51 protein-coding genes, 1 tRNA gene, 3 pseudogenes and 1 riboswitch (2 of these 56 only partly in view) are annotated in these 56,040 nt (G+C 67.6%); of the genes and pseudogenes, 17 read left to right on the top strand and 38 right to left on the bottom strand.

Going from position 1 to position 56,040, the window contains the following annotated elements:
* On the bottom strand, window positions 1-172 hold the start of the coding sequence (locus KY493_RS00760; protein WP_219897117.1) for a homoserine dehydrogenase. The gene continues 1,571 nt to the left of window position 1, outside the view; only the first 172 of its 1,743 coding nucleotides appear in the window; the start codon lies at window positions 170-172; its stop codon lies beyond the left edge, outside the window.
* 409 nt (window positions 173-581) lie between these two features.
* Window positions 582-697: riboswitch (SAM riboswitch) on the top strand.
* Between the two features lie 75 nt (window positions 698-772).
* On the opposite strand from KY493_RS00760, the gene KY493_RS00755 reads away from it, so the two are divergent.
* The 3 genes from KY493_RS00755 (at window position 773) to KY493_RS00745 (ending at window position 3,459) form a co-directional block, all read left to right on the top strand.
* On the top strand, window positions 773-1,819 hold the full coding sequence (locus KY493_RS00755; protein ID WP_219897116.1) for a homoserine O-succinyltransferase: 1,047 nt from the start codon (window positions 773-775) through the stop codon (window positions 1,817-1,819).
* Entirely contained in the window at window positions 1,816-2,997 is a 1,182-nt protein-coding gene (metB, locus tag KY493_RS00750) for a cystathionine gamma-synthase (protein WP_219897115.1), read from the top strand. The genes KY493_RS00755 and metB overlap by 4 nt, the downstream gene beginning before the upstream one ends.
* A 195-nt stretch (window positions 2,998-3,192) precedes the next feature.
* The gene (locus KY493_RS00745; protein WP_219897114.1) at window positions 3,193-3,459 is read left to right on the top strand and encodes a hypothetical protein; all 267 of its coding nucleotides are present in this window, start codon (window positions 3,193-3,195) and stop codon (window positions 3,457-3,459) included.
* A gap of 14 nt (window positions 3,460-3,473) precedes the next feature.
* Here KY493_RS00745 and carA read toward each other — a convergent pair whose 3' ends face one another.
* Both carA and KY493_RS00735 read right to left on the bottom strand, forming a co-directional pair.
* Window positions 3,474-4,628, bottom strand: a complete 1,155-nt coding sequence (gene carA / locus KY493_RS00740; protein ID WP_219897113.1) for a glutamine-hydrolyzing carbamoyl-phosphate synthase small subunit — start codon at window positions 4,626-4,628, stop codon at window positions 3,474-3,476.
* An 86-nt stretch (window positions 4,629-4,714) separates the two neighbouring features.
* Window positions 4,715-6,922 carry a glycoside hydrolase family 3 N-terminal domain-containing protein gene (locus KY493_RS00735; RefSeq protein ID WP_255567944.1) on the bottom strand — a complete coding sequence of 736 codons (2,208 nt, stop codon included), beginning with the start codon at window positions 6,920-6,922 and terminating at the stop codon, window positions 4,715-4,717.
* 337 nt (window positions 6,923-7,259) lie between these two features.
* On the opposite strand from KY493_RS00735, the gene KY493_RS00730 reads away from it, so the two are divergent.
* Window positions 7,260-9,995 (top strand): response regulator, encoded by a 2,736-nt coding sequence (locus tag KY493_RS00730; protein ID WP_219897112.1) that lies wholly within the window; start codon window positions 7,260-7,262, stop codon window positions 9,993-9,995.
* A 120-nt stretch (window positions 9,996-10,115) separates the two neighbouring features.
* On the opposite strand, the gene KY493_RS00725 is transcribed toward KY493_RS00730, so the two are convergent.
* Genes KY493_RS00725 through KY493_RS00710 form a run of 4 tightly spaced genes read right to left on the bottom strand, consistent with a single transcriptional unit; the run spans window position 10,116 to window position 14,216 of the window.
* Window positions 10,116-10,397: a hypothetical protein gene (locus tag KY493_RS00725; protein ID WP_219897111.1), complete on the bottom strand. Its 282-nt coding sequence runs from the start codon at window positions 10,395-10,397 to the stop codon at window positions 10,116-10,118.
* A 42-nt stretch (window positions 10,398-10,439) separates the two neighbouring features.
* On the bottom strand, window positions 10,440-11,267 hold the full coding sequence (locus tag KY493_RS00720) for a cyanophycinase (protein WP_219897110.1): 828 nt from the start codon (window positions 11,265-11,267) through the stop codon (window positions 10,440-10,442).
* Window positions 11,260-14,019 (bottom strand): cyanophycin synthetase, encoded by a 2,760-nt coding sequence (cphA, locus tag KY493_RS00715; RefSeq protein WP_219897109.1) that lies wholly within the window; start codon window positions 14,017-14,019, stop codon window positions 11,260-11,262. The genes KY493_RS00720 and cphA overlap by 8 nt, the downstream gene beginning before the upstream one ends.
* Window positions 14,016-14,216: a hypothetical protein gene (locus KY493_RS00710; RefSeq protein WP_219897108.1), complete on the bottom strand. Its 201-nt coding sequence runs from the start codon at window positions 14,214-14,216 to the stop codon at window positions 14,016-14,018. The genes cphA and KY493_RS00710 overlap by 4 nt, the downstream gene beginning before the upstream one ends.
* Before the next feature lie 153 nt (window positions 14,217-14,369).
* Here KY493_RS00710 and KY493_RS00705 point away from each other — a divergent pair, with 153 nt between their 5' ends.
* Window positions 14,370-15,287, top strand: a complete 918-nt coding sequence (locus tag KY493_RS00705) for a methyltransferase (RefSeq protein WP_219897107.1) — start codon at window positions 14,370-14,372, stop codon at window positions 15,285-15,287.
* Between the two features lie 12 nt (window positions 15,288-15,299).
* Here KY493_RS00705 and KY493_RS00700 read toward each other — a convergent pair whose 3' ends face one another.
* Window positions 15,300-15,593, bottom strand: coding sequence for a hypothetical protein (locus tag KY493_RS00700; RefSeq protein ID WP_219897106.1), 294 nt, complete (start codon window positions 15,591-15,593; stop codon window positions 15,300-15,302).
* 290 nt (window positions 15,594-15,883) lie between these two features.
* Here KY493_RS00700 and KY493_RS00695 point away from each other — a divergent pair, with 290 nt between their 5' ends.
* Window positions 15,884-16,798, top strand: a complete 915-nt coding sequence (locus KY493_RS00695; protein ID WP_219897105.1) for a manganese catalase family protein — start codon at window positions 15,884-15,886, stop codon at window positions 16,796-16,798.
* 62 nt (window positions 16,799-16,860) lie between these two features.
* The gene (locus KY493_RS00690) at window positions 16,861-17,136 is read left to right on the top strand and encodes a hypothetical protein (protein ID WP_219897104.1); all 276 of its coding nucleotides are present in this window, start codon (window positions 16,861-16,863) and stop codon (window positions 17,134-17,136) included.
* 5 nt (window positions 17,137-17,141) lie between these two features.
* Here KY493_RS00690 and KY493_RS00685 read toward each other — a convergent pair.
* The 6 genes and pseudogenes from KY493_RS00685 to dapE form a co-directional block, all read right to left on the bottom strand.
* A tRNA-Leu gene (locus KY493_RS00685) sits at window positions 17,142-17,228 on the bottom strand.
* Between the two features lie 52 nt (window positions 17,229-17,280).
* Window positions 17,281-18,720: a M28 family peptidase gene (locus tag KY493_RS00680; protein ID WP_219897103.1), complete on the bottom strand. Its 1,440-nt coding sequence runs from the start codon at window positions 18,718-18,720 to the stop codon at window positions 17,281-17,283.
* A 64-nt stretch (window positions 18,721-18,784) separates the two neighbouring features.
* Window positions 18,785-19,024, bottom strand: a complete 240-nt coding sequence (locus KY493_RS00675) for a DUF3297 family protein (RefSeq protein ID WP_219897102.1) — start codon at window positions 19,022-19,024, stop codon at window positions 18,785-18,787.
* 76 nt (window positions 19,025-19,100) lie between these two features.
* The gene (locus KY493_RS00670; protein ID WP_219897101.1) at window positions 19,101-19,529 is read right to left on the bottom strand and encodes an SRPBCC domain-containing protein; all 429 of its coding nucleotides are present in this window, start codon (window positions 19,527-19,529) and stop codon (window positions 19,101-19,103) included.
* 39 nt (window positions 19,530-19,568) lie between these two features.
* A complete protein-coding gene (locus KY493_RS00665) occupies window positions 19,569-19,925 on the bottom strand; it encodes a hypothetical protein (RefSeq protein ID WP_219897100.1) in 357 nt (118 codons plus the stop codon).
* A 51-nt stretch (window positions 19,926-19,976) separates the two neighbouring features.
* A pseudogene (gene dapE / locus KY493_RS00660) lies at window positions 19,977-21,007 on the bottom strand (succinyl-diaminopimelate desuccinylase).
* 221 nt (window positions 21,008-21,228) lie between these two features.
* Here dapE and KY493_RS00655 point away from each other — a divergent pair.
* On the top strand, window positions 21,229-22,494 hold the full coding sequence (locus tag KY493_RS00655; protein WP_370627339.1) for an MFS transporter: 1,266 nt from the start codon (window positions 21,229-21,231) through the stop codon (window positions 22,492-22,494).
* A 7-nt stretch (window positions 22,495-22,501) separates the two neighbouring features.
* Here the strand turns inward: KY493_RS00655 and hemW are convergent, their stop codons facing one another.
* Together hemW and rdgB are read right to left on the bottom strand one after the other, a co-directional pair.
* The gene (gene hemW / locus KY493_RS00650) at window positions 22,502-23,674 is read right to left on the bottom strand and encodes a radical SAM family heme chaperone HemW (RefSeq protein ID WP_219897098.1); all 1,173 of its coding nucleotides are present in this window, start codon (window positions 23,672-23,674) and stop codon (window positions 22,502-22,504) included.
* Window positions 23,667-24,266, bottom strand: a complete 600-nt coding sequence (gene rdgB, locus KY493_RS00645; protein ID WP_219897097.1) for an RdgB/HAM1 family non-canonical purine NTP pyrophosphatase — start codon at window positions 24,264-24,266, stop codon at window positions 23,667-23,669. Before rdgB ends, hemW begins: the two co-directional genes overlap by 8 nt.
* 528 nt (window positions 24,267-24,794) lie before the next feature.
* Between rdgB and KY493_RS00640 the strand changes: the two genes are divergently transcribed.
* From KY493_RS00640 to KY493_RS00630, 3 genes are read left to right on the top strand one after another with little or no spacing between them, the layout of a single operon-like run.
* Window positions 24,795-25,337 (top strand): DUF2975 domain-containing protein, encoded by a 543-nt coding sequence (locus KY493_RS00640; protein ID WP_255567943.1) that lies wholly within the window; start codon window positions 24,795-24,797, stop codon window positions 25,335-25,337.
* A 28-nt stretch (window positions 25,338-25,365) separates the two neighbouring features.
* The gene (locus KY493_RS00635) at window positions 25,366-25,599 is read left to right on the top strand and encodes a helix-turn-helix transcriptional regulator (protein ID WP_219897095.1); all 234 of its coding nucleotides are present in this window, start codon (window positions 25,366-25,368) and stop codon (window positions 25,597-25,599) included.
* Complete coding sequence (locus KY493_RS00630) at window positions 25,596-26,171, top strand: Smr/MutS family protein (RefSeq protein ID WP_219897094.1); 576 nt, start codon at window positions 25,596-25,598, stop codon at window positions 26,169-26,171. The genes KY493_RS00635 and KY493_RS00630 overlap by 4 nt, the downstream gene beginning before the upstream one ends.
* On the opposite strand, the gene KY493_RS00625 is transcribed toward KY493_RS00630, so the two are convergent.
* Window positions 26,168-27,193: an adenosine kinase gene (locus tag KY493_RS00625; protein WP_219897093.1), complete on the bottom strand. Its 1,026-nt coding sequence runs from the start codon at window positions 27,191-27,193 to the stop codon at window positions 26,168-26,170. The genes KY493_RS00630 and KY493_RS00625 overlap by 4 nt on opposite strands.
* Before the next feature lie 441 nt (window positions 27,194-27,634).
* Between KY493_RS00625 and KY493_RS00620 the strand changes: the two genes are divergently transcribed.
* Together KY493_RS00620 and KY493_RS00615 are read left to right on the top strand one after the other, a co-directional pair.
* The gene (locus KY493_RS00620) at window positions 27,635-28,912 is read left to right on the top strand and encodes a site-specific integrase (protein ID WP_219897092.1); all 1,278 of its coding nucleotides are present in this window, start codon (window positions 27,635-27,637) and stop codon (window positions 28,910-28,912) included.
* A 405-nt stretch (window positions 28,913-29,317) separates the two neighbouring features.
* Window positions 29,318-29,920 (top strand): GntR family transcriptional regulator, encoded by a 603-nt coding sequence (locus tag KY493_RS00615; protein ID WP_219897091.1) that lies wholly within the window; start codon window positions 29,318-29,320, stop codon window positions 29,918-29,920.
* A 31-nt stretch (window positions 29,921-29,951) separates the two neighbouring features.
* Here KY493_RS00615 and KY493_RS00610 read toward each other — a convergent pair whose 3' ends face one another.
* Complete coding sequence (locus KY493_RS00610; RefSeq protein WP_219897090.1) at window positions 29,952-30,569, bottom strand: GntR family transcriptional regulator; 618 nt, start codon at window positions 30,567-30,569, stop codon at window positions 29,952-29,954.
* Between the two features lie 263 nt (window positions 30,570-30,832).
* Between KY493_RS00610 and KY493_RS00605 the strand changes: the two genes are divergently transcribed.
* The 3 genes and pseudogenes from KY493_RS00605 to KY493_RS14370 all read left to right on the top strand — a co-directional run.
* The gene (locus KY493_RS00605; RefSeq protein ID WP_219897089.1) at window positions 30,833-31,297 is read left to right on the top strand and encodes a helix-turn-helix transcriptional regulator; all 465 of its coding nucleotides are present in this window, start codon (window positions 30,833-30,835) and stop codon (window positions 31,295-31,297) included.
* Window positions 31,298-31,557: 260 nt separating this feature from the next.
* On the top strand, window positions 31,558-32,190 hold the full coding sequence (locus KY493_RS00600) for a lasso peptide biosynthesis B2 protein (protein WP_219897088.1): 633 nt from the start codon (window positions 31,558-31,560) through the stop codon (window positions 32,188-32,190).
* Window positions 32,144-33,823, top strand: a pseudogene (locus KY493_RS14370) (asparagine synthase-related protein); the annotation flags it as partial. The gene KY493_RS00600 and the pseudogene KY493_RS14370, both read left to right, overlap by 47 nt.
* Here the strand turns inward: KY493_RS14370 and KY493_RS14365 are convergent.
* From KY493_RS14365 to KY493_RS00560, 8 genes are all read right to left on the bottom strand, one after another.
* Complete coding sequence (locus KY493_RS14365; protein ID WP_255568153.1) at window positions 33,780-34,667, bottom strand: S9 family peptidase; 888 nt, start codon at window positions 34,665-34,667, stop codon at window positions 33,780-33,782. The pseudogene KY493_RS14370 and the gene KY493_RS14365 overlap by 44 nt on opposite strands.
* 1,683 nt (window positions 34,668-36,350) lie before the next feature.
* Window positions 36,351-39,302, bottom strand: a complete 2,952-nt coding sequence (locus tag KY493_RS00590) for a TonB-dependent receptor (RefSeq protein ID WP_219897086.1) — start codon at window positions 39,300-39,302, stop codon at window positions 36,351-36,353.
* A gap of 83 nt (window positions 39,303-39,385) precedes the next feature.
* Window positions 39,386-40,372 (bottom strand): FecR domain-containing protein, encoded by a 987-nt coding sequence (locus KY493_RS00585; protein ID WP_219897085.1) that lies wholly within the window; start codon window positions 40,370-40,372, stop codon window positions 39,386-39,388.
* A gap of 16 nt (window positions 40,373-40,388) precedes the next feature.
* Complete coding sequence (locus KY493_RS00580; protein ID WP_219897084.1) at window positions 40,389-40,889, bottom strand: RNA polymerase sigma factor; 501 nt, start codon at window positions 40,887-40,889, stop codon at window positions 40,389-40,391.
* Window positions 40,890-41,405: 516 nt separating this feature from the next.
* Window positions 41,406-41,654, bottom strand: coding sequence for a hypothetical protein (locus KY493_RS00575; RefSeq protein ID WP_219897083.1), 249 nt, complete (start codon window positions 41,652-41,654; stop codon window positions 41,406-41,408).
* Window positions 41,655-41,976: 322 nt separating this feature from the next.
* Window positions 41,977-43,617 (bottom strand): ATP-binding protein, encoded by a 1,641-nt coding sequence (locus tag KY493_RS00570; RefSeq protein ID WP_219897082.1) that lies wholly within the window; start codon window positions 43,615-43,617, stop codon window positions 41,977-41,979.
* The gene (locus KY493_RS00565; protein WP_370627338.1) at window positions 43,598-44,413 is read right to left on the bottom strand and encodes an alpha/beta fold hydrolase; all 816 of its coding nucleotides are present in this window, start codon (window positions 44,411-44,413) and stop codon (window positions 43,598-43,600) included. Before KY493_RS00565 ends, KY493_RS00570 begins: the two co-directional genes overlap by 20 nt.
* A gap of 180 nt (window positions 44,414-44,593) precedes the next feature.
* The gene (locus tag KY493_RS00560) at window positions 44,594-46,105 is read right to left on the bottom strand and encodes a methyl-accepting chemotaxis protein (protein ID WP_219897080.1); all 1,512 of its coding nucleotides are present in this window, start codon (window positions 46,103-46,105) and stop codon (window positions 44,594-44,596) included.
* Between the two features lie 167 nt (window positions 46,106-46,272).
* Between KY493_RS00560 and KY493_RS00555 the strand changes: the two genes are divergently transcribed.
* Window positions 46,273-46,755 (top strand): MarR family winged helix-turn-helix transcriptional regulator, encoded by a 483-nt coding sequence (locus KY493_RS00555; RefSeq protein WP_219897079.1) that lies wholly within the window; start codon window positions 46,273-46,275, stop codon window positions 46,753-46,755.
* Window positions 46,756-47,375: 620 nt separating this feature from the next.
* Here the strand turns inward: KY493_RS00555 and KY493_RS00550 are convergent.
* The 12 genes and pseudogenes from KY493_RS00550 to trbE all read right to left on the bottom strand — a co-directional run.
* Window positions 47,376-47,879 (bottom strand): RES family NAD+ phosphorylase, encoded by a 504-nt coding sequence (locus KY493_RS00550; RefSeq protein WP_219897078.1) that lies wholly within the window; start codon window positions 47,877-47,879, stop codon window positions 47,376-47,378.
* Window positions 47,876-48,481, bottom strand: a complete 606-nt coding sequence (locus KY493_RS00545) for an antitoxin Xre-like helix-turn-helix domain-containing protein (protein ID WP_255567942.1) — start codon at window positions 48,479-48,481, stop codon at window positions 47,876-47,878. Before KY493_RS00545 ends, KY493_RS00550 begins: the two co-directional genes overlap by 4 nt.
* A 263-nt stretch (window positions 48,482-48,744) precedes the next feature.
* On the bottom strand, window positions 48,745-49,149 hold the full coding sequence (locus KY493_RS14580) for an AlpA family transcriptional regulator (protein WP_219897077.1): 405 nt from the start codon (window positions 49,147-49,149) through the stop codon (window positions 48,745-48,747).
* A gap of 164 nt (window positions 49,150-49,313) precedes the next feature.
* On the bottom strand, window positions 49,314-49,628 hold the full coding sequence (locus KY493_RS00535; RefSeq protein ID WP_255567941.1) for a hypothetical protein: 315 nt from the start codon (window positions 49,626-49,628) through the stop codon (window positions 49,314-49,316).
* Window positions 49,625-50,227 carry a lytic transglycosylase domain-containing protein gene (locus KY493_RS00530; protein WP_255568152.1) on the bottom strand — a complete coding sequence of 201 codons (603 nt, stop codon included), beginning with the start codon at window positions 50,225-50,227 and terminating at the stop codon, window positions 49,625-49,627. Before KY493_RS00530 ends, KY493_RS00535 begins: the two co-directional genes overlap by 4 nt.
* Window positions 50,228-50,235: 8 nt before the next feature.
* Window positions 50,236-50,766: a S26 family signal peptidase gene (locus tag KY493_RS00525; RefSeq protein WP_219897075.1), complete on the bottom strand. Its 531-nt coding sequence runs from the start codon at window positions 50,764-50,766 to the stop codon at window positions 50,236-50,238.
* On the bottom strand, window positions 50,763-51,953 hold the full coding sequence (locus KY493_RS00520) for a TrbI/VirB10 family protein (RefSeq protein WP_219897074.1): 1,191 nt from the start codon (window positions 51,951-51,953) through the stop codon (window positions 50,763-50,765). Before KY493_RS00520 ends, KY493_RS00525 begins: the two co-directional genes overlap by 4 nt.
* Entirely contained in the window at window positions 51,950-53,023 is a 1,074-nt protein-coding gene (locus KY493_RS00515) for a TrbG/VirB9 family P-type conjugative transfer protein (RefSeq protein WP_219897073.1), read from the bottom strand. Before KY493_RS00515 ends, KY493_RS00520 begins: the two co-directional genes overlap by 4 nt.
* Window positions 53,002-53,595 (bottom strand): annotated as a pseudogene (gene trbF, locus KY493_RS00510) (conjugal transfer protein TrbF). Before trbF ends, KY493_RS00515 begins: the two are co-directional and overlap by 22 nt.
* Before the next feature lie 92 nt (window positions 53,596-53,687).
* Window positions 53,688-55,091 carry a P-type conjugative transfer protein TrbL gene (gene trbL, locus KY493_RS00505; RefSeq protein WP_255567940.1) on the bottom strand — a complete coding sequence of 468 codons (1,404 nt, stop codon included), beginning with the start codon at window positions 55,089-55,091 and terminating at the stop codon, window positions 53,688-53,690.
* A gap of 11 nt (window positions 55,092-55,102) precedes the next feature.
* Window positions 55,103-55,750, bottom strand: a complete 648-nt coding sequence (locus tag KY493_RS00500) for a conjugal transfer protein TrbJ (protein ID WP_255567939.1) — start codon at window positions 55,748-55,750, stop codon at window positions 55,103-55,105.
* 67 nt (window positions 55,751-55,817) lie between these two features.
* Window positions 55,818-56,040, bottom strand: the 3' end of a protein-coding gene (trbE, locus tag KY493_RS00495) for a conjugal transfer protein TrbE (RefSeq protein WP_219897072.1). It continues 2,243 nt past the right edge of the window; only the last 223 of its 2,466 coding nucleotides appear in the window; its start codon lies beyond the right edge, outside the window; its stop codon occupies window positions 55,818-55,820.

Below are 56,040 nucleotides of genomic sequence, written 5' to 3'. Positions count from 1 at the left end.
CCTTCCGACCCGCCCGGACGTGGCCGTAGATGGCCGAGGCGACGCGCGGCGCGTCCTGCGGCCCGCGCAGGATCGAGCTTCCAAACTTCAGCACCACCACCTGTGCGCCCTCGGGCGCAGGCTGGGGTTCGAGAGCATCGGAGACGAGCGCAAGGTTGGCTGAGGCGGACATGGAAGCGGCTTTCGGGATGAGGTCTGAAGAGGTTTGATCAAGAAAAAACCCGCCGGGCGAAGGCGCCGGGCGGGTGGGGTTTTGCGACTTGCCGATCCTGGCGCGCTAACCGTCTCCCGCCCGCGAGGGCATGGTGGTGGCGCCGCCGATAGTCATGCCGAAGCCGGTCGCAGCGAGCGCAGCGGCGGTCCGTTCAGCAGTGAACATGGAACGGAAAGACACGGGGAGGCTCCGGCAAGCAGTTGGCCTAAGCATGTTCGGCGACCCGTATCGCCGTCAAGTGCCGGCGCATGTTTTTTTCGTGACAGCGCCATAAAGCTAGATCGTGCGCCGCCATTGCATTCATCACAGCCGGCCAGCGGCAAAACTTTTCTCTTGACCGGCGCTCGACTTGCCCACACCGTAAGCTCACTCATCAAGACCGGCTGAGGGATTAGGCCCTTTGACGCCGGGGCAACCATCGGGTTCCGCCCGAAACGGTGCCAACTCCTGCGGGGTCCTTTGCCGGGCCGCGAGAGATGAGTGGAGCATCGACGAGGCGACGCTCCACGATCTGTCACCGCACCGAGCCTTGCTGAGCGAGACTGGTGCGAGACGACGATGACCCTGACGGAAACCCTGCTGGAAGAACCCCGCTGTCGCCCTGCTCGGCGACCGACCCCGGCGCGCGTGTCGATCTCGGGTCGCGCCGCCCGCGACATCATCACCCCCATTCCCGAAGGCTTCCGGCTGCAGTCCGGAGAGCGGCTGGGTCAGAGCCGCATCGTCGGTCGGCTGCACGGCCGGGCCGGCGCGCCGCTGGTCATCGTGGCCGGCGGCATCTCGGCCGGCCGCTTCGTGCACCGCACCGAGACCAACGGCCTCGGCTGGTGGTCGGGCGCCGTGTCGGTGCGCGGCGCGATCGACCTCGACCGCTTCCAGGTGCTGTCGATCGATTTCGCGCCGGAGCCCGAGGCGGGATCAGAGCCCGTCACCATCACCACCCACGACCAGGCGCGCCTCCTGGCCCTCGTTCTGGACCAGACCGGCGTCGAGACCGCAGCCGCCTTTGTGGGCTGCTCCTACGGCGGCATGGTCGCCCTGGCCTTCGCCGAGCTGTTCCCCCGCCGGGTCGAGCAGTTGGTCGTGGTTTCGGCCGCTCACCGCGCCCACCCCCAGGCGACCGCCTGGCGCGGCATCCAGCGGCGCATCCTGCAGTTTGCCGTCGCGGCCGGTCGTCCGGAGGAAGGCGTCGCCCTGGCCCGTCAGTTGGCCATGACCACCTATCGCACGGCCGAGGAGTTCGACGGCCGGTTCGATGGCCTGGCTCCCGCCCAGGCGGGCGGCGCCTATCCCGTCTGCGACTATCTGACGGCGCGGGGCGAGGCCTATCGCACCCACACCACGCCCGCGCGCTGGCTGTCGATGTCCGACTCGCTGGATCGCCACCAGATCACGCCCGAGGCCATCGCGACGCCGGTGACCCTGGTCGGTTTCACCTCCGACCGGCTGGTGCCGATCGACGACATGCGCGAGCTGGCCGCGCGCCTGCCGACCCTGTGGCGCTTCGTCGAGGCTCCCTCGCTCTATGGCCACGACGCCTTTCTCAAGGAGGACGCCCTGGTCGGCGACATCCTCCGCACCGCCCTCAAGGACATCGCCGCATGACCCACCGCCCCGCCAACCCGCACACCATCGCCGCCCGCACGGGCGTGGACACGGACACGGCGCACGGCTCGGTGATGCCGCCGCTGTATCTGTCGTCGAACTACTCCTTCGCGGGCTTCAACCAGAAGCGGAAGTACGACTACAGCCGCTCCGGCAACCCCACGCGGGACGTGCTGGCCGAAACCCTGGCCGAGCTGGAAGGCGGCGCGGGCGCCGTCATCACCGCCACCGGCATGGCGGCGGTCGACCTGCCGCTGTCGATCCTGGAGCCCGGCGACCTGCTGATCGCGCCGCACGATTGCTACGGCGGCACCTGTCGCCTGCTGAACGCCCGCGCGCGCAAGGGTCATTTCGAGTTGAAGCTGGTGGATCAGGGCGACCCGGAGGCGCTGGAACAGGCGCTGGCGCTCAAGCCCAAGCTGGTGCTGGTCGAGACGCCGTCCAACCCGCTGCTGCGTGTCGTCGACATCGCCGACATCTGCACCCGCGCCCATGCGGCCGGGGCCAAGGTGGTGTGCGACAACACCTTCCTGTCGCCGGCGCTGCAGCAGCCGATCAAACTGGGCGCCGACTTCGTGGTCCACTCGACCACCAAATACATCAACGGCCACTCGGACGTGGTGGGCGGCGCCGTGGTCTCGGCCGACGCGGCGGATCACGAGCAGTTGGCGTGGTGGGCCAACTGCACGGGGGTCACCGGCTCGCCCTTCGACGCCTATCTGACCCTGCGCGGCGTGCGCACCCTGTTCGCCCGCATCGAGCGGCAGCAGGCCACCGCCGGCCGCGTGGCCGAGGTTCTAGCGGCCCACCCGGCGGTCAAGGTCGTCCACTATCCCGGACTGAAGTCGCATCCGAACCACGCACTGGTGGCTCGTCAGCAGTCGGGCCCCGGCGCCATGCTGTCGTTCGAACTGCATGGCGGCGCCGAGGCCGTGCGCGATCTGGTCGATGCGCTGGACATCTTCACCTTGGCCGAGTCTCTGGGCGGCGTCGAAAGCCTGATCGCCCACCCGGCCACCATGACCCACGCCGCCATGACGCCGGAGCAGCGCGCCACGGCCGGAATCGGCGACGGCCTGGTGCGCCTGTCCGTCGGGCTGGAGCATGTCGAGGACCTGCTGGCGGACCTCGCGCCGGCGCTGGATCAGCTCACGTCCCGCGTGCGCGAAGCGGCCTGATCGCCAGGTTCCTACTGCCACGCTTGGTTGCCGGCGTTAACTTGTGGTTAACCACTAAGGCGGAAGTCGGCGCGGAAGCACCTGATTTCCCGCACATTCTTCAGGACTGATGGGAACTATCCACAAGGGTTGTGGTTAACCATACGTTGTTCGCGGCGCAGAAGCGCTCTTTCGCACCGTTCCGAGTCCTGAAGAATGTTCATCGCCATCACACGTCCGGCGGTTGAGCCCCGTGGCCCCGACGCCGTCGCCGTCCCCGGTTCGCCCGCCATCGCCGAAATGTCGCCCCGCGCCCTGCACGCCAAGCTGCTGTCCAACGCCGCCGCGCGCCGCCTGCGCGGGCTGGAACGCAAACAGGCCCAGCGTTTCGACGACGCCGACTACTGGCTGCACGCCGCGCCCGTCGCGGTGAAGAAGGCCAGCGCCCTGCGCGAGGACAAAAGCTTCCTCAGCCTGCCCTGACGCCGGCCGGCATTTCAGCCCATCAGTTCGGCGAAACGGTCGAACAGATAGAGACTGTCCGTCGGCCCGGGCGACGCCTCGGGGTGGTGCTGCACACTGAAGATCGGCTTGTCCTTGACCGCCAGGCCGCAGTTGGTGCCGTCGAACAGCGACACATGCGTTTCCGTCACCGCGTCCGGCAGGCTGTCGCGATCCACGGTGAAGCCGTGGTTCATGGACACGATCTCGACCTTGCCGGTGGTCAGATCCTTGACCGGGTGGTTGGCGCCGTGGTGCCCCTGATCCATCTTCACGGTCGTGGCGCCCAGCGCCAGCGCCAGCATCTGGTGGCCTAGGCAGATCCCCATCAGCGGCTTGCCGCTTTCGACCAGCTTCTTGATCTCGGGCACGGCATAGGCGCCGGTCGCCGCCGGATCGCCCGGACCGTTCGACAGCACCACCCCGTCCGGATTGCGCGCCAGCACCTCCTCCGCCGTGGTGTCGGCCGGCACCACCGTCACCTTGACCCCGGTCGAGGCGAGCGCCCGCAGAATGTTGCGCTTCACGCCATAGTCGATGACCACCACCGACTTGCGCCCTTCCGTCTTCGGATGCCCTTCCGGCCAGGCCCAGAGCCCCTCGTCCCATTCGAACGACTGCAGCGTGGAGGCGGGCTTTGCGAGATCGAGCCCCACCAAGCCCGTCCATTCGCGCGCCTGCTGGACCAAGGCGTCCAGGTCGAAGCGGCCTTTGGGATCGTGGGCGATCACCGCATGCGGCGCGCCCTTGTCGCGGATGGCCTTGGTCAGGGCGCGGGTGTCGACCCCCGCCAGACCAACCACGCCGCGCCGCTTCATCCAGACATCCAGCGAGCCTTCCGAGCGCCAGTTGGCCGGATCGGTCGGCAGGTCGCGGAAGATCGCCCCCCGCGCCGAGGTGTCCGAGCCGCCGCCCATCTGCTCGACGTCCTCCACATTCACTCCGACGTTGCCGACGTGCGGAAAGGTGAAGGCCAGGATCTGGCTCATGTAGGATGGGTCGGTCAGGATTTCCTGATAGCCGGTCATGGCGGTGTTGAAGACCACCTCGCCCAGCGCCGAGCCCACAGCGCCCACCCCCACGCCTTGCAGGATCGTGCCGTCGGCGAGCGCCAGAACGCCGGTCGCGCCGGGAAGAAGCTTCGTCGTCATGGCGCGGTCCTTAGCGGCTGATATGGGCGGGCAAACGGCGGCGTCGTTAAAGAACGCCGCCGTTCAGGTCAACGCGTCCGGCGCGTTCAGCGGCCGTCGCTGACGCTGGGCGGCCCGACGAGGCGGAAGGTCGCGGTGGACCCGCCCTGCGCATGCGGCGCGAGCCAGACATCGAACAGGCCCGGCTCCACGCGATAGCGTTCGTCCGCCCCGATGAAGCCGAGCTGCGACGGGTGAAGGGTGAAGGCGACGCGCTTGCTCTCTCCCGGCCGCAGCGACACGCGCTTGAAGTCCTTCAGCAACCGGCCCGGCTGGGTCAGGCTGGCGACCCGGTCGTGGATATACAGCTGCACCAGTTCCTCGGCCGTGCGGGCGCCGGTATTGGTGACGGTGATCGCCACCTCCAGATGCCCAGCCCACGGCAGTTCGGCAGAGGCCATCTCGACCTCGCCATAGGTCGCCTGGCCATAGGTCAGCCCGTAGCCGAAGGCGTACAGCGCCGTATTCGGCGTTTCGCGGTAGCGGGATACATACTCCTGCGTCTCCAGCGCAGGATCGGCGGGGCGACCCGTGGTCTTGCGGTCGTAGGAATAGGGCTGCTGGCCAGAGCGATGCGGGAAGCTGACCGGAAGGCGCCCCGTCGGGCCATGGTCGCCGAACAGGACGTCGGCCACGGCATGGCCCATCTGCTCGCCCAGGAACCAGCTGACCACCAGCGCAGGCGCGTTCCGCACCGCGCCCGACAAGGCCAGCGCTCGGCCGTTTCTCAGCAGCACCACGACCGGCTTGCCGGTGGCGGCGATCGCCTCGGCCAGCGCCTGCTGGGGGGCCGGAACGACTATCTCGGTGCGCGACTGCGCCTCGCCCGACATGCGCGCGCTCTCGCCGATGGCCAGCACCACGATGTCCGCGCCTTGGGCGGCTGCGACCGCCGCCTCGATCCCGCCGGCCAGCGGCGTCTCGACGTCCGATCCCCGCGCGATCGTCAGCAGCGCCGGATCGGCCATGGCGGCTCTGAAACCGGTTTCAAGCGACACCCGACGCTCGGGCGCCCCCCAGATCGTCCAGGGCCCCCAGACGTTGTCCACGTCGTCCGCGAACGGTCCGATCAGGGCGATGCGCTGGCCGCTCTTTTTCAGCGGCAGCAGGTCGCCGTCGTTCTTCAGCAGCACGATCGACTTGCGCCCGGCTTCGCGCGACAGGGCGATATGCTCGCGCGAGCCGACCACGGCCTTTTCGCGCCGCTCATCCGTGCCACGGTAGGGATCGTCGAACAGACCCAGCGCCGCCTTGACGGTCAGCACGCGCCGCACCGCCTCGTCCAGCCGCGCCATCGACACCTCACCGGACTGCACCAGGCCGGGCAGATGCTCCATGTACAGGCCGGACACCATGCTGACGTCGACGCCGGCCTGGAACGCCAGGCGTGCGGCGTCGCGGCCGTCTTCGGCGAAGCCGTGGGCGATCAGTTCTTGCTCGGACGTATAGTCCGACACCACAAAGCCCTCGAAGCCCCATTCGCCGCGCAGAATGTCGGTCAGCAGCCGGCGATTGCCCGAGGCGGGGATGCCGTTCACGTCGTTGAAGGCGCTCATGATCGACAGCGAGCCCGCATCCACCGACGCTTTGAAAGGCGGCAGGAAGACGCCGCGCAGCGTCTGCTCGCTCATGTCGGTGGTGTTGTAGTCGACACCGCCGATGGCCGCCGAATAGCCGGCCATGTGCTTGGCCGTGGCCAGCACAGCGTCGCGGTCGTCGAGTCCCTTGTCGCCCTGAAAGCCGCGCACCCGCGCAGTGGCCAGCAGGTTGTTCAGCAGCACGTCCTCGCCGCCGCCCTCGACGTTGCGGCCCCAGCGCTGATCGCGCGCCACATCGACCATCGGCGCATAGGTCTGGTGCACGGCAGAGGCCGCGGTCTCCACCGCCGCAGCCCGCGCGGTGCGATAGGCCAGTTCGACGTCGAACGCCGCCGCCTCGGCCAGCGGCACTGGGAAGATCGTCGACAGGCCATGGACCACGTCGGCGGCGAACAGCAGCGGAATCTTCAGCCGGCTTTCCTCGACCGCCACGCGCTGAATCTCGCGGCCCGCCTTGGCGCCGATGCCGTTGAACAGCGAACCGACCTTGCCCTCGCGGATCAGGGTGGTGACCCGCGCCGGATCGCCCGTTCCATCCAGCGGATTGACCGCCATCGGCAGCCAGCGGAACGGATCGGCCAGCAGGTTCAGCTGCCCGGCCTTTTCCTCGATCGTCATCGCGGCGATCAACGCCTCGATCCGCTCGCGATGACGCATTATCGTTCTCCCGGTCTCGGCGCGCGCCTCGGCTCGCACGGGAACTGCGATTACGCTCGCACCCAACGCCGTCAAGAGGCCGATCCCCGAGAGAACGCGGCGACGGTCGGTCATGGCGGCATGGCGCTTAGTGGAAATCATGGATCTCGCGGCCTTGTCGAAGAAGCGTCGTCGGGTAGCGGCCCGGCGCGCCCTCGTCCAGCCGACATGAGAGCGCAGCGGCGCAAACAGGTTCGCGCCCGTATAGCCCTCAAAGCCGACATCAAAAAGGGCGTTGCCGGAAGGCACACGGGACGGTCGGCTTGACACCTCGGCTCGCTGCGGACACTTCCCGTCGATGATCACCCGCAAAATCGACGCCGTCTCCCTGACGCCCGAGCTGGAAAGGCTGATCTCCGATCAGGCTGAAGCCGGCCTGTATGGCCCGGCACGCCAGGCGATCGAGGCCGCGGTCTCCCTGCTGGCCGCCCAGCAGGGCGGGGCGTCGCGCGCGCCCGAGATGTGGCCGATCGACGGCGGCGCTTGCGGCGCCCTGATCCGTGCGCATGACTGGTGCGCCACGTCGCTTGGCCGCATCTCCACCTGGTCGCCGCAACTGCGCACCACTGTCAACAATGTGGTCAACTCGCCCGTCGCCAAGGTGCTGATGTGGGGGCCCGACCACATCATGCTGTACAACGACGCCTATAGCGTCATCGCCGGCGCCAACCATCCGGAGGCGCTGGGCGGCACGGTCCCGGGCATCTGGCCCGAGATCTGGGACTGGAACCGGCGCATCCTGGAAGCCGGCTTCCGGGGCGAGACCCTGGCCTATCGCGATCAGCCCATGACGCTGATGCGCAGCGGACAGGCCGAAGAGGTGACGTTCGACCTGTTCTACACCCCGGTGCATGACGCCGATGGCGCGGTGGGCGGCGTCTTGTGCACCGTGCTGGAGAACACCGACCGCGCCGAGGCGCAGCGACGCCTGGCCCGCAGCGAGGCCGAGCTTCGGATCATCACCGACGCCCTGCCCGTCCTGATCTCCTATGTCGACCGGGGGCACGTCTATCGCTTCGTCAACAGCTTCTATGAAGACTGGTTCGGCGTGTCGCGCGATCATGTGATCGGACAGCACGTCCGCGACATCGTGGGCGACGACACCTACCGTGCGCGCCTGCCGCTGATGGAACGCGCGCTCGCCGGCGAGGAGATCGTCGTCGACGCCACCATGCCGCACCCGAAAAGGGGCGAGCGGGCCTGCGAAGTCCGCTACATCCCCCGCATCGAGGCGGATGGCCATGTGGAAGGCTTCCACGTCCTGGTCTTCGACGTCGAGGATCGAGCGCGACGCGAAGAAGCCCTGGCCCGCCAGGTCGCGCACCGGGAACGCGCCGAAGCGCAACTGCGCCATCTCAACGAAAACCTCGAAGCGCGTGTGATCGCGGAAATCGCCGAGCGTCGTCAGGTCGAGGCCAGCCTCGCCCAGGCGCAGAAGATGGAGACCATCGGCAAGCTGACCGGCGGCGTCGCCCACGACTTCAACAACCTGCTGCAGGTCGTGTCGGGCAACCTCCAGCTTCTGGCCAAGGACGTGGCCGGCAACGAACGCGCCGAGCGCAAGATCACCAACGCCATGGCCGGCGTATCGCGTGGGGCCAAGCTGGCGTCGCAGCTGCTGGCCTTTGGCCGGCGCCAGGCGCTGGAGCCCAAGGTGGTCAACGTCACCCGCTTCGTGCGCGGCATGGACGACATGCTGCGCCGCGCCCTGGGCGAGGAGATCGAGATCGAGACCGTGGTCGGCGGCGGCCTGTGGAACACCTTCGCCGATCCGGCCCAGGTCGAGAACGCCCTGCTGAACCTCGCCATCAACGCGCGCGACGCCATGGACGGTCGCGGCAAGCTGACGATCGAGCTGGGCAACACCCTGCTGGACGACGATTACGCACGCACCCACGCCGAGGTGACCCCCGGTCAGTATGTGATGCTGGCGGTCACCGACACCGGATCGGGCATGTCGCCGGACATCATCGACAAGGTCTTTGAGCCCTTCTTCTCCACCAAGGGCGAGGGCAAGGGATCGGGTCTGGGCCTGTCGATGGTCTATGGCTTTGCCAAGCAGTCGGGCGGCCATGTGAAGATCTATTCGGAAGTCGGCGAAGGCACGACCATCAAGCTCTATCTGCCGCGCGCCATGGCGGCCGAGGACATCGAAATCTCGACAGAGGAAGGTCCGGTCACGGGCGGCGCCGAGACCGTGCTGGTGGTCGAGGACGACGCCGAGGTCCGCGCCACGGTGGTCGAGATCCTGTCGGACCTCGGCTATCGCGTACTCAAGGCCGTGGACGCCGACAGCGCCCTGAGCGTGGTCGAAAGCGGCATCCCCATCGACATCCTGTTCACCGACGTGGTGATGCCGGGCAAGCTGAAGAGCCCCGAACTGGCGCGGCGCGCCCGCGGACGCCTGCCCAACCTCGCCGTCCTGTTCACCTCCGGCTACACCGAGAACGCCATTGTCCACGGCGGTCGGCTGGATGCGGGCGTCGACCTGCTGTCCAAGCCCTATACGCGCGAGGCCTTGGCGCGGAAGTTGCGCCAAGTGGTGACCGCCCAGAAGACCGGCGTCCAGAACAGCGAGGCGACGGATGGCAAGCCCACGGATCGTGGAGCGACCGAAGCGCCCTTCGTGCTGCTGGTCGAGGACGACGCCCTGATCCGCATCAACACCAGCGAGATGCTTCAGAGCCAGGGCCTGACCGTGGTCGAGGCCGGAAGCGCCGAGGAGGCGCTGGCCGCCCTGGCCACCGCGCGCATCGACGTGCTGGTCACCGACGTCAACCTGCCGGGGCTCTCGGGGCCGGACCTGGCGCGGCGCGCCCGCGCGGTCGCGCCGCACGTCGGCGTGGTCTTCGCCACCGGGGATCGCCATGTCGAGGACAGCGTCGAAGGCGCCGTGCTGCTGAACAAGCCCTATGACGACGAGGCGCTGGCCGATGCTGTCCGAACCGCCGCGTCGGCGCGCGCGGCTTCGGGCTCAGGCGCCCATATTGAAGAAGCGGGATCGGCCGACGCGCGACCAACCGCGAAGGCCTAGCGAAGACAATCGATGATCTCGGCGCTGCCGGCCTCCACCACATGCAGGTTCAGGCCGTTCACCGGAACCGGGCTCTCACGCCAGCCGGGACGAAGCCGGGCGCCGGTCACCGTCGCAGCGTCAGCTAAAGCTCGCCACGCCGGCGATGATCAGGGCCAGCACGATCAAGCCCGCCAGGCCGTACCAGACCTTCGGCGTCAACCGCAGGCCCGGTCCATCAGTGTCCGGCGTGGCGTTCATCGGCGTCGACGGTGCGGCAGGCGCGTCGGACGGCGGAATGGCCGGCGCGCCCCCGGCCTCAGCGTCGGTGCCCAGAGGCGACAGGCCGGCGTCAAAGACGGGCGTCGCTCCGTTCGGGCGGTCGCGCCATTGTTTGTCCTTGGTCTGCAGCGGATTGGTCATGGGAGGCTAACCAGCCCGCCTGTTCGAGGTTCCGCCCCTGTTTCAGCCCTTTGGAGGCCGCGAGCCCGCTTCATGTCGCCCGCCTTCGGGCCGGCGCGCCGACAGGTCGAAGCTGTCGCCGCTGGACAGCACATGCATGCGCACGTCGAACAGGGACAGGGCCTGCTCCGGCTTGGCCTCGGCGATGTTGACGTGGCTGACGCCGCCGCCGTCCACCACATAGGCCGCGCCGCTGCCGACGACGTCGAAGCGATCGCCCTCGACCACCAGGGCGGTGTTTTCGTCGACGCCCACGCCCAGCAGGCGAGGATTGTGGGCGACGGCGCCCAGCAGACGCCCGAAACGTCCGCGCTCGGCGAAGTGCTGGTCGATGATGACGCCGCCGAGCAGCCCCAGCCCCGGCGCCATGTGCAGTTCGCCGATGCGGTAGGAGCCCTTGCTCGGGCCCTTGACCAGCATGGTCTCGCTCATGGCCGAGGCCCCGGCCGATGTTCCGGCGATCACGCCGCCGGCCGCATGCAGGGCCTGGATGCGCGTCTCGACCGCCGTCCGCCCGATCAGGCTGGACAGCCGCAACTGATCGCCGCCCGTGAAGAACAGCCCGGCGGCGCCGTCCAGCAGGGCGACGGCCGAGGCGATCTCTTCCTGCGAGCGATCGGCGACATACAACTCGACCAGGTCCGTCAAGCCGATGGCGCCGAAGGCCGAGACATAGCTCTCGAAATAGCCCTCGCGGGTGTGAGAGGCGACCGTGGCGATCACCAGCCGTCCGCCGTTCAGGCGCTCGGCGACGGCCTTCAGGATGACGCGCTGGTCCTCCTTGTCCTCGTGCCCGCCGATGATGATCAGGGGTCCTGCGGCGTCAGCCATGGGGCGGCTCCATTATCATGGCCGGCGGATCGCCGGCGTCGTTGGCCGCGCCTGGCCGGAAATCCAGCACCTGGCGCCAGACGGAGTCGATCTGAGTGGGGGTCAGCACCACCACGTCGCCCGGTCGCGCCATGGCGAGGCAGTGATCGACGGCGGCGGCCTCGAAGCGCACGCCCTCGATGCGATCGGCGGAGCCTCCCGCCGAAAGCGCGCCCTGCGTCATCAGACGGATCACCTCGCCGGCCGGTCGGCCGCGATTGTCGGGGGTTTCACGAAACACGATGCGGTCGAAGTCTGCGGCGGCGATGGCCCCCATCTCGACGATCTCGGCGTCGCGCCGGTCGCCGGGTATGCTCAGCATGGCGATGCGCCGACCGCCCGGCGGCGTGATGGCGCGCGCGGTGCGGGCCAGCGCCCGCAGACCGTCCGGATTGTGAGCGTAGTCGAGCACCACCCGGAAGCCGTGGGCGTCATGGATGTTCAGCCGACCGGGATTCTGCTCGAACGTCGAGGCGAAGCTCGCCAGCGCGAACCTGATCGTCTCGGGCGCGACGCCGATCGCATGGGTCATCAGGACTGCGGCCATGGCGTTGGCGACGTTGAACCGGGCCGCGCCGCCCAGCGTCGCCGGTATGTCCGCCGCATCGCACAGCCGGGTCGTTTCGCCGCCGTCATGCAGCAGCAGCGCACCCGTCGCCGCGTCATGGACGCAGGCGAGGCCGCCCTCCTCGACGTGGCTGCGCAAGAAGCCGGGGCTCTCGCGGCCGCCCATCATCGAGAACCAGGCGATCCGGCCTTTCGTCAACCGCGCCATGCGGCGTGTCAGAGGGTCGTCGGCGTTCAAAACGCACACGCCGCGCCGGCTGACGGTGCGGGCGACGATGGCCTTGACCCTGGCCAGGTCCTGCAGCGTGTCGATGCCGCCCAGGCCCAGGTGATCGGCCTGAACGTTCAGCACCGCCCCCACGTCGCAGCGATCAAAGGCCAGCCCTTCTCTGAGCACGCCGCCCCGCGCGCACTCCAGCACCGCCGCCTCGACGGTGGGGTCCCGCAGGACCATGCGCGCGCTCTTGGGCCCGCTGGCGTCGCCGGCGTGGATCCGCTCGTCGCCGATATAGACGCCGCTGGTGTTGGTCAGGCCGACAACACGGCCGTCCGCCTTCAGGATGTGGGCGACCATGCGCCCGGTGGTCGATTTGCCGTTGGTGCCGGTGATGGCCAAGACGGGGATGCGGGCGCGCGACCCGGCTGGATAGAGGCTGCGGATGATGGGCTCGGCCACGTCCCGCGCCTGTCCGGCGGACGGCTCCAGATGCATGCGCAGGCCCGGCGCCGCATTGACCTCGACGATGCCACCGCCCGTCTCGCGGATCGAGCGGGTGATGTCCGGCGCCAGGAGGTCCACGCCCGCCACGTCCAGCCCCAGCGTCAGGGCCGCGCGCCGGGCGATGGAGGCGTTGTCAGGGTGAATGTCGTCGGTGCGGTCCACCGCCGTGCCGCCGGTCGACAGATTGGCCGCGCCGCGCAGGGGCACGAACAGACCGGCCTCCGGCACGCTGTTCGGCGTCAGCCCTTGCTGGGCGAGGATCGCCAGCGCGCCTTCGTCCAGCCGGATGCGCGTCAGCACCTTCTCGTGCCCCTCGCCCCGGCGCGGATCGAGGTTCACCTGATCCACCAGTTCCGCCACCGTGCGCCGGCCATCGCCCGCGACATGCGCCGGCACGCGCTCGGCCACGGCCACGACCTTGCCGGCGACCACCAGGACGCGGTGATCTCGACCCGGCAGATGTTCCTCGACGATGACGCGCGCGCTGTGCTGGACGGCGAGATCGAAAGCGGCGCGCACGCCCGCCTCGTCCGTCAACTCCGTCGTGACGCCCCGCCCGTGATTCCCGTCCAGCGGCTTGAGCACCACCGGCAGGGTCAGACCGCCCGCCGCCCGCCACGCCTCGTCGGCCGATCGCACCACCACGCCGCGCGCGACGGGACATCCGATCGCCTGCAGCATGGCCTTGGCCCGCGACTTGTCGCCAGCCAGTTCAGTGGCGATCAGGCCGGTGCGGTCGGTGACGCTGGCGCGAATGCGACGCTGGTTGGCGCCCCAGCCCAGTTGCAGCAGGCTTTGCTCGTTCAGGCGCGTGACCGGTATCCGCCGCCTCCGAGCCGCCGCGACCAGGGCCGCGGTGCTCGGTCCAAAGGACCCGCGACGCACAGCCTGACGAAGCGGTCCCCCAGCCGCCTCGGCCGTCCGCACGCCTTCCACGACGCCGTCGGATACGAGCCTTCCCAGCCCGCGTGCTCCGCGCAGGTCGACGGGCAGCAGCGCATCAACGATCTGGATCGCCAGTCGCCCCGCAAGCAGTCCTGCGATCTCGTCCTCATAGGCATAGAGGATGTCGTAGACGCCGGGCCGTCCGCGGACCGATCGCGTCTTGCCGCGCGTCACCGAGGCGCCTGCGCGGGTCTGAAGCTCCAGCGCCACATGTTCGATGACGTGCCCCAGCCAGGTGCCCGCCTCAAGCCGCCGCTGGAAGCCGCCCGGCTCTCCGTAGCAGCACCCGTGCTGCTCCAGTCCCGGCAGTTGCGCCGCCAGCGCCGCGTTGAAGCCTGGGATGCGATCGCTTGGCCAATCTTCCAGCGCGCCGAGGTCCAGCCGGATGCGGATCATCGGCAATCGGCCGTACAGGTGCGGGCCGCGATAGATGGCGCGCTCCACGACCGAGAGCGAGCCTCCAGGCATGTCCTGGGTCATGCGGCGAGACGGTCCTGAGGCTGATCGGCCGCGGTCATGCCAAAGCACAGCGCGCGCACGACAAGCGCCGCCGCCGCCGCCCGTGTCGCGGTCCGACCTTCCGCGCACACCGCGCCGTCGCTGGCCCGCACGATGCGCCACAGCCAGCCGGAGCCGGCTGCGGGGCGCAGGGTCCACGCATATCCTGGATGAGACACATCGCCCTCCGGCCGCCGGCCGTCCACATTCGGGATGGTGGAAACCCGCCAGGATCGCGGCGGTTCCTGCGCCTTCGAGAGCCCTGATCGGAACCGCCGATGAGGCCGCGGATTGATGCCGCTCACCGTCTTGCCGCTGCAAAGGATTCGCCCATGACCGAAGAGGCGCTTGTCTCCCTGCTGCGAGAGCTGAAGGCGGAGGATTACCGCTTCATCATGCCGACGCCATCGACCCACGGGCGGGTGCGCAGGCGTCGGGATGCGGTCGATGCGGACGTGCTGCGCGACGTCTTCGGCTGGAGCCGTCCGTTTCGGGCCGAGCAGATGCCCGAGCCGCTGCTGCACCTGATGAAGCAGGCGGACGTGCTTCGCGCCGCCGAGAATGACCGCCTGTGCGCCACGATCCGCGTGAGCAGCGTCGATGAGCGTCTCCATGCCCATTCCGCGCCCACGAACGACGAGGACGCGGTGTTTCTGGGGCCGGACAGCTATCGCTATGTCCGCCTGCTGCACCAGGAACTCGGCAGGCGGCCCGCGATCCGCAGCGGCCTGGACGTCGGTGCGGGCGCGGGCGTGGGCGCCCTGACCCTTGCGGCGTCCGCGCCGGACGCCCGCGTGCAGGGCTCGGACATCAATCCCAAGGCGCTGCGCTGCCTGCGAGCCAACGCCCTGGCGGCGGGCTTGGACGTCGAGGCGGTGGAAGGCAGCGGCGTGGCGGGAACAGGCGCCTTCGACCTGATCTGCAGCAATCCTCCCTTCATCGCCGACGACACCGGTCGCACCTATCGTGACGGCGGCGAGGACTTGGGGGCGGCGCTGGCGCTGGACTGGGCGCGCCAGGCCCTGCCGCGCCTGACGGACGGCGGCCGGTTTATCCTCTATACCGGCAGCGCCATCGTGAGCGGCGAGGATCGGGTGCGCGACGCCCTGCAGGCGCTGGCGAACGACGCCGACATGACGCTGGCCTATGAAGAGATCGATCCGGACATCTTCGGCGGCACGCTCAGCCAGCCTGCCTATTCCGAGGTGGAGCGCATCGCCGCCGTCGGCGCGGTCATCACCGCCGGCTGACCCTGATCCGGTTCAGGGTCGCGGATCGGTGGGCGAGTTGTTCACCGAGGCGCCGTCGCCGCGCACGCCCGACTCTCCGCGAGACGCATCGCCCGTCGCGTCTGCTCCGGTAGTGTTCGGCTGAGCCGGCGTGACCGGAAGCGGTTCGGGAACGGTCGCCGGTTGCACCACGGCGCTTTCGCTGTCGCTGGTCGCCTGCGGATTGCGCCACAGCGCCTCGGCCGCGATCAGCCAGGCCACCAGGGCGCCCAGCACCACCACGGCAAGCCACACCCACGGCCCGCGACCCCTTCGCCTCTGTTCCATGATCCGGTCCTCCCTGGTCTTGCAGGTAAGCGTCATTCGAGCGGCGTCGTTCCGGGAGAAGTGCGTTTGCGCGTCGTCCGCAAGATCGCATGCAGCGACAGCCGAAAGCTCTGCCTTGCGAAGCAGCAAAAGACGCGCACCGCATTATCCTTCGTTAGGTTGAGTGTTCAGGCGACCAACATCTTCCTCGGCTTCGTCGTTTTTTGAAGCGCCGCCTTACGGAACAGCCCTGTCGCCCGCCTGTTGCCCTTGCTCGACCCAATGCACTCACGAATCAACAGGACTAGGACATGTATTATACAGACAAGCTTCTTCAATATCCCGTCCGCGTCGAGAAGCCGGATCCCGTGTTCGCGCGCGCGCTGCAGCAGGCGATCGGCGGCGTCGAAGGCGAGATCCGCGTCTGTCTTCAGTATTTCTTCCAGGCGTGGGGCGCGCGCGGTCCGGCCAAGTACCGCGACATGCTGCTGACCACCGCGACGGAGGAAATCTCGCACATCGAGATGCTGGCCACCGCCGTCGCCCTGAACCTGGAAGGCGCGCCGCTGTCGATCCAGGAGGACATCTCCAATGACACCGCCGGCGGATCGGTGCTGAACGGCATGGACATGCGCCATGTGCTGTCGGCCGGCCTCGCCGCCCTGCCCTCGGACGCCAACGGCGTGCCGTTCGACACCAGCCACGTCTACGCCAGCGGCAACCTGGCCGCCGACATGATCGCCAACGTCACGGCCGAGTCGACAGGCCGGGTGCTGGCCACGCGCCTGTACAACATGACCGACGATCCGGGCATGAAGGACATGCTGTCCTATCTGATTGCGCGCGATACCATGCACCAGCAGCAGTGGCTGGCGGCGATCGAGGACATGGGCGGGCTGGCGGCCAACCTGCCGATCCCCAACAGCTTCCCGCAGGAACAGGAGAACCAGGAGTTCAGCCGCGTGTTCCTGGGCTTCAACAAGGACGGTTCGCCCCCGCCGCAAGGCCGCTGGACACAGGGCCCGTCGATGGACGGCCAAGGCGAGTTCACCTCGCGCGCGATGGAGCCGCTGGGCCAGGAGCCCAAGCTCGCCCCGCCGCGCCCGGACGCCGGCGCCCAGACCCAGCAGATGGCCGAAGGCTCGACCACCCCCGGTTCGGTCAAGCCGCGCAAGGCCAAGGACGGCGGCGGCCTGATGGACACCGTCAAGCACGCGCTGGATTGATCGTGATGGCGGGCGCGGCTTCGGTCGCGCTCGCCTCTCTTTCCCGGCGAAAGGAGACCGCCATGAACGACAAGGAAGATTGGGACAAGACGGGTTCCGAACTGAGCGCGCCGGACGCCGAGCCCGACCGCCATCTGCCGCCCGGCGTCGCCCGGGGCCATCAGCCCGGCGACAGCCCAGAGCAGGACCAGCTGACCGACGGCGGCATCGGTCCCGGCGCCGAGGGTCCCGGACCCGATCCCAACACGCGTCGTCTGCAGGAAGGCCGCAGCTTCGCGCGCGTCTCCCAGGACCCTGTCGGCTACGAGCCGATCCCCAAGGCGCCGGGCGAGACCTGAAATCGTGGTGCGGGCGGCCGGGCTCGAACCGGCAAGGGCTTGCGCCCGACGGATTTTAAGTCCGTTGCGTCTACCTGTTTCGCCACGCCCGCGAACCGACGCTCCAGCCTATAAAGGAAGCCGGAGCGCCTCGCCAACGCGGGTTTAGGGGGTTGTCGCCGCCGTCCGCATGGTCCGGAAATCGACGTCGGAGTCGGCGATCAGCCAGATCAGCCCGGCCCAGGCCGCGACGTTCTGGGTCAGTTGCGCCGGATCGATCTTGTCCAGGGTGTCGTCGGCCGTGTGGTGCAGGTCGAAGTAGCGCGTGCCGTCCTGGGCCAGGGTGAACACCGGCACGCCGACCTCCGCCAGCGGACCGATGTCGACGCCGCCGTGCAACTCGGGCTCGGCCGACGCCAGAACGCCGATCGGACCCAGCACGCGAGAGGCCGCACGCTGGAACTCGGTGCCCGCTCCGCCCGGCGGCAGGCGCAGGGCATAGACGCGGTCGGCGCCGAAGTCGCTTTCGCCCGCCACGATGTGGGTCGAGACCGCCTCGCCGATCCCGCGCACATAGGCGCCGCCGCCGTTGCCGGTGTTGGTGGGCTGGGACACCTCTTCGGAGCCGTACAGGACCACGCGAACGGTGCGGGCGGGTCGCCGGCCGGACTCCATGATCGCCTTGGCCGCCGCGATCGTGATGCCGCCGCCGGCCGCATCGTCGATGGCGCCGGTCCCCAGGTCCCAGCTGTCCATGTGCGAGCCCAGCACAATCACCTCATCAGGGCGCGAGCGGCCCGGCAGGTCGGCGATCACGTTCTGCGATGTCGTCTCATAGGTGCGGGCGGTGGAGGACAGGCGCAGGCGCACCGTCTCGCCGCCTTCGACCATGCGGCTGATCTGATCGGCGTCCGGGGCGCTGAGCGCAAAGGCCGGCAGGGTCGGGCGGCCTTCGACATAGCGGGTCGTGCCCGTGTGCGGCATGCGGTGCTCGTCGGTGCCGGCCGAGCGCATCACAAAGGCGGCGGCGCCCTTCTTCATCGCCTCGACGGGTCCGTTGCTGCGGATGCGCGACAGCACGCCGTAGCCCGATCCGTCCTGCATCCGCACCATCCGGCCGGCGTCGACATAGGCGATCCGTCCGGACAGCGAGCCGTCGGGCGCCGCCATCAGCGCCTCAAGGCTGTCGAACCGCACGACGTCGGCTTCGACGCCGCCGGCCGGCGTGGCGGGCGAATGGCCCAGCGCCGCCGCCACGATCCGCTGCGGTCGAGGGCCGACGATGGCCGCGCTCTCCTCGCCGCGATCCCAGCCGACCAGGGGGAAGCTCTCGACGCGGACGTTCCGGAAGCCCAGGTCCTTCAGATAGTCGGCGGCCCAGGCGGCGGCCTCCTGCTCGGAACCCGATCCGGCCGGACGCGGGCCAAAGCGGGTCGTCAGCCGGGTGACGTAGTCCATCGCCACATTGTCCTTCAGCGCCGCGTCGCGGATCGTCGCGGCGCGCTGGATCGTCTGCGCGTCCTGGGCGACGACGGGCGAGGCGGCGAGGCCGAGCGCAAGCGCGCTGGCGGCCGGGAGCAGGCCCAAGGATAGGCGAAGCGACATGGACGGGAACTCCGGATTCGGGAAGCCGAACCGTAGCCCCGCCCGAAAGGCCGGGTAAAGGCCTTTAGCCGTTGCGGAAATACGGCTCGACCGGGCCCTGCAGCTTGACCGTCAGGGCCTTGCCGCGCCGGTCCACGCCCTTGCCGACCGCCAGGCGCACCCAGCCCTCGGACACGCAGTATTCCTCGACATTGGTCTTGTCCTCGCCCTTGAAGCGGACGCCGACGTCGCGTTGCAGCACCTCCGCGTCATGAAAGGGGCTGTCGGGATCGACGGACAGACGGTCGGGCAGGATGTCGGACATGAGGAGAGCCTCGGAAAGGGCGGATCGGCGGGCTGAATAGCGGTGGCGGGACGCCCTGCCAACCGGACAACCGCGTTCAGGCCTCGGCGGCCTGGCGCAGACCTTCGGCGATCGCCTCGTGCACCCGGCGCAGGGCGTTGCGATGCTTGTCGTGGAACATCTCGCCCCGGAGCCCCGAGAAGATCAGGCCCGAGGCGACGATGCAGCTGCCCTTTTCCAGCTCCTCGATCTCGAAATACCGCACGGTGTTGAACAGGAAGCCGCGCTTCTCCGCCCACACGAGCTGCGCGCGCGGCTGCCATTCGCCGACCCGCGCCTGCACGCGGCGATCCGCCGTGCCCGGCAGATGTTCGGTCATGTTCAGGACGCCGCCAAAGGCGATGGTCCCGCTCACGTCCGTCTCATGCGGGTTCCAGCGATCCCAGGACGGCAGGTCGGAGATCAGTTCCCAGATCCGGTCGGACGTGGCCTGCACGCCGACGCGCTTTTCGATGCGAGTGTCCATGGGCGTGATTTCGCACGCCTTTCCGGCAAGGGAAAGGCGTCAGCCGCCCTCCACCAGCGTCAGCGTCGGCTTGACCCGACGCGGATCGGACAGACCCAGCCGCGCCTTCACTTCCAGGAGGTCCGCGCCGCCGGGCACCACCAGCAACGCTTCCGGCTGGGCGGTGTTCACCGCCACCACCGCACCCTTGGGACACAGGCCGAAGCAGTCGGCGCCGACGACGGCCAGTTCGTGCTTGCGGCCCTTCTTGCCCTTGGGCAGCTGCAGATAGCGACGCAGCGCCTTTTTCAGCGTCAGATCTCCGTCCGGGCCAAAGCCGCCGTCCAGCTTCTTGGAGCATTTCCGGCAGACCAGAACGACCTGCCGCCACTCCGTCGATGCGCTCTTGATCGCCATGGACCGAACATCGGGTGCGCCGGGCGCGCCGACAAGCGAAGCTTTCGTGTCTCAGTTCCCGGCGCCGCCCAGCCGCGCCGGCGCCGTCCCGATCACCCGGCGGTAGATGTCCGTCAGCGCCAGAAGTTCGGCGGTCGGCACGCGCTCGTCGATCTGGTGCATGGTCTGGCCGACAAGGCCCAGCTCCAGCACCGGGCACAGCTGGCGGATGAAGCGCGCATCGGAGGTGCCGCCGGTGGTGGAGGCCTCGGGGCGACGACCGACCACCGCCTCGACCGCATCCTGCACCGCCGCGACGAACGGGCCGGCCTGGGTCAGAAAGGCCTCGCCCGAGCACTGGTGCTCAAGGCTGATCGACAGGCCCGAGGCCGCCTCCGCCTGCCGCGCCATGTCGTCCAGCCACTGCATCAGGCCATCGCCCGTATGCGTCGGATTGAAGCGGATGTTCAGCCGCGCGCGCGCCTCGGCCGGAATGACGTTCGTGGCGGTATTGCCGATGTCGATCGTGGTGATCTCCAGGTTCGACGGCTGAAAGGCCTCATAGCCGCGATCCAGAACGTGCGCGTCCAGCGACGCCAGCAGCCGCGCCAGGACCGGCGCCGGATTGGCCGCGCGATCCGGATAGGCGACATGCCCCTGCCGACCCCGCACGGTGATCCAGGTGTTCAGCGATCCGCGCCGCCCGACCTTGATCATGTCGCCAAGCAGGTGGGCCGACGAGGGCTCTCCGACCACGCAGGCGTCGATGCGTTCGCCCTCGGCGAGCAGCGCCTCCACCACCCGCTTGGTGCCGTTCAGCGCCGGCCCTTCCTCGTCGCCGGTGATCAGCAGGGACAGCGAACCTTCCGGCTCGCCTTCGGTCAGCACGCGCGACACGGCCGCGACCCAGGCGGCGATCCCCCCTTCATGTCCACCGCGCCCCGGCCGAACAGCACGCCGTCGCGCACCTCTCCGTCGAAGGGGCCGGCGCTCCAATGCGCCTCGGCGCCCACCGGCACCACGTCGGTGTGACCTGCAAAGCAGAGGTTCGGCCCGGCCGTTCCCCGGCGTGCATAGAGGTTCTCGATGTCCTCGAACCGCATCCGGCGGCAGACGAAGCCGAGTTGCGTCAGCACGTCTTGCAGCACGTCCATGGCGCCCGCGTCCGCCGGCGTGACCGAAGGCCTGCGGATGAGGTCGCGGCACAGTTCGACGGGATTGATCACGGGAATTGATGCGCGGCTCATGCCCTGATGCTTTAGGGGGATCGCACCGCCGCGAGAAGGGTTCGCCTTTCCGCCGCCAGGAGCTTGCAAGAAGACCCGTGACCGACGCCGCCTCCCCTCCCGCCTCGCCTGAGGGTCCCTCCAGCCCGTGGGGCATTCGCGATTTCCGCCTGCTGTGGCTCGGCCGCTTGATGGCGGTGCTGGGCATCCAGATCCAGTCCTCGGCCCTGTTGTGGCAGGTCTATGAGATCGCCCGGCGCGATCATCCGATCGAACAGGCCAGCCTGTATCTGGGGCTGGTGGGCCTGTGTCAGTTCCTGCCGCTGCTGGCCTTTACGCTTCCGGCCGGCGCGATGGCGGACCGGCGCGATCGCAAGCGCACGGTCGCCCTGTCGATCATCGTCGAGGCGGCCTGCGCCGGCGCATTCCTGCTGATGGCGCTGCACGGCTCGCCGCCCCTGTGGGGCCTCTTGGCGGTCGCCGCCCTGTTCGGCGCGGCCCGGGCGTTTCTGGCGCCGGCCAGCCAGGCCTTTCTGCCGATGGTGGTGGGCCGAAAGGCGCTGCCGCCCGCCATCGCCGCCCAGTCCATCGCCTTTCAGACCGGCGCCATCGCCGGACCCGCGCTGGGCGGAGTGATCGTCGGGGTCAATGTGCCGCTGGCCTATGCCGTGTCGATGGGGCTGTTTCTGCTGGGCGTCGCCGCGTTTCTGCTGATCCGCACCAGCGGCAAGCCGGTGGTCCAGCCGAACGCCCTGTCGCCGGTCGCCGCGGTCCGCGAAGGCCTGGCCTATGTCTGGAAGACCAAGATCGTGCTGGGCGCGATCTCGCTGGACCTGGTGGTGGTGCTGCTGGCCGGCGTCGCCCTGCTGACGCCGATCTTCGCCCGGGACATCCTGCATGTGGGGCCGCAAGGGTTCGGCCTGCTGCGCGCGGCGTTCGGCGTCGGCGCCCTGCTGATGGCGGTCTATCTCAGCCGCCAGCCCATCGTGCGGCATGGCGGGCGCTGGATGTTCGCCGCCGTCGCCCTGTTCGGCCTGTGCACCCTGACCTTTGGCTTGTCCAAGAGCGTGTGTCTCTCCGGCCTGGTTCTGTTCATCGGGGGCGCGGCCGACATGGTCAGCGTCAACATCCGCCAGACCCTGATCCAGCTGGCCACGCCCGACCACATGCGCGGTCGGGTCAGCTCGGTGTCCATGCTGTTCATCGGCGCCTCCAATGAGTTGGGCGAGGCCTATTCCGGCGTCGCGGTGCGCTTCCTGGGACCCATCGGCGCCGCGGCCTTCGGGGGGATCGGCGCCCTGGCCGCGACCGGCATCTGGGCCAGGCTCTTTCCCAGTCTGCGCAAGGCTGACAAGCTGACCTGACGACGGCTCAGGTCAGCAGGGCTTTCAGCACCCCGTCCAGCACCGGCCGGCCCTGCTCCGTGGCGACCAGCCGCGCGCCCTCGACCCGCAGAAAGCGGTCGGCGATCAGGCTCGCCATCGGCCCTTCGCCGATTCGGAGACCCAGCGGCCCAAGCGCCGACAACGCCACGCCCTCGATGGTCCGCAGACCCAGCAGCGCCCGCTCTTCCGCCTCCCCCGCCGCGTCCATCGCCTCGCGCTCGGCCCAAGGCTCGCCCGCCCCGACGCCGGTCACGTAGTGGCCGATCCGGCGATGCGCGACGGTGGCGGTGCGTGCGCCCCCAAGCGTCAGCCGCCCGTGGGCGCCGGGTCCCAGGCCCAGGTAGTCGCCGCCGCGCCAGACATGCAGATTGTGCGCCGATCGCGCCGCCAGTCCCCGCGCATGGTTGGACACCTCATAGGCCTCGAACCCCGCCGCGCTCAGCACCTCCTGCGTGGTCTCGTAGAGCGCCGCCGCCTGGTCCTCGTCCGGCGGGATCAGGGCGCCGCGTCGCAGGGCGCGGCCGAACGCCGTCTCCGGCTCCACCGTCAGCTGGTATGGCGACACATGCTCGAAGCCGAGGTCCAGCGCCTGGGTCAGTTCGGCCGTCCATGCCGTGACCGTCTGATCCGGCCGCGCATAGATCAGGTCGATCGACAGGCGCGGAAAGGCCCGGCGCGCCGTCTCCACCGCCCGGATCGCCTCGCCCGCCGAGTGGTTGCGCCCCAGGAACCGGAGCGAGGCGTCGTCCAGCGCCTGCACCCCCATCGACAACCGGTTCACCCCCGCCGCCGCCAGTTCGGCGAAGCGGCCAGCCTCCGCATCCGTCGGATTGGCCTCAAGCGTGATCTCGATAGGACGGGCGGGGGCGAACAGCCGCTGCGCCTCCTCCACGATCTTCGCCACGGCGTCCGGCGCCATCAGCGACGGCGTGCCTCCGCCAAAGAAGATCGAGGCGAGCCGGCGGGACCCCAGCATGGCCGCCTGGGTCCGCAGGTCCCGGAGGATCGCCTCCACCAACGCCGCCTGCTCTTCCGCTCGCCCGCGGTCCCGCACCACGTTGAAGTCGCAGTAGGGGCAGATGCGCGCGCAATAAGGCCAGTGGACATAGACGGCGACGTCCGTCCCTGGATCAGGCGGACTTACCGACGGGTCAGTCAATCAGGGCCGCCTTCAGCTTTTCAAAGGCGCGGGCGCGGTGGCTCATGGCGTCCTTGGCGTGCGGCTCCATCTCGCCGAATGTCTGGTCGAACCCGTCCGGGCGGAAGATCGGATCGTAGCCGAAGCCGCGTTCGCCACGCGGCGGAAAGGCGAGTTCGCCATGCACCTCGCCCTCGACCACCACGCACGGCCCGTCCGGCCAGGCCACCGCCAGGGCCGAGGTGAACCAGGCGCGGCGATCGGTTGCGCCGGCCTCCTCCAGCCGCTCCTCGACCTTGCGCATGGCCAGGGCGAAATCCTTTTTCGGCCCAGCCCAGCGAGCCGAGAATATGCCCGGCGCGCCGTCCAGCGCCGCAACCGAAAGTCCCGAATCGTCGGCCAGCGAAACCTCGCCCGACAGACGCGCGGCGTGACGCGCCTTCAGCATGGCGTTGCCGGAAAAGGTGCTCTCCGTCTCCTCCGGCTCGGGCAGGTTCAGCTGTCCGGCCGTGACGATCTCGTAATCTCCGCCCAGCAACGCCGCGATCTCCGGAACCTTGCCGGGATTGTGGGTCGCCGCGACGATCCGCATGCCCTTGACCAGCTTCAACATTTCCGACGGGCCTCTCGCATTGCCAAAACGTAATACCGATAAACGATATGTAACGTGAAAAACGTCCCGGGCGGGACTACTCATTATCTCAAGGACGGCGACTGAGCCGCCCCCGCTTCAGGCCAGAGCCTGAAACAGATTTGCGACAAACCTCAACTCACGGGCACGAACCGCCCAAACACGGAAAGAGACCCGCCATGCATACGATGAACGCCTCGCTGCTGATGGACAAGTTCGGCGCCGCCTTCCTGAACACCGTCCTGCTCGCCGCCCTGCCCACCGCCCTGGTCGCGGTGATCGCTCAGGCCCTCTGATCGGTCGCCTTCGCCCTTCCGATCAACGAGAGCTTTGACGATCTTGCACAAGACAGCGATGAATGGCGCCGCGACGGGGTTCGCCGGACCCCGCGCGGCGTTCTCGCCCCGTCTTCCGGCCTGAAGAGGCCTGCCTTATTCCATGCGCCCGCCCAAGTCGTTTCGGATCAGACCGGTCGAGGCGCTCGCCCCAAGGCGCAGGGACCATGGGTGGATGCGAAACGTGCGGACCATGGGTCCCGGTTCGTTGTCCAGCTTCCTCAAGGTCGTGCTGGACGTGGCCTGGGTGCTTCTGGGCCTGATCACCGGCGCGCTTCTGATCCTCTTGGTCGTGGCGGTCTTTATTCCCATGACCAACCTCAACATCACCGTGTCCAGCGACGGCGACGGCAGGCAGTTGCCGCTGACCCGTCCGCTTCTGGTCTTCGGGGTCGGCGCCCTGACCGCCTATTTCGGCGGCTTCATGCTGATCCTGCAGGGCTTGCGCAAGATCTTCCGCACCCTGACCGCCGGCGATCCGTTTCATCCCAACAATGTGCGCCGCCTGCGCCAGATCGGCCTGACCCTGGCCCTGGTCACCGGCGGCGTGTGGGTGGCGCAAGGCTTCGTCGCCGCCCGGCTCGCCCCCGGCATCATGGACCCGCAAGGGTTCGGAGAGCTGCTGACGCCGATCTTTTCGGTGCTGATCGTTTTCGTGCTGGCCGAGGTCTTTCGCGAAGGCGCCCGGCTGCGGCGCGAATCCGAACTGACGATCTGAGCGGACTGGTGTAGGCGACAAGACGACCATGGCCATCCGCGTGACCCTTGATCGCGTTCTTCTGGAACGCCGCATGTCCCTGACCGAACTGGCGGACCGCGTCGGCGTGACCGTCGCCAATCTGTCGATCCTGAAGACGGGCAAGGCGCGGGCGGTGCGCTTCTCGACCCTGGACGCCCTGTGCCGGGAACTGGACTGCCAGCCGGGCGACCTGCTGGCGCATGAGCCGGGGCCGCCCGCCTTCGACGACGACCCGGAATGAGCCGCCGCCGCGGCTCCGAGCGTGACGCGAATGGCCTGACGTCCGAGGACCGCCGCATCTGGGCGCGCGTCTCCGGCACGGTGGTCCCGCCTAAGGTCCGCAAGGCCCAACGCGTGCCGGTCGCCGGACCCGACGTCGCAACGCCTGCCGAGCCCGCGCCACCGAAGCGGCCTCCATCCGCCGCCACAGCGCCTTCACCGACGCCGCTGGAGACCGCTCCGTCGCGTCCGTCCAAATCTCGCCCCGCCCCCGAAACGCTGGAGCCGCGCCGCCAGCGCCGGCTGGTGCGCGAGCGCGATCCGATCGAGGCGCGCATCGACCTGCACGGCTTCGGCCGCTTCGAGGCCGAGGACCAGTTGCGGGCCTTTCTGCTGGGCAGTCAGGCGCGGGGCCTGCGCGCCGTGCTGGTCATCACCGGCCAGGGGCGCCGGGGCGGCGGCGTGATCCGCGCCTCGTTCGAGGAATGGCTGCACGCGGCGGCGCTGCGCGGCGTGGTGTCCGGCTTCTCGTCCGCCGGACGCCGCCATGGCGGCGAAGGCGCCTTCTACGTCACCCTGAAGCGGCGCGGTTAGCCGACAGCCAGTCCGCGTTCCGCCGCTAGATTCTCCAGCGGCGTCATCGGACGCGGACCCCAGTGGGCGATCACTTCCGACGCCGCCAGCGATCCCAGTGCGCCCGCCTGATCCAGCGGCAGGCCGCGCGCCAGGCCCAGCAGCACCCCGGCCGCGTACTGGTCGCCGGCGCCGGTGGTGTCCACCACCTTGTCGACCGGGAAGGCGGCGACCGCCACGCGTTCTTCGCCGCGCAGGATCACCGAGCCGGACGCGCCGCGCGTGATCGCGGCGGTCTCGACGATGGCGGAGAGCTTCTGCGCCGCCGCGTCGAAATCTTCCGTCTCGAACAGCGCCGCCAGCTCGCCTTCGTTGGCCAGGACGATGTCGGCCGACGCCTCGATAAAGGCCAGCAACTCGGCCCGCCAGCGCGCGACCACAAAGGTGTCGGACAGGGTGATCGCCACCTTGCGGCCCGCCGCGTGCGCGATCTCGGCCGCGCGCTCGAACGCCGCGCGCGCGTGCGGCGGATCGAACAGATAGCCTTCCAGATAGACAATGGCGCTGTCGCCGATCACGGCGGCGTCGATGTCGTCGGCGAACAGCTGGTTCGCGGCGCCCAGGAAGGTGGCCATGGTCCGCTGGCCGTCCGGCGTGACGTTGATCAGGCAGCGTCCGGTGCCGAAGCCGCGCTCGGCGCCGTCCTCCAGCGCGGGTGTGTCGAAGTGGACGCCGACGGCGCGGATGTCGTGGCTGAACACCTCGCCCAGCGTGTCCGCGGCCACCTTGCCGACATAGGCCGCCCGCCCGCCGAACGATCCGACGCCGGCCACCGTATTTCCGGCCGATCCGCCGGACGCCTCGACCCCGGCCGCCATGGCGTCATACAGCGCCGCGCTCTGGTCGGCGTCCACCAGTTGCATCGAGCCGGGCGCCAGGCCCTGCGCCGTCAGAAAGGCGTCATCGCACGGGCTCAGCACGTCCACGATGGCGTTGCCGACGGCGCAGACGTCGAAGCGGGCGGAGGAAGCGAGCTGGGTCATGCGCCGCCCATAACGGGACAAGCGGTCTTGCGCCAGCACGACTAGAGGGTTCGAACGGCCGGATTTCCGAAACAAGGCGCGGCTCTGGAATGGCGGAACTTTGAGCCGCTTGCGGATACCCCGCCGTCGTGACGATCATGACGAGGGCGACAACCAGGCTGGAGAGCTTCATCGCCCTCTCCACGCCAGATCGACAGCCATCGACAAGGCAGGAGACGGGCGTGGTGGATGCGACAGGGATTGAACCTGTGACCCCCTCGGTGTGAACGCCACCGAAGCCGTTTCAGACGGTCTCACGCGGGTGCAACCCACGGAAGACAAACAGTTTCCGGTTTTGCCTCAGTTTCACGGTTGTTCCCCCAGTTCGGTTTTCGCCGCCCCAGTGACGCCCCACTACAGGCACATCGTAGGGGTCAGTCGTCGACCGCAGAGCGAACTCCCATGCCAACCAATCAGATCAGCACGGACCGCCAAATCGCCGCCTTGAAGCCGCGCGACAAGCTGTACGAGGTCGGGATCCAGAGCAGCCGAGGCCTCTGTCTGCGCGTTTTCCCAACCGGCACGAAAAACTTCGAATTCCGCTATACGGCCAACAACGGCTTGCGTCGACGCCACCCGCTGGGAGCCTACCCCGACATCGGCCTTTCTTTGGCAAGAGCCAAGGCGGCGGCGCTGCGGGTCAGCGTTGTCGATGGCGACGATCCTGCCGCCCGACGCGCCGAAGCGCGGGAAAAGGCCAGGACAGGAGAAACCCTGTCAGAGCTTGCTGACGCCTATTGGAGAGCCGCAGCGCGAGGACTTCATGGCGGGAGACGGCGCCCCAAACGCGAGGTGACGATCCAGAAGGAGAAGGGTTTCTGGAAAAACCATCTTGAGCGAGCCATGGGATCACGCCGTTTTGCCGAGATCAAGCGCGCCGATGTCCGCATCTTCATGCGGGATCTCGCCCTTGACAGCGGACTGAGTCCAAGCAGCGTTGCTGGTGTCGGCTCGCTTCTTCAATCCATTCTCGGCTTCGCGGTGCACGAGGAGCGGCTTGAGGCCAATCCGGCTGTGGGCCTGGCTCAGCCCCTGGCCTTGACGTCCCGCGACCGCATGTTCAACGACGAAGGTCTGGCGATCCTCCAGCGCGCGGCGAAGAACGCTTCACCCTTGAGGTTCGACGGGCATAACAAGGCCGACAAACATGCGCGGCTGGAGCCGGAGATGGGGTTGGCTCTTCAGCTCCTGATGTTGACCCTGACGCGACGGTCGGAGGCGGCAGGCGCGCGATGGGCCGAGATCGATCTCAATGCAGGCCTTTGGACCATCCCATCGGAACGCGCCAAGGCGCGACATCTTCACGTCGTTCCCCTCTCTCCCTCCTCGCTGGCCGTTCTGCTAGCGGCCCGCGACCTCCACCCCAAATCGCCGTTCGTGTTCCCTTCCCAACAGGTCAAAGGCGCCCACCTCGACCCGCATGCCGTGACGCGCGCGGTGGCTAGGATTTGCAAGCGGCACCAGATCGCCGCCGGCTCACCGCACGACATCCGCAGGTCCGGCGCAACAACCCTGGTTGGCCGGTACGGCGTCAGCCGGCTCGTCGTGGGCTTCCTGCTGGGTCACACCGCTCGCGAAGGCGCTGCCGTCACAAGCGTATATGATCGCCACAGCTACATTCCGGAGAAGCGGGCGGCGCTGGTCCAATGGGCCAATCACTTGTCATCGCTTGAGAGCTGAAGGCTCTTCGGACCGGGTACAGCTCGCATCGGTGCTGCGCACAGCCCGCGCGCGCTGTCGGCATCGAAAAGAGGCGGCGGGATCGCGCGCAACCGGCCGCATGGTCGTCAGCTTGTGCGCCACAAGATCTGCAACCTTCGGCCTGAGATCGCCCAAATGGCGCATGCGTCGTGGGGCATCAGCCCACTCGCGAAGCATCGCAACAAGATCAGAACAGCATACGATTCTGGTAGAGCTCGAACCTGAATCTGGACGCCCCAACCCGCAATGAAGTTGCGGGCATGAAGCGGCAGATCTGCGGTCTGAATATATACTTGCCCATTGTGAAAGATATTTGCATCAATCCACAGCATAGGACCGGCGTTTCTGCCCTGTCTGGTCCGCCCATAGACATCGGAGGGCGAGATGCATTCGGTTCAGCCGCGCGATCCCTATGGGGCCGCTCTCGGCGCAGTGAGGCGACTCGCCGAGGCCGGGCGGTTCGTGCCCGGAGAGCCCATCGTCGTGACGGACTTAGCCGCAGAAGTCGGTTTCAGCCCAACGCCCGTCCGGGAAGCCTTGGCATGTTTGGCGGGACAAGGGCTGATCGAGCGTCGCCGCGGACGCGGCTACTTCTACCCGGCGCTCACCGCCTCCGAAGTCATTGACCTGTTCGAACTCCAGCTAGCCTATCTGCACGCCGCCTTGACGCTCCACCCACGAGGTCTTGCACCCCTGCGGAAGGCGGTCATGTCAGTGGACCCGTTGAACGGCGTTCAAACGCTGTTCGACGCCATCATCACTCAGTCCGCGAACGCAGCCCTTGCGCTAGCCCATCAGCGCCTGGTGGATCGCCTTGGCGCCGTTCTCAAGGCCGAGAAGGGTAACGACTACGGTGATGGCGCGACTGTGCAGGCTATGGTCAGGGTCATAAACAAAGGCGACATACCTGCACTGCTTGATCTTCTCGAGGACCATCATGAGCGGCGTTGCGCGCGCGCCTCGATGCTGCTGATTCAGACCGCCTGACCAGTCTTCAAGCGAGGGCGAGTTTGGGCACTCATCCTGCGCCTGCGTGCACCAGTGCAGCCAGAGCACCGGACGCCGCAATTCGGCGATCATGATACCGGGCCACAAGATCTAAAAAAGCCGGATCGGTTTCCTCCGCGTAGACCTTGTAGAGGGCGGTCGCCTCGGCGGACAGGTCGTCGAAAAGGTGGGCTTCAAGCCTTCGCACCAGATCAAGCTGACCATCGACCTTTTGGTAAGCGCTCCAGAGCACCTGATTACCCGCGCTGCAGACGATGGAAGAGAAAAGTCGGGTCGCCGCTGCGGTGGGGTCCTCGGCTTCGAAGCGCGGCGGAGGGGGCCGGAGCGAGCCCAGTGCTCGGCCGTTGAGTTCGATTGCGATCCGCACGTATTGGGCGTGCATGGCGTAGCGGTCGCGCGCCGCTGGGGCGTCAAGCCTCGCCGTGACATAGCCACCCAACGTCGCTCTCTCCACCAGCCCCTCGCCGCTCAGGCGCGCAAGCGCCTCGCGCACCGGCGTGGTGGAAAGGTGCAGCCGCTCTGCCTCGTCTTGGACGATGACGGGCGATCCGCCCGGCAGGGCTCCCGAATAGATTCGCTCACGCAACGACGACAGCGCCTGGGTGAACGGGTCGCGGTTTCGCGCCATTGTTCAGTTCCGATCCACCCGAGGCCCCGGCCGGCTCCCGATCGCTCTCTATGGTTCTCGAGAAGAGCCACCCCGTCTGCGAAAAATTTCGTCGGAAGCGCCGCAGAAGGGCGGCATGCGGCCCGCTGATTTCTTGCGGGCGGATGGTCCGCGCCGGATTCATTCACAAAAGTTGCACACGTCAGCATTGATCCAGCACAATCTAGGCAGCACCTTTGGGGGAGAGGGGTCGATCGTCTATGCCTTCCGAACCGCCGGAGAAAATGAGCGACGCCCGGTCGATCGGCCTGGCGGCGAGAGCGGTGCGTCGAGGGCGGAACATGACGGCGCAGCAGGTAGCGACGTCGATGAACCTTCCCCTACGAACCTACGAGTACTTCGAAGCCGGCTCCGGCCGAGTGAACCTGGACTACGTCCACCGCTTCGCCGCCGCCACCAACTGCGATCCTTATTCCATGCTGCTCGGGCCTGCCTTGGGATCCATCGAGTTCGCTCGTCGCACCGCCGATAACAAGCTCATGCTGATCTTCCTGATCGCCCTGGGCGAGTTCGAGCGGACCATGGAGGAGCGATTGTCGACCGTTGACCCCCGCGCGTTGATCGAGGCCTTCACCGAGACATTTCGAAAGTTGGAGACGGAGAACCGACTGCGGAGCCAGGAAACCGCCACTTGGCTGGATGCAGGCCGAGATCGAATTGCGGGCAAGTCGCCGACCACTTCGAGCTAACCCGCCAGGGTTGAATACACAACAAATATAGATTGCAGCAAACGCGCCTCCGTCGCTCCATTAGGCGTCGCATCCCGCGACAGATCATGGAGGTAGAAATGACTCGCATCCGTATCCGGACCCTCACCATTGGCGCCGTCTCCACACTGACGCGCGGCGGGTTCGAGAACCTGGTTACTGAGGCCGACAAGCGCCCCTACATCCAGATGGCCTGAGCGTGCGGGCGGACGCCTTGCGGCGTCCGCCCGACGTTTACTGAGATGAGCCTGTTTATTGCCGATGGCGTGTTCATGACAGCGTGCGACGCCGATGTGGTCGTGCTGGACACCCGGTCCGACACCTACAGCTGCCTTCCCGAAGCCGCCGGAGTGCTGGACCTGACCCTCAACTCCGTAGAGGGACGGCCCGAGCTGCTTGAGGATCTCGCGGCAGCCGGTCTCCTAACCTCTATGGTCCAACCGTCGAGACAGCCGCTTCCCGCCCCACCGGCGCAAGCCCTTGCGTTCGACGCGGCTCGGCCGGGCCTTCGGGACGAGATCGCCGTGGTTCAAGGCATGATGGGAGCTTGGCGTCATGGACCCGGACGGCGTTCGCTTAGCGACCTTCTCGCGCCTCAGCCTTCTCCTGCCCCAAAAGCCGCGGACCCCGCGAGCGTAGCGCGTCTGACGTCTGCGTTTGTGCGGCGATTGCCCTGGGATCCCGCGCAGGGGTCTTGCCTCTACAGGGCATGGCTGCTGCGGCGTATTCTCCAGTCCCGCGGGGAGGAAGCGGCATGGGTCTTCGGCGTCAGGACCTGGCCATTCGGCGCGCACTGCTGGCTGCAGATCGGCGAATTCGCGCTTGACGATGATCCAGATCGGATCGCGCAGTACACGCCGATCATGGCCGTCTGAAATGGGCGATACTGTCGCCCTGTCGTGGCGCGACGCCGCTGAACCGGCGGCGAAACGGATCATCGCCGCCGCGAGCGCCGCAGGCGTTCAAAGCTTGTCCCAATCGCCCCGAGGATGGATCGGCGTCATCGGCCCTCGCCCACCCCGCCTTCACGATTTCCACGGTGGCTTGATTGCGCTGGGCGATGTCTTCGCGACGCCTGCTCAGGCGCATTTGAACAGTGGCGGACGGCTGGGTCGACTTCGGAACCTGACAATCTGTCGGTGGGGTCGGTATGTCGCCCTCGACCGTGACAGCGACGGGACCTTGCGAGCGGCGCTGCGGGATCCTTCGGGCGCATTTGAACTCGCCGCCTGGCAGGTCCCTGGCGTGTGCGTCGTCAGCACATCGACCCCGGATTGGCTGATGGACGTCGCCTGCCCCGATATCGAAATTGATTGGAAAGGCGTGCCAAGCCTGCTTGCCGACCCGAATGTAGGTCTGACCCAGCCTCCCCTCCGGAATATCTCCATCCTTGATGCTGGAGAGATGATCGATCTCGACACCGGCCGGCGGGAACAAGTCTGGCGCCCGGGCGGAAGCCCACCGGACCTGTGGGATCCCGATGTCGCGCGCGAGGGGCTGAGGGAACGGGTCGAAGGCTGCGTTACGGCCTTGGCGGGCGAAGTCGGCCGGCTGGGGGCGGAGATTTCGGGGGGATTGGACTCCGCCATTGTCGCGACCGCGCTCGGCGCCCGCCGGGACCGCTCAGCGCTTTGGCTCAACGTTCGATCGGAACGACCGGAGACCGACGAACGGCCCTATGCCGCGGCGGTAGCGGAACGTCTCGGGGTCCGGCTGACCTATGTTCAAAGAGTGGAGCAGGCGCTGGAGGCGGAGGTGCTGGCGCGCACCGCAGGCGGCCTGCGTCCTGGGTACAACGGGGCCGATCCCGTGTTCGACGCGCTCATCGCGGACGGCTGCCGACAGGCGCAGCTGGACGCCCTGTCCACTGGCAAGGGCGGGGACGCCCTCTTCTACCAAGGCGCATCGGTCGCCGTCTTTGGAGATCTCTGGCGGGAACGTGGTGTACGCGCGGTCTTTTCTCCGCAGCTCGCCGACGTGGCCCGGTGGACCCGCCGTTCAGCCTGGAGTGTGCTTCGGGAGGCCTGGAGACAGAAGCCCGCATACAACGCCTCGGCGGCGAACCCGCTTCTCGCCGACGCGCATGCCGATCATCGTGGGACCCGGCATCCCTGGGCTGTCGATGGCGATGGTTTGGGTCCCGGCAAGCAGCTCCAGCTCCAAGCGCTGATTTCCAACCTCGCCTATGTGACCGCCTGCCGGCGCACAGATGTGGTGGACCTGATCCATCCTCTGATGGCTCAGCCTCTGGTCGAGTGGATAATGCGCATCCCGACGCCCGTGCTGACCGGCGGATCGACCGACCGGCGCCTCGCGCGCGCCGCCTTTGCGGACAGCCTGCCGGCTGAAGTGACCTGGCGACGATCAAAGGGCGACTACACGGCCACGTTCGAGCGTGAAGCCGCGGCCAGCCTCCCATTCCTGCGAGAGCATCTTCTCGATGGCCTTCTGGTCGGCAAAGGCGTCATTGATCGTCGACGCGCCGAAGCCCTGCTCGACCGCGATCACCTGATGTGGGCGGGAGGCGGCGTTCAGCTGACCTCGGCCGCCGTGGTGGAAAGCTGGCTTCGGCGATGGCTGGCCCGCGAAGGTCATGAGGCGGACCGGCGGAAGGCGGGGCTGTCTCCGCCAGCCAGCGCAGGATCTGCCGATACATCTCGCGGAGATTGGCCGGGCTCTCCACCGTATGGCCCTCCCCCCACCAGGTGATCAGGCGGACATCCTTGTTCTGGCGCCAGAGCGCCGCATACATCGACTCCGACTGTCCCAGCCCCGTGTCGCGTTCTCCCTTCATGATCAGGATCGGAGTCTCTATGCGGTCGGCCTGGAGCAGCGGGGAGTTGCGGGCATAGCGGTCGGGGTCCGCCCAGGGCGGCGCCCCCATGCCGCCCTGACTCATCTCGACCCATCCCTGGTCGGGCCGCATCGACGTCCCCCATCGTGGATCGGCCCGGTTCCAGGGCGCGAACTCACCCCATTTCTGGAACAGGTTCGCTACCGAGGCCTGAACAATGATCGAGCGAAAACGGCGCGTCTGGGTCGCAACCGCCAGTCCGCCGTATCCGCCAAAGCTGTGGCCCCAATAAACAAGCCGGTCGCCGTCGAGTTCGGGATGCTCGCGCAGCGCCTGGTCGACGACCGCAAGCAGTTGATCCGCCAGACCAGCCGCCGGTTCGGCGGGATAAAAGGGGCGTGGCAGGCTTGGCCGGAGGACTGCATATCCAGCAGCTGTGAGCTGCTGAAAGTTCAGCTCCGTCACGAATTCCGCCGGGTCGCGCTGCGGCGTCTCCAGGCGGCCAGGGTAGGCGAGGACCACCAAGGGCGTCCGACCAGCCACAGGGGTGGTCGGCATATATAGCCAGCTCGTCAGCGCCTGGCCATCCGGACCCGTGTGAGGCACGGCCAGGGGCTTGGCGAAATCGACTTCCGACAGATAGGCGTTGAGGGTGGCCAGAACGCGCGGCTCGGCGTCAGCGCGCCGAAGCACCAGGGTCCGCATTCCGTTGCGCGTCGTCTCCTCGACTACCGTCCGGCCCCTGCCGACGCGCGCTGTGACCAGGAGCCCTGCATCCGCGACAGCCGACGCGGGCGGCCGATCCTCGATCGATCGCAGCCAACCGTTTCGATCGACAGCAAACACCTCATTGAACCGGCCGGGCGTGTTGTAGCGCAAGCGCGGAATGGTCAGGGCGCTGAACGGCGCGAACGGCGTCAGCCCGCTCGGCGGGGTCAGGCGGCTGAGAGCGCCGTCCGGTCCCATCCGCCAAGCGGCGCCGTCGGCGACCGCGAGCAGATCACGGCCGTCGATCCCTTCGATGCGGGCGGGTGAAGTTGAGAGGTCTGCCGAGAGGTTTACCGCACGATCCGGCTCCAGACGGAACCAGTCGAACCGCTCTGCCGATCCGCGTCTGGCGCGAAGCACCGCCCGGTCACCCTGCCACAGCGCGCGCACCGCCGTGAAACTGGCGACCTGAGTCGCGGAAACGTCCGGTTCGAGGCCGAAGCGTCCAAAGATCTCCACCCCGCCATCTGCCCGAAGCGCCGCGAGTTCGCCGGATGCGGGACCTTCCACACCCGGCAGCCACACCAGGACCCGGGTGCTGTCCGGCGACCAGCTCATCAGATGGGGCGCCGCCGAGCAGGTGGCGCAAGGACGGCTGATCTCACCTGTCCGCAGGTCGATGATCTGAAGGTGACGCCGCTCCGGCTTGTCCACCGGCCACAAGGGCCGATCCGGATCAACCGGCGGCTCGGCGCCCTGCGTCAAGGCGGCAAGGCGCCGCCCGTCCGGAGACAACTCAAGATCGACGAACCGGCCGGTCGAAAGACGCCGCTTGCGCCCCGTCGACACCTCCAGGTGGACGATGTCCACATCCGGCGACAGAGGAGTGGAATCAGCAAAGCGCCCCGCGCCCATCAACGTCGCGCTCGGACGCTCGCCGGAAACCTGAGCCGCCCACCGTTCCCGGGTCAGCCGCAGGGCGCCCGCATCCCAGCCGATGACGTATGGAAGGGCGTCATCCTTGCGGTCAATCAGGACCAGTTCGTCGTCGGATCGCCATTGCGCCACCCGTCCCACGCCGGGCGCGTCGGGCCGCACATCCAGCCAGCGGACCGTGCGCGTCGCCATCTCGACCACTCCCGCCCGCCACTGACCGCCCCGCAGGCGGTAGATCAGCAAACGCCGCCCGGACGGCGACCAGTCGCCGATCACATGGCCGACCCCTTCAGACGGGATCAGGAGCTGCGCCGGCCGGTTCGCGGCGGCATCCGCCACCCATAGGCGGTTCGTCGCCGCTCGCGAGAAGGCGCCGTAATCGAAGCGCGGCGTCTCCGAATAGGGCGCCTGCCGCTCGAACACGACCCACCGCTCGCCAGGATCGATCGTCGCCGCACCGAACGCCGCCTGGTTCAGGAGGTCGTCGATTGAGTAAGAACGACCGCCGGCTTCGGCCTGGACAAGGCCGCCCCACAACAGGCAGGCCGCCAGCGTCAAGGCGCTGGCGAGCCGCCAAACGATGCAGTGCATGGCCCGTCACCAGCGACGGGTCAGCTGCAGCGAGACCACCCGGCCGAGCGCATCGGCCTGACCCGCGTCATAGCCGTCGCCGGATGCAGAGTCATAGAACGGCGGCGCTTCGTCCAGGATGTTCCTGACGTTGAGGGCGATTTCGACACCCGACGCTCCAAACGCTCGATCCGGCGCCCAGCGCAGCTGCGCGTCGGCCGTCAGCCATCGATCAATGCGGGGACCGAGTGGATCGCTGTAGGCGTCGACATAGTTGAGCCCAGCTCGCGCGGACCAGCTGTTTCGCGTCCATGTCGCGCCGGCCCTGAGGCGCAGGTCAACCGGATAGCCCGCCACATCCAGCAGCTCGTCCCGCGTCGCCAGAGGCGTGAGCTTGCGGCTGTACTCCAGAAGCCAGGAGGCGGAGAGATCGACATCGACACGGTCCGCGCCGATCGCGAAGCCCCTGCCGAGGCCAAGATCGACGCCCTTCACACGAAGGTCTCCGGTGTTCAGCCAGCGCGCGTCGAAGATCGCAGAGTAGGCGCTGGCGGGATAAAGGCCCGGCGGGACAAACCGGGGATCGGTGATCAGGGCGTCAATCACGGCCAAGTCCGCCGGGATCGAGGGATCCACACGTCGGACAAAGGCCGCGAGGTTGGGATCAGCCAGGGCGTTGTCGATGTTTTCCGCGACAGGGCGGCCGATCCGGTCCTCGAACCGGATGTCGAAATAGGAGGCGTTGATCCGCCAACCCTGCGGCTGATGGTATTCGAAACCAACGGTCAGGGTCTCGGCCGTTTCCGGGTCGAGATCGGTATTGCCCCCGAGCTGGATCACGGCCAGCTTTTCGACGCCGTTCTCCGTGGTCGAGGTCGCGCCGATCACGACCGCCTCATTGAGTTCGTTGAGCGAGGGCGCCCGAAAGGACGTGCCCCAGCTCGCTCGCAGGTTCAGCGCCTCGGCCGGGGACCAGATGACGCCGACCTTGGGATTGGTCGAGCTTCCAAAGTCTTCGTAATGTTCCGTTCGCGCGGCGACCGACACCTCAAGCCGCTGAAGTCCCGGACGAGCGTTACGCTCGCTGATCAGGGGAATGCGGGCTTCCGCGAAGACCGCGGCGATATCCCGAACCTGAGGCGTGATGAAGCTGGTGGAGGGCGCAAGGCCTGAGGTGAAGGTCTCGTTGGAGCGCTCGAACGCCTCCCGGCGAACCTGAGCGCCGATCGCCAGCTTCAGGTCGCCGGCCGGCAGGGACAGAAGCGTCCCATCCGCCAAGGCATTGGCGGTGGAGACCCGGCCACGGTTTTGCGCCCGACTGAAACCTGTGAAGATGAAGTCGGTGACGATCGGCGCATTGGCGCCTCCGCTGCCGAATGGGTTGAAGTAGCCGTCGCGGGCGGCGATGTAGGCGGTGCCGGGATTGTCTGCGGTGAGGCCCAACGCCTCGTAGAGGCGGCTATAGTGAAGCCGCGGCGTGGTGACGTGGCTTTTCTCCTCGGCCCAGGCCGCATAGGCGGCCAGGTTCCAGTCTTTCGGCAGCGCGACGTCAAAGCCGGCGGTCACGCCGATGCTTCTGGACTCGCCCTCGACATAGGCGGGATCAAGGTCGTTGATGAAGCTGTAGGCCAGCTGATGCACGGTCGCTCCGGTAGGCGACACGAAGTGCGGATTGGCGCGCGTGACCGTCAGGATCTCCGAAGGCGCCAGGTTGGCGAAGGCGAACTCCCGATCGCTGAACCGCAGATCCGCCGAAAGGGACAACCGCTCCCCGATATCCTGCCGAACTCGTCCGTAAACAGCATGTCGTTCCTGGGAGGGGATGATATCCGCGCCTTCACGGCGGTTGGACAGGTTGGCCGCGCCGGCGACGAAATCCGCGGCCGTGCGAGCCACGCTGCCCACAGTCGGTCGGATCGCGTGGGTCGCCACATAGCCGGCCTGCACGGGGTCGAACACCACCAGGTTGCCTGGCGAGGAGAAGATGGCGCGGCGATCGGTTCCGCCAAAGGGCCTCAGGTCGCCTGTGGCGGTAAACGCCCGGTCAGACCCCGACAGGGCTGACTGGTCCCGATACTCGTATGACAACAGGGCGGCGCCGCTGCTCCAGCGTCGGCCGACGACATGAGATGCCATAACCTCTTCGGCGCCGCCTTGGGCGGCGGAGATGCGCGCCCGGCTTTCCTGTCCCTCGAAAGCCCGCCTGAGGACGATGTTGACCACGCCGCCCACCGCGTCCGAACCGTAGAGCGCCGATGCGCCGTCGAGCAGGACATCGACTCGTTCTACGGCCGCATTGGGAATGGCCGAGACATCGGTGAATTCGCCTCGGCTGCCGGTTCCGGCCAGGCGACGACCATCGACAAGCACCAGCGTGGAATCGGGCCCCAGCCCGCGCAGGTCGACGCCCGTCGAGAGGGTGCTGTTGGACCCTCCGACGTCGGACGCGGTCAGGAAGGTGGTGGGCGTGGCCGACCCTCCGAAGTTCTGGGGCAAAGCCTGCAGCGCCTCGGCGATGGACCCATGACCCGCCTGGTCGATGGCGGAGGCCGTGAGCGTAACCACCGGCGACGCCGTCTCCGCAGGGCCTCGGATCAAGGTGCCGGTGACGACGATCTCGTCGATTTCCGTCGCCTCGCCAGCGGCTAAGCGTTCGCTTTGACCGCGCCGCAGCACAATCACGCCCGGCCGGCTGCGTGACCAGGCAACGCCGGTGCCGGCCAACAGCCGCTCCAGCGCCGCCTCCGGCGCATGCCGGCCGACAACGCCTCCGGTCCGCAGGCCCGCCGCCAGGTCCGTCGGATAGAGCAGTTGCACGTCCGCCTGCCTGGCATAGGCCATAAGAGCGCTGTCCAGCGGTCCGCCCGCGATGTTGAAGTCGCGCGCGGCGGCCTGGGCGCACGCGGTTGTCGCGAACGCCGCCGACACGATCGGTACGAGCGCGACGCCGGCCAAGAGGCTGCGGGTGCGGATGGTCATCGGTTCAGTCCCCTCCGACGCAAGGTCGCGTCGAACAGGAGACGCAGCGCAGTCACCTCATCTGAGTGCGGCGATGGAATTATTTATCCGCCTGCGGAGGGTGCGCCGAGACGGACCCCGCCGTCCGCCTCGGGGTGGACGCTGAGGCCGAAAAGGTCGGATACGGCTGAAACAAAGGCGTCGCGATCGCCCGAGGCGAACACGCCGTTCACCGGCACCTCGGCCGCGGCCTCTGCGGCCAGGACGATCTTGTCCGGCAGGTAGCGGTTGACCTCCGCCACAGCATCGCGCAGCGGCGCGTTGCGGAACACGAGGCGACCTTCGGACCAGCTGGTCTCCACCTCCGGATCGACCCTGCGCGGCGCCGGATTGGTTCGCGATGTGCGGACCTGCTGTCCGGCGGTCAGGCGCCAGCGCCTCGCCTCGGCCGACGCGCCCTCGCTCACCGCGACCGCGCCTTCGACCAGCGTAACGCGGACTCCCACGGCCTCGCGCCGTACGTCGAACACCGTGCCCAGGGCCGTGACTTCCGTCTCGCCCGCAGCCACCCTGAACGGCCTGGCCGCATCGGAGGCGACGGTGAACAGAGCCTGGCCTTGTTCAAGGATCACGCGGCGCTCTGCTGATCGATATCTGATCCTCAGACGGGTGTTCGTATCGAGCTGGATCCGGGTGCCGTCGCCGAGTCTGACGAGACGCTGGCCCCCCACTTCGGTTGAGTAGAGGTTTCGGGTCGGCAGCCACAGAAACAGCGCAACGGCGGCGACGAGCACCGAAATCCCGACTGCTACGGCCGGAAGACCTCGCCGGATCCAGAAGCGTCCGGTACGGGGCCGCGAGGTCCGGAGCGTCTCCTGCGTCAGCGCTCGGATGTCGGCGTCGGCGCGCAAGGAACCTGTGGTGCGCCACAGGGTCTCGACTCGCCGATAGGCGTCGGCGTTGGCAGGCGTCTCCCGCCAAGTCTTGAACGCTTGGAGCGTGGCGGCGGACACGGGACGTTCGCCGAGACGGACATGCCACTCGGCCGCTTCACGGTCCGCAACGCCCGTCTCGCTTTGCGGGTCGCTCATGGCGCTCCCCATCCGGCTACAGCCGCAACTGGGCTGCGCAGTATTCAAGCGCCTTTTGCATCCGCCACTGCACCGTGGTCACCGGGATGTTCAGGCGTTCGCCTATCTCCTGATACTCCAGATGCGCGAAACGGCTCAAGACGAAGACGTCGCGTAGGCGAGGCGGCATGTTGAGGATGATCTGCTTCAGCAGGACGGCGTCCGCCTGAGAAGCCAGGTCCACGGCGGGCTCCGGCTGGACGTGATCGCTCAGCGACAGCGGACGTGGGCCGCGCCGGCGCGCGCGGTCGATCGCCAGATTGTCGACGATGCGCATCAGAAGCGCTTTGGGATGTTCGATCAAGCCGTGGCGGCTGTAAGGTGCGGCCCGGATCCAGGCCTCCTGTACGAGATCGTCGGCGTCTTCGCCGAACCGTCGACGCAGACGCGCGGTCAGCCAGCCGGAATAGGCGCGATAAAGATCATGAAGGCCGCTGTCGGCCTCCCTGTCCCTCAACCCTCCAGTTCGATCCGACACGGGCTCGCCTCCAGATGGCGAGGCGAGCCCGGCCGAAGCACCGGGTGTTGAGATCATGCTTGAGCATGCGCCAACGCCTTTAGCCCGGAGGCCTGGACATACGCGCCGGCCACGCCGCTGCCGCGGAACGAGGATGTTCTGATCGTCTCAAGCGAGGTTCTCACGCCTCGGTGACGCCCGGAGGCGACGCACTCCAAGCTTGAATCAAGGTAGAGACGTTTGCAAGCGCCCGAAGCGATCGGCTGGACGACCAGGATCATCAGGAACAAGCGCGGGCTCCACCCGCATGCTAAAGCGCGCCGGGCGTTGAGAACATGTGAGATACGCATGCGCCCACGCCTTTAGCCGAAGCCTGGACATACGCGGGGGCCGCACCGGGCGGGTGAGCTTAGCCTCCCCGTCAGGGTTCTGGTAGACCAATGCCGAGCCAGCCGGCCGATACGCCTGGACCTGGCAAGCAGCGCTCGGCGCTACTGGTTCTACCCTCGGTCTCGCCTGACATGCGACCGTCCAGGTCTACCGCACCCGCTTGAAACGCACCCGATCCTTGCCTGCGACAGGGAAGGCCTCGAATCCGGCGGCGCGCCATGCCTCGCGCTGGACGTGAGACGTATTGGGGTCCGTGACGTTCGCCCACCATTGGGAGCGACTGGCGCTGTTCGGAAGCATCGCCCCGAGTTTCCGTTCGATCTCGGCGAAGGTCAGCTCGATCTCATCAGCCTTCTGACGTTTCAGGTGCTCTCGCAACGGATCGTATTTGCCCATTTGTCTAGAACATCCGATAGCGGCGCAGTGGCGAAGCAGTCGGGGCGGTTAGCACGCCCGACACCGATCTAAAACCGGCCGCTGTACGCCGAACAAGGAAGCGCGTCTTGGACTGCGCGAGGGGTCGTTCGGGGTGGGGGATCATAGCGCTGCGCCGTCTTGCCATATGTGGACCGCACGCACTCCCGTTCGGCCCGACCGGCAGAAGCCGCGGGCGTTGGCCAGACGCAGGGCTGCCTTCAGAGCTTTGGCGGACCTTGCAGGCCGTCATAATCATAAGCAGCCAGCAGAGCGCCGCCCCTGGCCGGTCGATCCAAGCCGCTCACGCTTCTGAGCCACTCTCGTCAGCGGGATCCGGATCCGACTCGTTAGGGATCGTCTTCAACAGTAAGCAGAACTGCGAGGGGCGTGTGTGAGCTATCCTCTCGCTCTCCCTCAGTCGGCTCATGCCGCCTATAAGCGCGTCGGGCGTGATGGGCTTTGCGATGTGCATGTCGGCGCCGGCGGCCAGCGCCTCAGCCTTGTGGTGATCCATGGCGTTGGCGCTGAGCATCACGAGAGGTGTTCGCGCCCTGCCGGTAGATTGTTCCTCAAGACGGATCGCGCGCGTCGCCGCAAGGCCATCCATCTCCGGCATCTGCATGTCCATCAAGACAAGGTCGAACATGCCATTCCGCCAGGCGTCCACGCCCAAACGGCCGTTCTCGGCGATCTCGACGTCTATGCCCTGCGCTTCCAGGATGTAGCGGACGACGAGCTGGTTGGCTGGGTGATCTTCCACAAGGAGCACGCGGGAAATCTCTTGGCCTGTCTCGTCATGACCTTCGAGGGTTGCCGTGCCGGAGGGCGCGACCGGGAGGCGAGCGACAACCGTGAAAGTGCTGCCTTGACTGGGGACCGACCGGGCCGAGATGGACCCGCCCATCAGTTCGACGAGGCCCTTGGCCATCGGGAGGCCCACACCCAAGCCGCCGAAGCGACGCGTGATGCTGGTGTCAGCCTGGGCGAACCGCTCGAACAGCCTTTCCGCCTGCGACGGCTCGAACCCTATGCCCGTGTCGGAGACCTGGACCTTCAGGATTTCGGAAGCCGGGTCATAGCTGGCCGAGACCGCGACCTCGCCGTACGAGGTGAACTTGACCGCATTGTCCAGCAGGTTGCCGATCACCTGCTTTAGACGAACGGCGTCGGCGTGAACGCTGACGTCGACGCCATCCAGTGCAATGCTGAAGCTCAGGCCGTTCGCATCCGCCCTCAGCCGCGCGGCTTCGACGACGCTCTCGAGCGCCGCTTGCAAGTCCACGATGGACGGCTCGATCGTCAGGGCGCCCGCTTCCACCCTGGAAACCTCCAGGATGTCCGATATCAGCCGCTCAAGCGTTTGGGAGGACGACTGGATCACCCCCACCATCTGCCGCTGCCGCTCGTTCAGGCTGGTCGAGGCGAGCGCGCCGGCCATGCCCAGCATGCCGTTCAACGGCGTACGGATCTCGTGGCTGACGTTGGCCAGAAAGTCGGCCTTGACGCTCTCGGCCTCGGCCGCGGCTTGGCGAGCCTTGGGCACCTCGTCTTCGTAGGCGCGCTTGGCGACGGCCCGGCTGATCGACACGACGATCCGGTCCGCACCGCCATCCGGAGGTGCGGTCCGCGCAGCGTTCATCAATGTGGGGATACGCAGCCCGGAAGGCGTGATCAGGTCAATCGCGAGTTCCTCGACTCGCCCGGCGATGGCCATCTCCATCTGAAGCCGGCTTTCCATAAAGATCCGGCCCGCCAGACTGGTGAGTTGCGTCAGCCGACGACCATCGGTCAACTCCATCAGACCATAGCCGGACAAATCCTCCACATAGGGGTTGGCCCACAGGATGCGGAGCTCAAGATCCAGCACGATCAGGCCCGCAGGCATGACCTGCAGCAGGTCGGCATGACCCAGGCCGGCGATCTCAGGCGGCGGTGCGGACAAGCGTTCGTCCCGCATCAAAGGCCAGAATGGCGGCGGTCACGTCCGACGGTCGCGTCAGATGGGGACAGTGACCGGTCGCCTGCAGCGTCAGCCTTTCGCTGCCAGAGATGGCTCGGTGCAGATGGTCGCCCACCGCGCTCGGAGCCAAGGCGTCGTCCGAACAGTCTATGATCAGGGTCGGAGCGGCCAGCGCGGCGTAGTCTGCGCGATTGTCCGCTTCGAACGTCAGGCGCGCGAACTGCTTGGCCGTCGCGGGATCCACGCGGCACACGCTGCCGCGCCACTCCTCCTGTTCGGCGACGGCGTCAACGCCCATGACCGTCGGCGCCATCAGGGCGGACCAATCCAGGTGGTTCTTGTCCATCAGGTCCAGCAACTCGGCGATATCGGCAGATGAAAAGCCGCCCGTGTAGCCGTCGGTATTGCTGAAGCGAGGCGAAGGGCACACCAGCACCAGCGACCGGATCAGGTCCGGCCGAAGATTGGCCGCCAGGACGCCAATCGTCGCGCCGACGGAATGCCCGACGTAGGTGATAGGATCATTCGACAATTCCTCGCAAATCTCGAGGACATCGGCGGCGTAACCTTCCAACGAGCCGTACCGGACAGCATCGTACGCGCTCCAGTCGGAGTCGCCGGCGCCGACATGGTCGAACAGAACCACCCGGAACTGTTCACTCATCTCATCGACAACGCGACGCCACATGGTCTGATCGCAACCGAAGCCATGCCCGAAGATAAGGGTACGAGAACCGCACCCTTTCACCCGCACATTGTTCCGTTTCGCCGCGCTCATATTGCCGCCCCCAAAACACCTGCCCAATGTACCGGCACTCCCTTAAAATATGGTGCGCCTGAATGCGCAGGCAGGATGACGGTAGAGCGAAAGCTTCCGCGCTCCGTCAGATCTGCCCCACAAGCCCCTGACCATCTGAGTCGCTGCCCGCGACGCCGAGACTGCCTCCGCGACCGACGATCAGAACTCCTGCCAATCCACAGACCTCGCCACGCCAAGACCGCCTCCAATCGCCAGCAGCCGTGGCTTCGAGCGGGCTCTTTTCTGTAGGGTGTCTTGGACATGAGCTCGCGCGTCTAAGAGCGCGACTCCCTGCTCGGGAGCAAAGGATGAAAGCCGGAACCGCCTAACTTGGTCAGCGAGTTGGTTCGCCTCGTGATTCATGGATAAGGCGGCGGCGGTAGACTCCTCGACCATGGCGGCGTTCTGCTGGGTAACCTGATCCATCTGGTTCACGGCGCTGTTCACTTCCGCCAGGGCGGTGGCCTGTTCGGTTGTGGAACCGCGGATTTCGCCCATCATGGATCCGACCTCGTCGATCCGGGCTGCGATTCCGGCGAGCGCCTCTCCCGACTGACGCACCAGCGACACGCCTTCACTGACCTGCATGGCGCTGTTTGAGATCAGCACCTTGATCTCCTTGGCCGACTCCGCCGAGCGTTGCGCCAGGCTCCTGACCTCGGAGGCGACAACGGCGAAGCCTCGGCCCGCATCGCCCGCACGGGCGGCTTCCACGCCCGCATTCAACGCCAGAAGGCTGGTCTGGAAAGCAATCTCGTCAATCACCCCGATGATCTGGTTGATCTGCCCGGACGAGCGCTCGATCTCACCCATGGCGGCAACCGCGCAACCGACGATCACCCCGCCGGCGTCCGCGTCTCTACGCGTTGCCCCGACCACGCCATCCGCGTTCTGGGCGTTCTCAGCCGTCTTGCGCACCGTGGCGGTGATCTCGTCGAGCGCCGCAGCGGTCTCCTCCAGGCTCGCGGCCTGCCTCTCAGTCCGATGTGACAAGGCCTCGGCGGCGCTGCTGATCTCGCTGGCTCCCGCCTGCATTCCTTGAGCGCCGGCGGCGATCCGGCTCATGGCCTGATCAAGCGTATCCAAGGCCCCGTTGAAGTTGGCGCGCAGGTCTTCGTACTCGCCTGCGAACGGCTCTTCGATCCGGAAGCTGAGATCGCCGGCCGCGATGGCCTCCAGCGCCCGGCTGACGCCGGCGACGACGGAAGCCTGGACCTCGGCGGCCGCCTTGTCGTCCCGCACGCGCTGCTCGCGCTCTTCCTCCCTCGCCGTGACGTCGGTTGCGAACTTCACGACCTTGTAGGCTTTGCCGGCCTCGTCGAAAATCGGGTTGTATGAGGCTTCAATGACGACCCGGCGCCCGTTCTTGCCGTAGCGGGTAAAGGTCTCGGCGATGAACTCGCCGTCGTTGAGGCGGGCCCAGAAGTTGGCATAGCCGTCGGTTGCGGCTTCCGCTGGATCCATGAACAGCCGATGGTGCTGACCTTCCACCTCGTCGAGAGCGTATCCCACCACGCTGAGAAAGTTGTTGTTGGCAGTACGGATCGTGCCGTCCAGCTCAAACTCGATCACAGCCTGCGATCTGTGAACGGCCGCCACAATAGCGCGCTGCTCGGCCGCGTCCCGGCGATCTCGAAGCGCCTGCGTCTTGGCTCGCTTTGACATGAACATCGGTTTCTCCGCTGGCGGCTCGAGTGGTGCTCCCCTTTTGCCGTCGATGGATTAACAGCGATCATATCAAACATGATTTATTTGCACTCGACTTGATCATCAGTGATTAGGGTTTGCCCGTCAGGGTTGAGGCGCTAACATCAGGACCACCAACCCGGACGCTGAACATGGACGCCTACGGCCAACTTCACGTCGACCAGCAACTGTGTCTGGCGCTGCAGACGACCAGCAGCCTGGTGACCCGGCTCTACCGCCGGCAGCTTGAGCCCCTGGGCCTGACGCACCCGCAGTATCTTGTGCTGATCGCGCTCTGGGAAGCGAGTGAGCCCGTCACCATGGGACAGCTCGGAGGAAAGGTCGCCATGGAGACCGGATCGCTTACCCCGCTGGTGAAGCGAATGGAGGCTTCAGGTCTGGTCACGCGCAGGCGCGACCAGCAGGACGAGCGCCGCGTTTGGGTCGAGGCCACGCCCGCGGGATGGGCTCTACGTGACGAGATCGTCGCCGTTCGCCAGAAGGTGGTTCAGCAACTGCCGCTAGATGCTGAACAGATCGCGAGCCTTCGGTCGCTGCTTCAGGACCTTAATGCGGCTTTGGAGCCAGCGAGGCTTCAGAGTGAACCCAATCAGGGTCCAGAAATAGAGGCTTAAGGTCCCGTCGTCCTTGATTGTGATCTACGATCTTAAGATTGGAGCTGCACAATCGGAGGATAAGCTGGATCTATCCTCTCGTCTTGGAGTGTATACAGCACCAGCATGAAACCAGCCTGCTGGTCTTGGCGGCCGTGGTATGATCGTTGGCGTCCATGTCGCCTTCGCGGTAGCGGCGCATTCGACTCGATCACCCGGATTGCCGCAAATTCGTTGGGGCTTGGCGAGCGTTGTTGCGGCCGGTTAACCGCATGGGCTACCCACTTCATCATCCTGTTGGTGTCCCACCCGGGACTTCCCGCAGCCTTCGAGCGGTGCTTACCGTGGTGTCGCTCCTTAGCGCCAAAGTCGGCATTGGAATGGGAACCGCGCCTGCGCTTACCTTTCGAAGCCGACCTATCTGCTTCCTGGCTGGTGCTCGGATGCTGCGTCATCAGCCTGCATCAGCTGAGGCCGCCCCTGTAGATCCGGAACGATTTGCATCTAGGGCTCATCTGCGCATCGATCATTGTAGGTCTCTTGCGGTTAAGTGAGGCCGTGATTGACCTCGTTCGGGTCAAAAGCGTTGCAGACGCATAGGCGCTGGCGTGCAACTCAACCTTTACTGACCGAACATCGCATCAAGAACCGGGTCGATTCCGCGACGGACTGCGTAGGCGCGGATCATAGACCCACTTACGAACCTTTGTGGCGGCAAGACCGGCGCAGAGAGGGTGACGAGGGTTGATCAGCACGTTGGCTTCATCCGGCACGATCACGGAAGGAACCAGGAGAAGAGGAGAGCGTAGCGACCGCAGCCACCCCGTGCCGAAATCCAGACTGACCTTGCCTGGCAGCTCGGCGTCCCAGCCAACTCCCAAGCCCGCGGCGTCAACGATTTCCTTGGCGTTCCAGCAATCAGCGGGAACATCGATCTTCACCAGATAGCGGTTCAGCGGCAGGCCGCCGGCGTTGAGGTGAACGATGGTCTCGAGACAGGCGAGGGACTGCGTCGGCGATGTGTAGACCACCGGCACATCCTTGACGTTCCAGCGACCGCCAGTGATCTCGGCGCCCTTGCCGGACAAGTCATCCGCTTGATAGGCCGGCGCATCCATGGCGATGCGCCAAAGGGCCTGGCTCAAGCGTAGGCTCCGCTTTGCATGCGGGCCAGCGTGTCCGACACCATGGCCTGCCCTTCCATGGTGTCCATGAGATCCATCGGCCGAAGCCCCCCAAGCGCGCCGGCGGGCGCGGTAAGCCAGCGCGCTGTCCAATCCCGGACGTCAAAACCGTCAGCGTCCCCGGACTCGGCGACCATGACTTCAACCTGACCGATCAACCGAGCCAGCCCCAAGACCCGCTCGCTCTCGTCGACAGGCAGCCGCTCCGCCGTCTTCGCTCTGCGGTTCAGAGTCGATACGGACAGGTGAAGAGCCTCGTGCAAAGCCCCGGAGGGGATCGCCAATGCTGACAGGAGGGACTTGGCGTCGCGGGCGGAAACGCCGCGTTTAGCGAGCCTGATGCGGTCCAAAGGCGTTGAGCGATAGATGAGGCCGTAGTCTGCGTTGAGGGCTGTAAGCGAATCGGCCGCCTGCACGCGCATATTCTCATGCGGTTCCCGTGCAGACCCTTTTGTCCGCGTCCCCTGCGCAAGCTCGCCAACCGCGATGGAGCTCGCGGGAGGCTTTAAAGCCCGCGCGCGGCGTGACGGCGTCTTGGGGGAAGCTTCGGCTCTGACGCTCATTCTAGCTCCTTTGAGCAGAAGTATAGCCCATTTGAGCACGAACGCCAGCGGGCCTAACCCTCCTCGCCTTTGCCGGGCGGACATTGGCGCCACCCGGCAAAGGCCGCTCCCGGCCTCTCTACTGTAAATCTTGGAATCTGTTGGCCCAAGAATCGCGCATACAGGGATACCGGAACAACAAGCCACTCCACTGAACCCACTCCAGCATGGCCTTCGATGGCTCCTGCCGCCTAGTCGGCAAACGCCCGTCCTGCTTGTGGACGCTAGAAGTCAAAGCCCAGCTGCCCTTCCACGAGGATTGAGCGCTTCCGACGGCCCGGCCGGACAGAACAGGGAACATGACTTAGGGCGCAGACCTGACCCTGCGCGAGCGGGGCCGAGACCGCCGGGACCGTTCGCGAGGCCGCGTCCCGCCGGCTCGGCGACACGGGAGGCGCACAGGGTGAGATCGGCGTCGACCGCGGCGCCGCGGGGATCAACGCGCCGCGGCTCTGGTTCCAGGCGACTATGTCGCGTTCGCGCCAGGCGACCCGCCCAGGTGAAATGGGGACCGGGTGCGGGAAATCGCCGGACTGCCGCATCCGCCACGCCGTCGTCCGGCCGAGCCCCGTCAGATGGCGCACCTGTCGCCACCCTAGAAAACGCTCGATTGGCTCTTCATAATCCATGACGCACGTCCGGCATCCACGTCGCCTGGACCCCGGCGACGCCAGCCGCCGCGGGTCGGTCGAAGGCGGCCGTGACGGAAGGCCACCCGGTCCGCGCCCGATGCGCCTTGTGCCGTGGGCGGCATGACGGCGTGCCAGGCCGCAAGCGCCGCGGTCCAGCCGGCTCATGCGCCATGAGGAGCCTCCCGGCGTCGCGCTTCGCGCCTGAGGCGCTGCCGTTCGCTCGAAGACGAAGCGGGGGCTGTGATCTGCGACGCGGCCCAGGCGTTGAGCAGCTCCAGCGGATAGAACGGCTTGTTCCGGATGTGACGGCAGGGCGGACCGCCGGAGCCTGTTGAATAGGCCCGCGCCAAGGTGTTCGGCTTCATGCGGATGCCCTTGCCTTGCAGATAGGCCGAAGCCTCCGCGCGCGTCAGCAGGGTCTGGAGCTCAGCCGACGTTCCACGGGCGCCCTCGGTGATGGAGACGTCGGCGCTCACAGACCGGCCTCCGGCGACGCGCATTGGCGCGACGACCTGACGCCACGTCCGGCGGTCAGGGCGAGATAGCAGTTGATCACCGCCGCGACGTAGCTCCGGGTTTCAGGGATGTCGGGAATGCGGCCAAGCCGGGCCACCCGGCCGGGACCCGCATTATAGGCCGCCAGGGCGAGCCGAAGGTCGCCAAAGCGCCGGATTTGACGCGCCAGGTAGTCGGCGCCGCCTCGCAGGTTGTCCATGGCGTCGAACCGATCGACGACGCCGAGATCGGCGGCCGTTCCAGGCATCAGCTGGGTCAGGCCGCAGGCCCCGGCCGGTGAACAGGCCCTGACCTGGTAGGCGCTTTCAACCACCACCAGCGCATGCAGCAGCTTGCGGTCCAGGCCGTGGCGCTCCGCCGCCTCTGCGACGGCCGCTTCCAACGGCTGAGCTGGCGCGGTCAGTCGCACACGGTCGATCCTGGATAGCCGATCGTCGAGAGCGATCGGATCGCCTGACGCCTGTACGGCGAACAGGCCGCCGCCGGCGCGGCTCCAGTCGACGGGGGACTGGGCCCGAGCCGATCCGGCGACCAGGGCAACTGCAGCAGTCAAGGCCATAAGCAACTTCACCATCTCAAGGTCTCCCGATAGACGCCACGGATCTGGTCGGTCGTGATCGGCCCGAAGTACCGGCTATCGAGGCTGGTCGGCGTGTCGCCAAGAAGCAGGCGCTCGTTGGCGGCCAGTCGGCGGCAGCCTCGCCACACCGGCAGCCGCTCGCTCCCGCGGTTGCGCGAAAGGATCGCGACCGTGCGGCCCGGCGCGATCAGCCACCGGCCGTCCGAGCAAACGGCGTCCCCGCCTGTCGCCGCCACCCGCTTGATCAGGAGCACGGCCGAAGGCATGCCCCGACGGGCCATGTAGGGGCGCACGGATAGAGGCTGCGGAACGGCGACCACCGCGCCCCGGTCCGGACGCGCGGCGGGCCGGAGCACATAAAGCCCCCTGGGCAGGCTTGGACTCTCATTGATCAGGGCCAGCGCCGAGCGATGGTCAGCGACCGCGCCCACGCCCACGCCCACGCCCACGCCCACGCCCACGCCCGAAAGCGCTGCGGGAAGCGCCGCGACGACGGCAAGACGACGGAAGCGGGTCATGGTCGGTAAGGCTCCAGGATCAGATCGCGGGTGATCATCACGCGGACCGGCGCACCCGCGCGGACACGGATCGAGGGTCGGACGCCGAGCTCCCGGTCGATCAGCCGGCCGCCGACCTCGGCCGCCTCAATGGAGGCCGCGTCTCCAGCACTGGCCACAACCGAGCGATCGTCCGAGCCGGCCCGGGCCAACTCGCCCAGGGTGGTGATCGCGCCGGCGAACAGCGAAGCGACTCCCAGCGGCCAGAGGCGGCGATCAACCTGGCCGCGGACGCCCACCGCGCCTTGGGCGTCCACGCCGGGCTCTTCGGCCAGGATCAGGCTCTTGCCATTGGGCAGGATCAACCGGTTCCAGACCAGATAGGCGCGACGATCGCCGTGAACGCCTTCCCCAAGATGACGCCCGATCAACCGGGTCCCTTGCGGGATAACTAGGTGGCGGCCCGTAACGGAATCAAAGACGTTCTGGGTGACGGTCGCCACCACAGGGCCTGGTCGGGCGGTGTCGAGCGCCGTCAACAGCACGCCGGGGATCATCGCGCCCGCCTTCAACTCATAAGGCGAGATCGGCGCCAGCAGCTGGTGCGGACTGTAGATTGCCTCATGATCCCGCCCTGACGCGGTCGGTGTGGCCTCGGCGCCTTCGGCTGCCCGCGGGGCTGCGACCGGGGTGACGGCTGCGTTCGGGAAGAACAGGCTTGATTCCGCCGCCTGATCGACCGGCCGGCGTTCACGCTGCCGCGCATAGGACGGTGAGGGCGCGGGCGTCTGCGCTTCAGGAACGCCGGCTATCTCTTCCAAGGCGCCGCCCCGCGGCTCAGGCAAGGTCGACGAGACGACGGGCAGCCGATCATAGCTCGCCGGCTGCCCGGTGACGATGTCCGAAGGCCGGACGCTTGCCCTCGCCTCCCCGAGCTGCTCCGATGTGGCGGCGTCGACGGCCCGAGCCTTGAGTTCAGGCTGAACAATAAAGGCCCACGCCAGAGATCCCGACACCAGCAGGGCGGCCAGGACTACGCCGGCCTGGACCACGGGCTTGCGGATCCGGACCGCACCGGGTCGCGGCGCACGGCCCATCAGCGGCGGCGCAGGCGTCTTGGACGGGGGCGGAGGCGTGATCGGGCCGGGCTCGGAGCCCGCGGCCCCGCCGGCGCCGCTCGGGGTCTGGCCGGTCTGGAGCTCGATCATCGGGCGGCTCCCTCATGTCTGCGGATTCGAACCACGATCGGGCGGCGATCGCCCAGGCGCAGCTCGGCCTCATCGAACACACGATCCACGATCATGAGTCCGTCGGCCTGACGGTAGTTGACGAGCTGGAGCTCGCCGCCGGCTTTGACGAACAGCGCCGGCGCTTCATCCACGCCCGCCTCCGGCGACAGCGCGATAAAGGTCCGGGCGCCATCGTTGAACACCGCCGTGGGCATCCATCGCGGCGCCCGGCCGCCGGTGTCGATGCGGTATCGGGCGTCGAGGGAGGGCTGCGCCGCAGCCGACGCGACATTGGGGGGAGGCGGCTCCAGCGCCGCGTCCGGCGGGGCGACATCGATCGGGCTGTCGGCGTGATCCCAGGCGATGGCGGCGTTGAAGCTGTCGGCGCCTCCGCTGCGAAGCGCCAGATAATAGACCCTGCGGCTCGTGGTCAGGACCAGATTGGTCTCCAGGCCGGATCGCAGCGGCTTGATCAGGACAAGGGTGCGCGCCTGGGCGCCCTCGCCCGAGCGACTTTCGCCAATCTGCCAGCGGACCGTGTCTCCAGCCGCCTTGGCCGTGATCGTTTCGCCGGGGGCGAGGGTCAGGGCGGTGACGCGGAGCGGAGCGGTCCAGACTTCATAGACCCGCCCTTCTCTCCAGGGAAACACCTGAACGCCTTCAACGAAGCCGACGCCGCTGGAGGCGGCGCGCGCCGCCCGGTTGGCCGCGGCGATCGCCGGCCGCCCGCGAGGCGGCCTGGGCGGATCGGTCATCTGACCGGTCGCCCTGCCGGTCAGCCCGCCCACCGGTTCGGGAGCCGTGGCGGCGTCGCGGGCGATCTCTTCCAGATACGGTCGGGCGGCCGGAGCCGGATCGGCGAGCGCTGCGTCCGGCGCGGCGGACAGGACCAGCTCGACGGCGGGTATGTCAGGACCCAACGGAACCGGAGCGATCTCCGTCTGGGATGTGAGCGCGGCGGACCGCACCCTGGCGCAGCCGCCAGCCGAGAACGCGAGGCTGAGGCCGAGGCTGAGCGCGATGGGGTTCAGGAGGCGTCGGGGGTCCATGAGACATCCTCAATTCGAAGACCAAGGGGATTGCGCATCAGCTCCGCCTCGGTGCGCGGCGGCTGGTGAGTGACCGTGATCAGGCCGCGCCAGCGTTCCGACCCAGCCTGCTGGCCGTTGACGAAGCGCGTCTCGCGCCACTGCAGGTCAAACGTCCGGTCGCTTCGGCGCACGACGTTGAGGACCTCCACATTGACGGCCTCTCGACCAGCGTCGGAGAAGGGGTCGTTTGTCTGGGCCCAGTTGTTGAGAAATCCCGAGGCCTTCGGGGTGAGAAGGTCATACGCCCGCAGCCAGTTCTGGCGGATGACAATGGGATCGATCGACTTCGACCGAACGTCTCGGATCCATTAGGCCAGGGCATAGCCGGTCTGGGCCTCCGTCGGATGGTAGCGGCCATCGAGCGCGGTGATCTTCTGGGTCTGCCCCCAGTCCGACACCTCGACCACAAAGGGCCGCACCACCGCCCGGTCGGCCTGAACCCACCAGCCTGCGCCCAAAAACGCCGCGAGGCCCAGGTTGGCGACGGCGAGGCGGCGCCAGTTCCGGGCGTGGGCGACCGAAAGCCCCATGCGGTCGTCCCAGACCTGTCCCGCCCGCTGATAGGGCGTGCTCTCGGGGGCGGCGCTCAAGGCCCGTTTCGGCCTGAAGAACGGATGCATGCTCAATCCTCGGAGGTGACGGTGGGTTTAAGGGCGCCGCTGCTCTCGCCGGCTGGCATCAGGCCGCGACCGGCATTGGCGACAAAAAAGGCCTGCAGGGCTGCGGACCGGCCGGAGGGCCGAGCGCCGCGCAACCGGGGAACCGCGTCACCGGGCAGCGGCGGCCAGCCGCCATCCGGAGCGTTTCGGTCACCGCCCTGAGGTTGGAATCCGGCGGCGCGCGTCCGGGGCTCGGACGACAGGGGTGCCGACGGTTCCGGCGGCGGCGCTTCGGCTTTCGCCGACGGGCTCTTACTCGGCCCGAGGGGTCCGATCGGCGGCTCTCCGCGCGGCGGCGACGGGCTGGCTGACCGTTCACGCGCACTCCCGCCCGCCGCTGTCGGCGGCGGAGCCGACGGCGCGGCGCGTCCGCCGGGGCCTCCTGGGGGCGGCGATCCGCCGGGCGCCGACCGGGACGCCGATGCGGCGCCCGCTGCGGAGCGGACCGACCCGCTGACGGCGGCGGCGCGACCGGCGGCGGCGCCTGCGCCCGCCACGCCTGCGCCCACAAGCGCTCCACCGCCGGCCACGGCGAGCGCGCCCGTCAGGGCGGCGCCCGCGCCCAGGGCCGGTCCGCCTGTAACCAGGGCGGCGGCCAGGTTGGGAATGAAGACCGCCAGCATCGCCAGCAGCAGCGAGGCCACCAGGATGGTCAGGGCCTCGTAGATGTCCGGATTGGACGAGGGCTGGAGTTGATCAAAGATCGTGCGCGCGCCGGAGACGACGATGGCGAGGGCGAGCACCTTCAATCCGGACGAGACGACATATCCAAGGGGCCGTTCGGCCAGAAAGGCGGTCTTGTTCCAGATGCCGAAGGGCAGGAGCACGAAGCCGCCCAGGGTGACGATCTTGAACTCCAGCAGCGAGACAATGATCTGCAGGGCCAGGAGCGCGAAGGCCAGCATGATGCCGATCATGGCCAGGCCCAGGATCAGGGCGTCGGCCATGTTGCCCATGACATCGAGCGGGTTCTCGACCGCCGCAGGCGTCTCGCCGAGCGCCTTGACGATCTCCCAGCCCTGCTGAAGGATCGCCCCAGGATTCAGGAACTCCTGCCGGGTCAGCGATCCGCCACCGGCCGTCAGGCCCAGTTCAAGGAAGCCGGCGTAGATCGTTTCCGAAAGCGCCTGCCAGTCGTTGATGATCCAGGCGAAGGCGCCGATCAGCAGCACCTTGCCGAAGCCGGCGGCGAGCACTTCACGATGCGGAGACAGAGCCCACTGGATGCCGGTAAGGGCGACCACAAGCGCGATCAGCAGGCCGAACACGCCGTTGACCGAGCCGGACAGGGCGTCGAAGCCGGCTGTGACCGTGTTCGAGAACACCACCATCAGTTCGTTGGGGGTCTCCATGCCGGGGCCGGCCATGGCGCGTCTCCTCAGCGTCGCGCGCGCGGCAGAGGATCGAACACAGGCGAGGCCGGCGTTCTTGCCTCCCGTCCCCACAAGCGCCCGCGCGCCTCCAGCCCGGCCTCGTTCTCGGCGGCGTGCCGGGCTGTCGCTTCGGCCATAAGCCGCGACTGCGCCAGCATCAGGGTCCGCAGGCTCGCCAGGTCCTCGGCCAGCACCGACAGCATCTGCGTCGACGACTGGATCGCGGCCGTCTGGCCCTGCGCCCCCTCGCTCGCCGCCAAGGCTCCGCGGTGCCGCCCGTCGCGACCCTGGCTGAGCCGCTCCAGTTCGGCGGCGGTGCGGGCGACGTCCTGGGCCGTACGGCGGGCGGTGGCGGTCCGGCCCCCGCCCAGCGCCGTCAGATCGGAGAGCGAAAGATCGTCCGGATACAGATCGGCGAACTGGCGCTGGACGCCTTCAAGCGTCGACGCCGTACCGCGAACGGTGTGGGCCAGTTCGCCGATCTCGCGCAGGGTCTGGGAGGACTGAGCCAGGTGGCTGTAGGGCGAGGTGGCCAGCGTGCGCGCCTCGTTGGCCAGGGACCGCGCCTCATTGGCCAGGCTTTCCAGCTGACGTGCGGCCTGCAGGCTGGTCTGCACATGGGCGCGCGGATCGTAGACGATCTGCTGAGCCACGGCGCCTCCGCAGAGCCCGAGCGCCGTAGCGAGCACCAGGCCCGCGGCGGCTAGGGGCGCGCGCCGCCTAGTCCGCCGCGGCATGGGCGGAAGCGGGGTCAACGGCGGGCGGATCGAAGCTGTCGAAGACACGATCAACATGGTGGACTCCCTTGGCCTTGAGGAATTCTCGGGCGAAGCGGTCCGGCCGGACGTCGGCCGGGTCGAGCGCGGCGCAAACGCGGCTGATCAGCGCCTGATCGTCGGGCGAAGAGGCGCCGCAGAGCGCGAGCCCGGCCCCCGTGAGCTTG

The organism is Brevundimonas sp. PAMC22021, assembly GCF_019443405.1.
Taxonomy (GTDB): Bacteria; Pseudomonadota; Alphaproteobacteria; order Caulobacterales; family Caulobacteraceae; genus Brevundimonas.
The sequence above is the reverse complement of the archived record's forward strand: the minus strand, read 5'-3'. Positions and strand labels throughout refer to the sequence as shown.

Bases quoted from the DNA above. Each gene is read 5' to 3' on its own strand.
- KY493_RS00755 (WP_219897116.1), top strand. From the start codon at position 773: ATGACCCTGACGGAAACCCTGCTGGAAGAACCCCGCTGTCGCCCTGCT.
- metB (WP_219897115.1), top strand. From the start codon at position 1,816: ATGACCCACCGCCCCGCCAACCCGCACACCATCGCCGCCCGCACGGGC.
- KY493_RS00745 (WP_219897114.1), top strand. From the start codon at position 3,193: ATGTTCATCGCCATCACACGTCCGGCGGTTGAGCCCCGTGGCCCCGAC.
- carA (WP_219897113.1), bottom strand. From the start codon at position 4,628: ATGACGACGAAGCTTCTTCCCGGCGCGACCGGCGTTCTGGCGCTCGCC.
- KY493_RS00735 (WP_255567944.1), bottom strand. From the start codon at position 6,922: ATGCGTCATCGCGAGCGGATCGAGGCGTTGATCGCCGCGATGACGATC.
- KY493_RS00730 (WP_219897112.1), top strand. From the start codon at position 7,260: ATGATCACCCGCAAAATCGACGCCGTCTCCCTGACGCCCGAGCTGGAA.
- KY493_RS00725 (WP_219897111.1), bottom strand. From the start codon at position 10,397: ATGACCAATCCGCTGCAGACCAAGGACAAACAATGGCGCGACCGCCCG.
- KY493_RS00720 (WP_219897110.1), bottom strand. From the start codon at position 11,267: ATGGCTGACGCCGCAGGACCCCTGATCATCATCGGCGGGCACGAGGAC.
- cphA (WP_219897109.1), bottom strand. From the start codon at position 14,019: ATGACCCAGGACATGCCTGGAGGCTCGCTCTCGGTCGTGGAGCGCGCC.
- KY493_RS00705 (WP_219897107.1), top strand. From the start codon at position 14,370: ATGACCGAAGAGGCGCTTGTCTCCCTGCTGCGAGAGCTGAAGGCGGAG.
- KY493_RS00700 (WP_219897106.1), bottom strand. From the start codon at position 15,593: ATGGAACAGAGGCGAAGGGGTCGCGGGCCGTGGGTGTGGCTTGCCGTG.
- KY493_RS00695 (WP_219897105.1), top strand. From the start codon at position 15,884: ATGTATTATACAGACAAGCTTCTTCAATATCCCGTCCGCGTCGAGAAG.
- KY493_RS00690 (WP_219897104.1), top strand. From the start codon at position 16,861: ATGAACGACAAGGAAGATTGGGACAAGACGGGTTCCGAACTGAGCGCG.
- KY493_RS00680 (WP_219897103.1), bottom strand. From the start codon at position 18,720: ATGTCGCTTCGCCTATCCTTGGGCCTGCTCCCGGCCGCCAGCGCGCTT.
- KY493_RS00675 (WP_219897102.1), bottom strand. From the start codon at position 19,024: ATGTCCGACATCCTGCCCGACCGTCTGTCCGTCGATCCCGACAGCCCC.
- KY493_RS00670 (WP_219897101.1), bottom strand. From the start codon at position 19,529: ATGGACACTCGCATCGAAAAGCGCGTCGGCGTGCAGGCCACGTCCGAC.
- KY493_RS00665 (WP_219897100.1), bottom strand. From the start codon at position 19,925: ATGGCGATCAAGAGCGCATCGACGGAGTGGCGGCAGGTCGTTCTGGTC.
- rdgB (WP_219897097.1), bottom strand. From the start codon at position 24,266: ATGTTGAAGCTGGTCAAGGGCATGCGGATCGTCGCGGCGACCCACAAT.
- KY493_RS00640 (WP_255567943.1), top strand. From the start codon at position 24,795: ATGCGAAACGTGCGGACCATGGGTCCCGGTTCGTTGTCCAGCTTCCTC.
- KY493_RS00635 (WP_219897095.1), top strand. From the start codon at position 25,366: ATGGCCATCCGCGTGACCCTTGATCGCGTTCTTCTGGAACGCCGCATG.
- KY493_RS00630 (WP_219897094.1), top strand. From the start codon at position 25,596: ATGAGCCGCCGCCGCGGCTCCGAGCGTGACGCGAATGGCCTGACGTCC.
- KY493_RS00625 (WP_219897093.1), bottom strand. From the start codon at position 27,193: ATGACCCAGCTCGCTTCCTCCGCCCGCTTCGACGTCTGCGCCGTCGGC.
- KY493_RS00620 (WP_219897092.1), top strand. From the start codon at position 27,635: ATGCCAACCAATCAGATCAGCACGGACCGCCAAATCGCCGCCTTGAAG.
- KY493_RS00615 (WP_219897091.1), top strand. From the start codon at position 29,318: ATGCATTCGGTTCAGCCGCGCGATCCCTATGGGGCCGCTCTCGGCGCA.
- KY493_RS00610 (WP_219897090.1), bottom strand. From the start codon at position 30,569: ATGGCGCGAAACCGCGACCCGTTCACCCAGGCGCTGTCGTCGTTGCGT.
- KY493_RS00605 (WP_219897089.1), top strand. From the start codon at position 30,833: ATGAGCGACGCCCGGTCGATCGGCCTGGCGGCGAGAGCGGTGCGTCGA.
- KY493_RS00600 (WP_219897088.1), top strand. From the start codon at position 31,558: ATGAGCCTGTTTATTGCCGATGGCGTGTTCATGACAGCGTGCGACGCC.
- KY493_RS14365 (WP_255568153.1), bottom strand. From the start codon at position 34,667: ATGCCGACCACCCCTGTGGCTGGTCGGACGCCCTTGGTGGTCCTCGCC.
- KY493_RS00590 (WP_219897086.1), bottom strand. From the start codon at position 39,302: ATGACCATCCGCACCCGCAGCCTCTTGGCCGGCGTCGCGCTCGTACCG.
- KY493_RS00585 (WP_219897085.1), bottom strand. From the start codon at position 40,372: ATGAGCGACCCGCAAAGCGAGACGGGCGTTGCGGACCGTGAAGCGGCC.
- KY493_RS00575 (WP_219897083.1), bottom strand. From the start codon at position 41,654: ATGGGCAAATACGATCCGTTGCGAGAGCACCTGAAACGTCAGAAGGCT.
- KY493_RS00565 (WP_370627338.1), bottom strand. From the start codon at position 44,413: ATGAGCGCGGCGAAACGGAACAATGTGCGGGTGAAAGGGTGCGGTTCT.
- KY493_RS00560 (WP_219897080.1), bottom strand. From the start codon at position 46,105: ATGTTCATGTCAAAGCGAGCCAAGACGCAGGCGCTTCGAGATCGCCGG.
- KY493_RS00555 (WP_219897079.1), top strand. From the start codon at position 46,273: ATGGACGCCTACGGCCAACTTCACGTCGACCAGCAACTGTGTCTGGCG.
- KY493_RS00545 (WP_255567942.1), bottom strand. From the start codon at position 48,481: ATGAGCGTCAGAGCCGAAGCTTCCCCCAAGACGCCGTCACGCCGCGCG.
- KY493_RS14580 (WP_219897077.1), bottom strand. From the start codon at position 49,149: ATGGATTATGAAGAGCCAATCGAGCGTTTTCTAGGGTGGCGACAGGTG.
- KY493_RS00530 (WP_255568152.1), bottom strand. From the start codon at position 50,227: ATGGCCTTGACTGCTGCAGTTGCCCTGGTCGCCGGATCGGCTCGGGCC.
- KY493_RS00525 (WP_219897075.1), bottom strand. From the start codon at position 50,766: ATGACCCGCTTCCGTCGTCTTGCCGTCGTCGCGGCGCTTCCCGCAGCG.
- KY493_RS00520 (WP_219897074.1), bottom strand. From the start codon at position 51,953: ATGATCGAGCTCCAGACCGGCCAGACCCCGAGCGGCGCCGGCGGGGCC.
- KY493_RS00515 (WP_219897073.1), bottom strand. From the start codon at position 53,023: ATGGACCCCCGACGCCTCCTGAACCCCATCGCGCTCAGCCTCGGCCTC.
- trbL (WP_255567940.1), bottom strand. From the start codon at position 55,091: ATGGCCGGCCCCGGCATGGAGACCCCCAACGAACTGATGGTGGTGTTC.